This window comes from Marinospirillum perlucidum, assembly GCF_003336805.1.
In the GTDB taxonomy this organism is placed as follows: Bacteria; Pseudomonadota; Gammaproteobacteria; order Pseudomonadales; family Halomonadaceae; genus Marinospirillum; species Marinospirillum perlucidum.
The window spans coordinates 1-57671 of sequence record NZ_QFWJ01000011.1; the positions used below are offsets into that span (position 1 = coordinate 1).

53 protein-coding genes (1 of these 53 running past the window's edge) are annotated in these 57671 nt (G+C 53.0%); 7 read left to right on the forward strand and 46 right to left on the reverse strand.

What is annotated here, in order from left to right:
- Positions 1-563 (forward strand): IS21-like element helper ATPase IstB (gene istB / locus DFK18_RS12345; protein ID WP_114418579.1); only part of this gene is annotated, 563 nt, incomplete at its 5' end.
- Between the two features lie 122 nt (positions 564-685).
- Here istB and DFK18_RS12350 read toward each other — a convergent pair.
- The 5 genes from DFK18_RS12350 to DFK18_RS12370 all read right to left on the reverse strand — a co-directional run bounded on the left by DFK18_RS12350 (position 686) and on the right by DFK18_RS12370 (position 5088).
- Positions 686-1357, reverse strand: coding sequence for a GIY-YIG nuclease family protein (locus DFK18_RS12350; RefSeq protein WP_114418580.1), 672 nt, complete (start codon positions 1355-1357; stop codon positions 686-688).
- Positions 1358-1438: 81 nt separating this feature from the next.
- Complete coding sequence (locus tag DFK18_RS12355; protein ID WP_114418581.1) at positions 1439-2071, reverse strand: HNH endonuclease; 633 nt, start codon at positions 2069-2071, stop codon at positions 1439-1441.
- A gap of 44 nt (positions 2072-2115) precedes the next feature.
- A complete protein-coding gene (locus tag DFK18_RS12360) occupies positions 2116-3111 on the reverse strand; it encodes a hypothetical protein (RefSeq protein WP_114418582.1) in 996 nt (331 codons plus the stop codon).
- Positions 3112-3255: 144 nt separating this feature from the next.
- The gene (locus DFK18_RS12365; protein WP_114418583.1) at positions 3256-4074 is read right to left on the reverse strand and encodes a hypothetical protein; all 819 of its coding nucleotides are present in this window, start codon (positions 4072-4074) and stop codon (positions 3256-3258) included.
- A gap of 99 nt (positions 4075-4173) precedes the next feature.
- The gene (locus DFK18_RS12370; protein ID WP_218563956.1) at positions 4174-5088 is read right to left on the reverse strand and encodes a restriction endonuclease; all 915 of its coding nucleotides are present in this window, start codon (positions 5086-5088) and stop codon (positions 4174-4176) included.
- 346 nt (positions 5089-5434) lie between these two features.
- Between DFK18_RS12370 and DFK18_RS12375 the strand changes: the two genes are divergently transcribed.
- Both DFK18_RS12375 and DFK18_RS14770 read left to right on the forward strand, forming a co-directional pair.
- Positions 5435-6127, forward strand: a complete 693-nt coding sequence (locus tag DFK18_RS12375) for a phage integrase N-terminal SAM-like domain-containing protein (protein ID WP_218563957.1) — start codon at positions 5435-5437, stop codon at positions 6125-6127.
- Positions 6085-6393: a tyrosine-type recombinase/integrase gene (locus DFK18_RS14770; protein WP_218563958.1), complete on the forward strand. Its 309-nt coding sequence runs from the start codon at positions 6085-6087 to the stop codon at positions 6391-6393. The genes DFK18_RS12375 and DFK18_RS14770 overlap by 43 nt, the downstream gene beginning before the upstream one ends.
- 70 nt (positions 6394-6463) lie before the next feature.
- Here the strand turns inward: DFK18_RS14770 and DFK18_RS12380 are convergent, their stop codons facing one another.
- From DFK18_RS12380 to DFK18_RS12465, 18 genes are all read right to left on the reverse strand, one after another.
- Complete coding sequence (locus tag DFK18_RS12380) at positions 6464-7033, reverse strand: YqiA/YcfP family alpha/beta fold hydrolase (protein WP_114418584.1); 570 nt, start codon at positions 7031-7033, stop codon at positions 6464-6466.
- Between the two features lie 2 nt (positions 7034-7035).
- Positions 7036-7332 (reverse strand): type II toxin-antitoxin system RelE/ParE family toxin, encoded by a 297-nt coding sequence (locus tag DFK18_RS12385; RefSeq protein WP_114418585.1) that lies wholly within the window; start codon positions 7330-7332, stop codon positions 7036-7038.
- Entirely contained in the window at positions 7329-7538 is a 210-nt protein-coding gene (locus DFK18_RS12390; RefSeq protein ID WP_114418586.1) for an addiction module protein, read from the reverse strand. Before DFK18_RS12390 ends, DFK18_RS12385 begins: the two co-directional genes overlap by 4 nt.
- 45 nt (positions 7539-7583) lie before the next feature.
- Positions 7584-8336 (reverse strand): SDR family oxidoreductase, encoded by a 753-nt coding sequence (locus tag DFK18_RS12395; protein WP_114418587.1) that lies wholly within the window; start codon positions 8334-8336, stop codon positions 7584-7586.
- A gap of 121 nt (positions 8337-8457) precedes the next feature.
- A complete protein-coding gene (thrH, locus tag DFK18_RS12400; RefSeq protein WP_114418588.1) occupies positions 8458-9075 on the reverse strand; it encodes a bifunctional phosphoserine phosphatase/homoserine phosphotransferase ThrH in 618 nt (205 codons plus the stop codon).
- 124 nt (positions 9076-9199) lie between these two features.
- On the reverse strand, positions 9200-10171 hold the full coding sequence (gene cysB / locus DFK18_RS12405) for an HTH-type transcriptional regulator CysB (RefSeq protein WP_114418589.1): 972 nt from the start codon (positions 10169-10171) through the stop codon (positions 9200-9202).
- Positions 10172-10258: 87 nt separating this feature from the next.
- Positions 10259-12211, reverse strand: coding sequence for an adenylate/guanylate cyclase domain-containing protein (locus tag DFK18_RS12410; protein ID WP_114418590.1), 1953 nt, complete (start codon positions 12209-12211; stop codon positions 10259-10261).
- The gene (locus tag DFK18_RS12415) at positions 12211-13233 is read right to left on the reverse strand and encodes a FecR domain-containing protein (RefSeq protein WP_114418591.1); all 1023 of its coding nucleotides are present in this window, start codon (positions 13231-13233) and stop codon (positions 12211-12213) included. Before DFK18_RS12415 ends, DFK18_RS12410 begins: the two co-directional genes overlap by 1 nt.
- Positions 13234-13391: 158 nt before the next feature.
- Positions 13392-14375: a branched-chain amino acid ABC transporter permease gene (locus tag DFK18_RS12420; RefSeq protein WP_114418592.1), complete on the reverse strand. Its 984-nt coding sequence runs from the start codon at positions 14373-14375 to the stop codon at positions 13392-13394.
- Between the two features lie 2 nt (positions 14376-14377).
- Positions 14378-15265 carry a branched-chain amino acid ABC transporter permease gene (locus DFK18_RS12425; RefSeq protein ID WP_114418593.1) on the reverse strand — a complete coding sequence of 296 codons (888 nt, stop codon included), beginning with the start codon at positions 15263-15265 and terminating at the stop codon, positions 14378-14380.
- 94 nt (positions 15266-15359) lie between these two features.
- Positions 15360-16580 (reverse strand): ABC transporter substrate-binding protein, encoded by a 1221-nt coding sequence (locus tag DFK18_RS12430; protein ID WP_114418594.1) that lies wholly within the window; start codon positions 16578-16580, stop codon positions 15360-15362.
- A 115-nt stretch (positions 16581-16695) separates the two neighbouring features.
- Positions 16696-17418, reverse strand: a complete 723-nt coding sequence (locus DFK18_RS12435; RefSeq protein ID WP_114418595.1) for an ABC transporter ATP-binding protein — start codon at positions 17416-17418, stop codon at positions 16696-16698.
- Positions 17418-18191, reverse strand: coding sequence for an ABC transporter ATP-binding protein (locus DFK18_RS12440; RefSeq protein WP_114418596.1), 774 nt, complete (start codon positions 18189-18191; stop codon positions 17418-17420). Before DFK18_RS12440 ends, DFK18_RS12435 begins: the two co-directional genes overlap by 1 nt.
- Positions 18192-18350: 159 nt before the next feature.
- Positions 18351-20249 carry a propionyl-CoA synthetase gene (locus DFK18_RS12445; RefSeq protein ID WP_114418597.1) on the reverse strand — a complete coding sequence of 633 codons (1899 nt, stop codon included), beginning with the start codon at positions 20247-20249 and terminating at the stop codon, positions 18351-18353.
- A 299-nt stretch (positions 20250-20548) separates the two neighbouring features.
- The gene (mmsB, locus tag DFK18_RS12450) at positions 20549-21433 is read right to left on the reverse strand and encodes a 3-hydroxyisobutyrate dehydrogenase (RefSeq protein WP_114418598.1); all 885 of its coding nucleotides are present in this window, start codon (positions 21431-21433) and stop codon (positions 20549-20551) included.
- An 85-nt stretch (positions 21434-21518) separates the two neighbouring features.
- The gene (locus DFK18_RS12455; protein WP_114418599.1) at positions 21519-22637 is read right to left on the reverse strand and encodes an enoyl-CoA hydratase/isomerase family protein; all 1119 of its coding nucleotides are present in this window, start codon (positions 22635-22637) and stop codon (positions 21519-21521) included.
- Between the two features lie 112 nt (positions 22638-22749).
- Positions 22750-23529, reverse strand: coding sequence for an enoyl-CoA hydratase (locus tag DFK18_RS12460; protein ID WP_114418600.1), 780 nt, complete (start codon positions 23527-23529; stop codon positions 22750-22752).
- Positions 23529-24695, reverse strand: a complete 1167-nt coding sequence (locus tag DFK18_RS12465; RefSeq protein ID WP_114418601.1) for an acyl-CoA dehydrogenase family protein — start codon at positions 24693-24695, stop codon at positions 23529-23531. Before DFK18_RS12465 ends, DFK18_RS12460 begins: the two co-directional genes overlap by 1 nt.
- Before the next feature lie 120 nt (positions 24696-24815).
- Between DFK18_RS12465 and DFK18_RS12470 the strand changes: the two genes are divergently transcribed.
- The 3 genes from DFK18_RS12470 (at position 24816) to DFK18_RS12480 (ending at position 28201) form a co-directional block, all read left to right on the forward strand.
- Positions 24816-25697, forward strand: a complete 882-nt coding sequence (locus tag DFK18_RS12470; protein ID WP_114418602.1) for an AraC family transcriptional regulator — start codon at positions 24816-24818, stop codon at positions 25695-25697.
- A 266-nt stretch (positions 25698-25963) separates the two neighbouring features.
- Complete coding sequence (locus tag DFK18_RS12475) at positions 25964-26389, forward strand: MerR family transcriptional regulator (RefSeq protein ID WP_114418603.1); 426 nt, start codon at positions 25964-25966, stop codon at positions 26387-26389.
- Between the two features lie 132 nt (positions 26390-26521).
- Positions 26522-28201: an AMP-binding protein gene (locus DFK18_RS12480; protein WP_114418604.1), complete on the forward strand. Its 1680-nt coding sequence runs from the start codon at positions 26522-26524 to the stop codon at positions 28199-28201.
- A gap of 120 nt (positions 28202-28321) precedes the next feature.
- On the opposite strand, the gene DFK18_RS12485 is transcribed toward DFK18_RS12480, so the two are convergent.
- From DFK18_RS12485 to DFK18_RS12555, 15 genes are all read right to left on the reverse strand, one after another.
- Entirely contained in the window at positions 28322-28978 is a 657-nt protein-coding gene (locus DFK18_RS12485; RefSeq protein WP_114418605.1) for a response regulator, read from the reverse strand.
- A 44-nt stretch (positions 28979-29022) separates the two neighbouring features.
- Positions 29023-30318, reverse strand: a complete 1296-nt coding sequence (locus DFK18_RS12490) for a diguanylate cyclase domain-containing protein (RefSeq protein ID WP_114418606.1) — start codon at positions 30316-30318, stop codon at positions 29023-29025.
- A 26-nt stretch (positions 30319-30344) separates the two neighbouring features.
- Positions 30345-30773 (reverse strand): response regulator, encoded by a 429-nt coding sequence (locus DFK18_RS12495; RefSeq protein WP_114418607.1) that lies wholly within the window; start codon positions 30771-30773, stop codon positions 30345-30347.
- Entirely contained in the window at positions 30774-32627 is a 1854-nt protein-coding gene (locus tag DFK18_RS12500; RefSeq protein WP_114418608.1) for a sensor histidine kinase, read from the reverse strand.
- Positions 32627-33541, reverse strand: a complete 915-nt coding sequence (locus DFK18_RS12505; RefSeq protein WP_114418609.1) for a substrate-binding domain-containing protein — start codon at positions 33539-33541, stop codon at positions 32627-32629. The genes DFK18_RS12500 and DFK18_RS12505 overlap by 1 nt, the downstream gene beginning before the upstream one ends.
- A gap of 15 nt (positions 33542-33556) precedes the next feature.
- Positions 33557-33997, reverse strand: coding sequence for a response regulator (locus tag DFK18_RS12510; protein WP_114418610.1), 441 nt, complete (start codon positions 33995-33997; stop codon positions 33557-33559).
- On the reverse strand, positions 33972-35387 hold the full coding sequence (locus DFK18_RS12515; protein WP_114418611.1) for a sensor histidine kinase: 1416 nt from the start codon (positions 35385-35387) through the stop codon (positions 33972-33974). The genes DFK18_RS12510 and DFK18_RS12515 overlap by 26 nt, the downstream gene beginning before the upstream one ends.
- The gene (locus tag DFK18_RS12520) at positions 35384-36136 is read right to left on the reverse strand and encodes a substrate-binding periplasmic protein (RefSeq protein ID WP_114418612.1); all 753 of its coding nucleotides are present in this window, start codon (positions 36134-36136) and stop codon (positions 35384-35386) included. Before DFK18_RS12520 ends, DFK18_RS12515 begins: the two co-directional genes overlap by 4 nt.
- Positions 36133-37701, reverse strand: a complete 1569-nt coding sequence (locus DFK18_RS12525; protein ID WP_114418613.1) for a sensor histidine kinase — start codon at positions 37699-37701, stop codon at positions 36133-36135. Before DFK18_RS12525 ends, DFK18_RS12520 begins: the two co-directional genes overlap by 4 nt.
- On the reverse strand, positions 37698-39113 hold the full coding sequence (locus DFK18_RS12530) for a type 2 periplasmic-binding domain-containing protein (protein WP_114418614.1): 1416 nt from the start codon (positions 39111-39113) through the stop codon (positions 37698-37700). The genes DFK18_RS12525 and DFK18_RS12530 overlap by 4 nt, the downstream gene beginning before the upstream one ends.
- On the reverse strand, positions 39110-41098 hold the full coding sequence (locus tag DFK18_RS12535) for a sensor histidine kinase (RefSeq protein ID WP_114418615.1): 1989 nt from the start codon (positions 41096-41098) through the stop codon (positions 39110-39112). The genes DFK18_RS12530 and DFK18_RS12535 overlap by 4 nt, the downstream gene beginning before the upstream one ends.
- A gap of 106 nt (positions 41099-41204) precedes the next feature.
- Positions 41205-42854, reverse strand: a complete 1650-nt coding sequence (locus tag DFK18_RS12540) for a methyl-accepting chemotaxis protein (RefSeq protein ID WP_114418616.1) — start codon at positions 42852-42854, stop codon at positions 41205-41207.
- Positions 42855-42996: 142 nt separating this feature from the next.
- On the reverse strand, positions 42997-43386 hold the full coding sequence (locus DFK18_RS12545; protein WP_114418617.1) for a response regulator: 390 nt from the start codon (positions 43384-43386) through the stop codon (positions 42997-42999).
- Positions 43387-43398: 12 nt separating this feature from the next.
- Complete coding sequence (locus DFK18_RS12550) at positions 43399-45192, reverse strand: sensor histidine kinase (RefSeq protein ID WP_114418618.1); 1794 nt, start codon at positions 45190-45192, stop codon at positions 43399-43401.
- A 9-nt stretch (positions 45193-45201) separates the two neighbouring features.
- Complete coding sequence (locus tag DFK18_RS12555; protein ID WP_114418619.1) at positions 45202-45540, reverse strand: Hpt domain-containing protein; 339 nt, start codon at positions 45538-45540, stop codon at positions 45202-45204.
- Between the two features lie 181 nt (positions 45541-45721).
- Between DFK18_RS12555 and DFK18_RS12560 the strand changes: the two genes are divergently transcribed.
- The gene (locus DFK18_RS12560) at positions 45722-46402 is read left to right on the forward strand and encodes a response regulator transcription factor (RefSeq protein ID WP_114418620.1); all 681 of its coding nucleotides are present in this window, start codon (positions 45722-45724) and stop codon (positions 46400-46402) included.
- Positions 46403-46420: 18 nt separating this feature from the next.
- Here the strand turns inward: DFK18_RS12560 and DFK18_RS12565 are convergent, their stop codons facing one another.
- The 8 genes from DFK18_RS12565 to DFK18_RS12600 form a co-directional block, all read right to left on the reverse strand.
- Positions 46421-47497, reverse strand: a complete 1077-nt coding sequence (locus DFK18_RS12565) for an HD domain-containing phosphohydrolase (protein ID WP_114418621.1) — start codon at positions 47495-47497, stop codon at positions 46421-46423.
- 2 nt (positions 47498-47499) lie between these two features.
- Positions 47500-49860, reverse strand: a complete 2361-nt coding sequence (locus DFK18_RS12570) for a response regulator (RefSeq protein WP_114418622.1) — start codon at positions 49858-49860, stop codon at positions 47500-47502.
- A 12-nt stretch (positions 49861-49872) separates the two neighbouring features.
- Entirely contained in the window at positions 49873-51120 is a 1248-nt protein-coding gene (locus DFK18_RS12575; protein WP_114418623.1) for a GGDEF domain-containing response regulator, read from the reverse strand.
- Between the two features lie 75 nt (positions 51121-51195).
- Entirely contained in the window at positions 51196-53094 is a 1899-nt protein-coding gene (locus DFK18_RS12580; protein WP_114418624.1) for a PAS domain-containing protein, read from the reverse strand.
- On the reverse strand, positions 53094-54410 hold the full coding sequence (locus DFK18_RS12585) for a GGDEF domain-containing response regulator (RefSeq protein WP_114418625.1): 1317 nt from the start codon (positions 54408-54410) through the stop codon (positions 53094-53096). Before DFK18_RS12585 ends, DFK18_RS12580 begins: the two co-directional genes overlap by 1 nt.
- 26 nt (positions 54411-54436) lie before the next feature.
- Positions 54437-54859 (reverse strand): response regulator, encoded by a 423-nt coding sequence (locus tag DFK18_RS12590; protein WP_114418626.1) that lies wholly within the window; start codon positions 54857-54859, stop codon positions 54437-54439.
- Positions 54856-56169 (reverse strand): sensor histidine kinase, encoded by a 1314-nt coding sequence (locus DFK18_RS12595; RefSeq protein WP_114418627.1) that lies wholly within the window; start codon positions 56167-56169, stop codon positions 54856-54858. Before DFK18_RS12595 ends, DFK18_RS12590 begins: the two co-directional genes overlap by 4 nt.
- Positions 56163-57671: the 3' portion of an ATP-binding protein gene (locus tag DFK18_RS12600; RefSeq protein ID WP_114418628.1), read on the reverse strand. The gene runs 621 nt beyond the window's last position; only the last 1509 of its 2130 coding nucleotides appear in the window; its start codon lies off the right edge, out of view — the gene reads right to left on this strand; it ends in the stop codon at positions 56163-56165. Before DFK18_RS12600 ends, DFK18_RS12595 begins: the two co-directional genes overlap by 7 nt.

Below are 57671 nucleotides of genomic sequence, written 5' to 3' on the forward strand. Positions count from 1 at the left end.
ACTTCAAACAGGCTCACTTCTCGATGGAAAAACGCCTGGACGACTTCGATTACCGTCATCAGACCACCATCAATAAACGCCAGATCAGTGCACTGCTGGACTTCAACTTCCTGGATCAACGTCAGAATCTGGTGTTTATTGGGCCACCGGGGGTGGGCAAGACCCACCTGGCCATCGGCCTGGGTTACAAAGCCATCGAAGCAGGTTATCGGGTGGTCTTCAAAACCGCCATGGCCCTGGTGGAAGAACTGGAACTGGCTGAAAAGCGAGGTGAACTGAAAAAGCGGATCAGCTTGCTGGCCAAAAACGACTTGCTGATCATTGATGAGCTGGGCTATCTGCCCATGAGCCGCCAGTCCCGCTACAACCTCTTCCAACTGGTGAACAGTCTGTATGAATACCGCTCCATCATCCTGACCACCAACAAGGACTTCACCGACTGGGGTGAGTTCTTCCACAACGATAATGTGGCCATCCCCATCGTGGATCGGATCATCCATCACTCACACATCTTTATGCTGGGAGGAGAAAGCTATCGGCTGAAAGAAAAGTTAACCAACTAACGCACCAGGTGGGTCAATTTTATTGGCCAAAGGTGGGTCAAAATAAATGGCCATTGACACCCAAACCAAAAATGCCAAGCGTGGTGAATCACTCTTAAATTGTTTGTTATGCGTATTTTTGACTATTCAACAAACTTTTCCATTTTGACATTTAAAATACTGTTTGCGAAAACTCTTACTAACAAGGCCTCGACATTATTAATCATGTCGCCCTCAACTTCATAAGCTGAGAAATAAGAAGCCATATCTGCTAGCTGTAAATTAGTTTTTTCTATTTTCCTTGGTGATTCAAAAGCAGGCTTGAAGCCTGTACCAGTATATGGATGAGATACTAATTTAATTTTTTGAGTTTGCCTGTCTCGATTGAATGCACTCTTCATTTCATCCCATAGGCTTTGATCCTTGGCTTTACCAATGTATAAAGCCTCACCCCTCGAATCATAGAATACATAAACACCGTAGCAATCTCTCAAGTAATCTTTGATGTCTTCCTGTCTCTTATTGCCACTAACATCAGAGTCAAACAACTCCCAATGCGCACCTTGTTTCGATTCTGCCACTTCAATAGGATAGTACTCAACTATTGGCTTAATTGAATATGAATGGGCATCAAACACAGATTGCTGGCTTACTTTTTCTATTACGCTCACTACTTGCTTAACAGTGAGGTTTCTAGGTTCATTACTCCATTTTTGCACTGTCGAATATGACAGTCCCAAACTTTCTGATAAGTGCTTGTTATTTGGAGAGTGGTATTTGATTCTCAACTCATCAACTAATTCTTTAGAGTTCAAATTTTTCTCCTATACGCATAACGCCTTGGGTAAGCTGGCGGTGCGGAGCGCAGCGTAGTACCGGTCAGCTTCACCCACTTGTTATAACGGACGCCCCAAAAGGCTCCGATTGTGGTAATCAATGCTTTGCTGAGACACCTGATGCCCTTCAACTTGCCGGAGAATTTGAAGATCCAGCCTAATCGCTCCGTAATCACAGAGCACATGATGATTCGGGCACAGCACAATGATGTTTCCTGGAACATCTGAGCCGTTGTGAGGTTTACCAAGTGGGATGATGTGGTGTGCCTCAGAATAAGTTTTACCGTCTGAAAGGGACACCGCCATACCGCATATTTGACACTGGTCTTGGTGTATCACCTTTATTTTACGCGCAAGGGCCGTATCCCGCAGAACACGATATGTAAGCGTATATGCTCGACTCGGCTCTTCCACGCCTTCCGGTAAATCAGAAGCTGTTGGAGTCTCCCCCAAGTAAGACCTAAGCCCCCATACACCAGCCCCCAAACCTTCAACCGAAAAGAAAAGGTCTTTCCCGCCCTTGAATCCTGCGGAGTCCGAGGAGAGGTCTTGCACCCTGCGCCGCACAACGGATTTCCAACTTCCCGGGAGATTGGGACGAATACGCTCGATTTCAGCGTACAGCGCACCATAATTGGCGCTGCCACCGAGGTTCTCAAACGCTTTCACAATGTCTTCATCCCATGTCGGCATCAGGTTTCCTCGTTATAACGCCTCATTCAGGTGCGCCATAGGCGTCACTTGGAATGACTTGTTATGTTTTGATTTGGAAGTAATCCTTTAATATTAGACTCAAACTCTGCCTGCTCTTCACTATCTTCATTAAAATAAGCGTCAGAATTTTTAAGCCTATCAAGCAACGAAAGTATTGAGTTTATATTTTCAAGTAACCTAGACAATATTTTGATTCTTTCAATTTTATCGTCATCAGCCTTTGGAATACTTAAAGTGTACTTCCTATACTCTCGACTTCCTTGCCACTCAGTTTCCCATTTCGCTTGATTAATAATCTGTCTCTTAATGTCTTCAACACTCATCTCGGAGTCAATGAGATGAACCAAAGCTTCAGCGTTTATCCCCAGATCTTCCATACAAATGTTATGGATGGAACTAGACCAAGAAAATTCTCTATTACGATAATCTGTCTCATTCTCTAATAGTTCCAATATATCGGCTCTAATAGATTGACAATGCTCCGTAATAATAAAATCTGACTTTAGTGAAGTAATATCGACTTTTGCAGTAGTATGAATATTGCACAGCAATACTTCAAAGAACACTTCTACATCATCTGAAAATCTCTTCAACGCCTCAGTCTTAGCGTTTGTATATGAATTAGGCTGTTGTACTGCTGCACTTATATTAAGCTTTAAATCAGGCAATCTTGTATGGATCCAGCTCAAAACCTCTTCTGAATCCTTCATTATTTGAGAGCTAAGTTGACACAGTAAATTATCATTAGTAATCGTTCTCAACCTCATCCATGTGTTAAAAACAGTACCTCGTTTAATTATCAGATCTCGATGCTCTCTCTGTTTCAGTTTGCTTTCTAACTCACTATGAAAATACTGAACTATCGGAGTAAAATCAAAAATTTGAACTTTACGACCCTCTTCAGAATCTTTTGTCAGCAGTGGTAAATAGTCACACAAGTCCCTTTCATCAACCGCCTTAATGTATTTACCTGTCATTTTGTCAACCAACATAGACCGTACAGAAAGGTCATTCTTCATAATTGTTACTTCTTCCTTTGAAAAGTTAGTGTAATTTCTGGAGTTATTACTGGCTCACTCAAGAAACATAATGTCGCGCTTTGCGGCTGCTTTGTAGCGCAGTGGAAAACCAGTCCGGCAAGAGCGCCTTGTTATGTGCTGGATTCAATCTAATAAAGCAAAGTTCAAATCCACCAGAACTTCGTCTAATGCTATATCTTCAGCCTCACAAAATTCCTTTAGGTCTTTTAGGAAAGGCCAGCCCCTCTCAATTTCGCATATTTCAATGACGGGCAGGTTAAAGTCATCAGGAAACCCTTCTTGAATGAACCCATACTTGTCCAGAACCTGAATAACTTTTCTTAGTTCTGATATATCAGCGCCGGTGGCTAGATTTATTTCATGTTCCGATATATGAAGTCGATTAATATGATCATATGCAGACCTCTTGACCATCAGTGTGAGTATTTGCCGAGCTTGCATTGGAAGAGTCAGCAAGCGTTTAGAGAAGACTGATATATCTTCCAAAGTTTCTACAAGCTCATCACTTGTATTATTCCAGCTTAGAACTCGGTTAATTCGGTCTAAGGATGAAGGTCCTTGTACTTTGGAATGCTCGGTATGATCTGTGAAGGAATTCTGTATGGTTGAAACAATATCAGTAAACTTTGACTCATGCTGAGATTTAATGTCTTTCATTCTTTCAACAGGATATGCATTAACATCATCAGTGATTTTGTGGTGTGCATGGCACATCAAAAGTAGATTATCAAAAGAGCGTCGTTGTTCATTGGTCTGGTTTGGATTGAATCTCTCTCCCCCTTCATTCGCAGCCTCTATATGACAAATCTGAGATAAGAAAACCCCTGAAGAAGAAATAATCTTGTGCGTACAACCTGGGTAAGCACATTCATTGCCAGACTTCAAAAAAAGTTCTCTAAGGGTATCCTTTGTTGGCTCCAATCTTTTTACGGTTTCGGTCATTTATAATATCTCGAAAATCTCAACGAATTTAAGCACATAACGCTTGCAGCAGGGGCGCGACGTCAGGAGCGTCCGTTGCCTGCATTGGTTATACAGAACTCACCCGCCGAACCTAGGGACCGGAAGGTAAGATTCACCGGTTTGTGAGGCATGCCGTCGGACCCTAGATATAATTTCACCAAACGACATGGCCCCCGACAAAAATAAGTAGAGGTGACTGGCGTCGAAAATTAGAAGGGTGGTTTTACTCCCTGACGCCTCAGAGATGGCGGTACTGCTGTAACCGGAGATGGAAACCATTATTCCCATAGTGTTATCCGCCATCTTATTAACCTTTGCCTTCAGGGAATCGATGTCTGTTGCTGTCGATTGCTCTCTTGTGAACTTCAATTCGACAAGATAAGTGGTCCCATCATGGGTCAGTGAACCGTCAATTTGCCTTCCATCCGTTCTGTATGGTCGGCGGTTTGTAATTTCTGAGAAATCCAGTAACTGATAAAACCACTTCTCGAATTCGTAACCGCCCTCTTGAGTGCCGACCTGGACGTGCATTTCGTCAAGTTGATTCTGGAGTTTCGTTTTATCTGTCAGCGACTTCTGAATTTTCTTGCGTTCCTCGCTGGCCCGCTCCTGGGCCTCCCGCCTTTCCTTTTCACTTTTGACTTCTTGGTCTTGCTGCTTCAGATATGCTTTAAGTTCCTGCACCGCTTTGTGCGCTTCTTGGATCTTCTTGTCAGAATCTTCCCAATTTCTGAGATCAGGAAAAGTGGTTTTCTCCGCAAGGCTTCGGGCCATTTGAACTATCAGGGCCTTGCCACGATCTGATGTTTGCAGCTTCGGAAAGAGTCTATCCAGCAAGTCGCGCTTTGATTCCTCGGCACTCCAAGACTTCAGAAAGCTCTCAGAAACGTGAGAAGCGATCAGAAATTTACGCAAAGCATTTCGCCGCCAATGAGAGGCAAGGAGTGCTTCGTATGTCAGCTCGATGAGCCTTGGAGTTATCTTCGCAGCCAAACTTTAGACTTCCTCTTTTCTGTATAACATTTTAATAGTAAGCATGCGCGTTTCCACGATCTGGATATCAGCCTACCTTTTACCCCAAGCTACTGTATCTACTGCTGATTTACCAGAACCCAGATCAAGCTTCGCCGACAAACCGTGCGTGCCGCCTATCCTGATTAGTTGTGCGCACTCTATCCCGCTTTTTCTTTTTGTAACACTTTGATTTTTATTTGTTGATCAGTTGATCTAAATGGCAGAACGCGCACTAGCTGCAGAGAAGTGAGCATCTTTTTGTGTCCTGGTCAAGATATACTGTTCATCCATACAGTTTTGTCTTAGTCCAATCAAGGAGAACCTTATGTCAGCTAGCCCTTTTCTCAATTCGATTCGTCAGGATTTACGCCAGAAAGGTTACGCGCTCAAGACAGAGAAAACCTACCTACACTGGATCAAGCGTTTCATCATTTTTAACCATAAACGTCACCCTAAAGACATGGGAGACGAGGAAATTCGCCTCTTTCTGTCTGACTTGGCCAATGGCAGAAATGTAACCATCAATACACAGAGAACGGCCTTGAATGCCCTAGCTTACTTATATAATCAGTTTTTGGATCAGCCTTTAGGTGATCTTGCCTTTAACCCAGCAAAAAAGACTCAGCGCTTGCCTGTGGTGCTATCTCCACAGGAGGTTCAGTTGCTTCTTTCTCATTTGGATAAACGTAACCGGCTCATTTTTTCTTTACTCTATGGCGGCGGGCTTCGAGTCAATGAATGCTTACGGCTTAGAGTGAAGGATTTCGATTTTGATCACGGCAGTATCTTTGTCCATGATGGTAAAGGCGGCAAATCAAGAAGTACTTTATTACCCAATCGTTTGATTCCTGATATCCACTCATTGATTCAGGAAGTCATTGAAATACGGTTAAAGATAACGCTCAAGGTTTTGGACCTTCACTACCCTATGCTTTGGATCGTAAATATCCTTCTGCTTATCGGCAACCAGCTTGGATGTTTGTTTTTCCGTCAACAAGCTGGTGCCATCACCCTATAACAGGAAAAGTTTGCAGGCATCATTTGCATGACTCTGTAGTTCGCAAGGCGTTGAATGTTGCTGTACGCAAGGCCGGTATTAATCACAAGAGGATTACTTGCCACACCTTCCGGCATTCTTTTGCGACGCAGCTATTACAAGCAGGAAGGGATATTCGCACGGTGCAGGAATTATTGGGACATACCGATGTAAAAACCACCCAGATTTACACCCATGTGATTGGTCAGCATTTCGCAGGAACTGCCAGCCCATTGGATAGGCTTTAGAGAAGCCCGGCACGCTACCGCCGGGATGTTGGCAGCTTGGCGAACATCCTTGTTGGCTTTTTTCAAGCGGTCATTGATATTTAAGACAAAAGTCGGTGATGGTTTTGAGGTGGTTTTCAAACCCCTGGAAGCTGTGGTCGCCGCCTTCTTCGAGGATGGTTTCGGCGTGGGTATAGGCTTTGAGGGCTTTGTTGTAGTCCAGCACTTCGTCGCCGGTTTGCAGCAGGAGTAAGCACTTGCTGGTTTCCGGGTTATCAACCCGGTAGTTTTCCAGGCTGCGGGTGTGCTCGTGGGTCCATTCAAACCGGGCGCCATCATGGTAGTTTTCTACCAGTCCTTCGGCCTGGGCCAGGGTTACCCAGGCTTCTGCCGCCGGGTTGATCAGCACATAAGGCAGGTTAAAGTGGTGGGCCAGCCAGGTGGCGTAAAAGCCGCCCAGTGAGGAGCCTATCACGGCAACGGGTTCACCCAGCTCCTGATAGCTGACGACCAGATCGTGCAGGGTGTCGATGGCCAGTTCGGGGATATACGGCAGACTGGGGGCTACAAAAGGGATTTGTTCTTTTTGGCACCAGTCACGCAGCTGGCGGGCCTTGCTGCCGTGAGCGCTGGAGGCAAAACCGTGAATGTAGATCAGCATGATTATGTCCTGTACTTCCAGTTCATTGGGTCGCGACTTGCGTGCATCACTGCAATCACAAGCAGCTGTTTTTGTTTGATTAAGCAGAAGATAGCAAAAGGAAATTTGCGCGTAATGGCCCTGCGCACTTTGCGGTAGATGGTTGGATAGAGGCGTGGATTCTGTTGGATTCTTGTCAGGGTTGCGGTCACTTCATCAAGAAATTGTTGCCCTAAACCTGAAGCCTGCTCTTCATACCAGAAAGTGGCTTGTTCAAGATCTGCTTGTGCCTGCTTTGTTAAGTTTAATCCGTGACTCACAGCTTCTTCCGAAGTTCATCCATGAATTCAAAAGCATCGCGACCCTGATCCACGCTTTGCTCCAAGGCACTGAGTCTTTTGTCCAACTCTGCTTTTTGAGCAGTAGTGAGCCCAAGTGAATGCTGTTCTTCGGCAATGCTATCCCACAAGTCTTCGACCAGTTGTACTCGCTCTGGCAAGGGGAGTTCCTTGAGTTCAGGGTTCATGCGTGCCTCTCGAATTGAAGACCTCCTTGTCAGTTTAGCAGTTTTCTAGCCTTCCTGGATGGTGGGCCGGATCAGCAGTTCGTTAATGCCCACGTGCTCGGGCTGGCTGAGCGCATAGTGGATAGCATTGGCGATATCCTCGGATTTGAGGATGGGCATGTCTTCGCCGTACATGTTGGTTTTTACCGCCTTGTGAATCTTCTCGTGCTGGATGCTGTCCGGCAGTTCGGTATCCACCGAGCCGGGCTGGATATCGGTCACCCGCACGTTAAAGCGAATGGCTTCCTTACGCAGGGTATCGGAAATCGCGCGCACGGCAAACTTGGTGCCGGAATAAACGCCGGAGCTGGGGAAGGTCACCCGCGAAGCCACGGAGCTGATGTTGATGATATGCCCGGATTTGCGCTCGGCCATGCCGGGGTAAACGGCATTGATGGCATAGAGCACGCCCTTGATGTTGACGTCGATCATCTGCTCCCACTCATCCACCCGGCCGTTGACGATGGGGCTGAGCGGCATGGTGCCGGCATTGTTGATGAGTACATCGATGCCTCCGGCGGCGTTAAGACGCTCACCCAGGGCTTCCATGTCGTCACGGCGGGAGACATCCACCGGTTCCAGGGTCACTTGGGTGCCCTGCTCTTTTAATTCAGCGGCCAGGGCTTCCAGCCGATCTTTACGCCGCGCAGAGAGCACTAGGCTGGCCCCTTCACTGGCCAGTTTGCGGGCGGTGGCTTCACCAATGCCGGAGCTGGCACCGGTAATCCAAATACGTTTGCCTTTTAGGGAAGTCGTCATGATCACCTCATCGGGTTTTAGTATTTATAGGAGAGGTCGGGCGAAGCGCCCTTAAATAAGCGGGGCAGTCAGCAGTGGACTGCCCGAGGAAGGCCCTGGCGTTAAAGCCAGGGCGGCCCCATCAAAGCTGCAGTTTTCTGTCGCTGGCGTTGATAAAGGCTTTTTTCAGATCTTCGTAGTTGTGAACAGCAGGGAATTGCGGGAATTCCTCGATCACATTCTGGGGTGCGTGGAAGAGAATGCCCTGCTCGGCCTGGGCCAGCATGGTGGTGTCGTTGTAGGAATCACCTGCGGCAATCACGCGGTAGTTGAGCAATTGGAAGGCACGCACGCTCTGGCGCTTGGGATCGCGCTGACGCAGTTTGTAATCGACCACTCGCCCTTCGTCGTTGACTTCCAGCTTGTGGCACAGAAGCGTGGGGTGGCCCAGCTGCTTCATCAGTGGCATGGCGAATTCATAGAAGGTGTCGGAAAGGATCACCAGTTGGAAGCGCTCACGCAGCCAGTTGGTAAATTCAATCGCACCGGGCAGCGGCTCCAGCTCGGCAATCACGGCCTGGATATCCGGCAGCTTGAGGCCGTTTTCATCCAGCAGACGCAGGCGTTGACGCATGAGCACGTCGTAATCAGGCACGTCGCGGGTGGTGGCTTTGAGTTCTTCGATACCGGTTTTTTCAGCGAAGGCGATCCAGATTTCCGGGATGAGTACCCCTTCCAGATCCAGGCAGGCCAGTTCCATAATGATCCTTTATCTTATTCAGCTTTGATGGAGTTCAATAGGGTTTGGGTGCTAACCCGAGAGCAGCCGGGTAGGTACCCTTCCACTCTCCAGCATGTTTAAACCTGCCTAGTATAAAGGTTTTTTAACGCTTGGGCAGTTCCAGTCCATCAAAGAGCTGCTCGATCTCCTGGCGACTGGAGGTCATCAGGGCCTGATCCAGGGTATCCCGGTCGAGATGGGCCGCCAGTTTTTCGATAAAGTCATAGAAGTAGCCACGCATAAAGGTGCCCCGACGAATGCCCAGACGGGTGACGCTGGGTTCAAACAGATGGCTGGCATCCAGGACTTCCAGATCCTTTTCATCTTCGTCAGCAGCCATGTGGGCGACGATACCGATGCCCACCCCCAGGCGCACATAGGTCTTGATGACATCCGAGTCGGCTGCGGTAAAGACGATTTTCGGCTCCAGCTCGGCCTTGGCAAAGGCTTCATCCACCTTGGCCCGACCGGTAAAGCCACTGACGTAGGTCACCAGCGGGAATTCAGCCAGCTTTTCCAGGGTCAGGTTTTTCTCGCGCGCCAGTGGATGCCCCTTGGGCACCAGCACACAGCGGTTCCACTGGTAGCAGGGCAGAGTCACCAGGTCGTTGTAGTTGGCGATGGATTCTGTGGCGATGGCAAGGTCTGCCTCCCCATCAGCCACCATCTGGGCGATCTGCGGCGGTGTGCCCTGTTTGAGGCTGAGGGTCACATCGGGGTATTTTTCCATGAACTGGCTGATCACATCCGGCAGGATAAAGCGTGCCTGGGTGTGGGTGGTGGCCAGCACCAGACTGCCGCGTTTTTCGTTGCTGAATTCCTGCGCCACCTTCTTGATGTTATCGGCAGTACGCAGCATCTCACCAGCCAGATCGATCACCACCTGGCCTGCCGGGGTAATCCGGGTCAGGTGTTTGCCACTGCGGGCAAAGATTTCCACGCCCAGTTCGTCTTCCAGCAGGCGAATCTGTTTACTGATGCCCGGCTGGGAGGTAAACAGACTCTGTGCGGTTGCCGATACATTCAGATCATGGTGGGCCACTTCCCAGATATACCTGAGCTGTTGAAGCTTCATCCTGCGTCTCCGGTCTTTCTTAAAAAGTAATAAGAAATATCATTTAAATTACAATGAAGAATATACAGAAAGACAAATGAACGCAAGTCAGCCTTGCAACAATTGCTCGGCTTGCTGTTTGAGCCAGTCAGGTTCCAGTGCACGCCAGTCCAGTGCCCAGGCAGCCAGCCCCGAGGATTTGCCCTTGAGGCTCAGTTCGCCCACGGGATAAAGCGGCAGGCGACCCTTCACGGCCTCGTAGACGCCCTCACCCACCAGAATATCGACACTGGCGCAGGGTTTGGTTTCGCCCTCGGCAATCGCCGCCTTCCAGGCTTGATTGACTTCCTTGGTGGCACTTTCCAGACGTGCAGCAACGTTGACCACATCACCAATGGCGGTGTAGTTGAAACGCTGACGACCGCCGATATTGCCGACGACCCCTTCCCCGGTGTTGATACCGATGCCCATGGCCAGACGCCGGACATCCCCCTCGGGAAAGTCGGTATTGAAATCCTCCAGAGCCCACTGCATGGCCGCAGCCGCCAGACAGGCATGGTAGCTGTGATCTTCATCGGCCAGGGGGGCATTGAAAAGCCCCATGACAGCATCACCAATCAGCTTGTCCAGGGTGCCGCGATAGGCCTGGAGCGCATTGATCATGGCATCAAAGTAGCGGTTCAAATGACGTACCAGCTCTTCGGTTTCCAGGGCTTCGGTGGTCGGGGTGAAGTTGCGCAGGTCAGAAAAGAGCAGGGTCATCTGCTGGCGTTGGCCGCCCAGTTTCAGCTCTCTTTCCTGGCCGACAATTTTTTCCACCAACGCCGGAGCAACATAGCTACCAAACGCCTGGCGCAGGTGGTCGGCCTTGGCCTTGTTAATCAGGAACAGCCAGAGTTCGCCACCGATGATACCCAGCACCAGGAAAAGCAGCGGATAGAAGACCTCCAGCCAGAGATCAGCCTGAACGTAAAGAACAACACCCCCGGCATAAACACCCAGGAGCAGGATCAGATAACCGGCAAAACGCAGCCAAGTCTGGTGCAATTGCAACAGCCCCAGTAGCCCAAGCAGGCAGAGAAGCAAGACACCCAGCAGGTGCCCCCCCTGCAGATCCTGCAAGAGGCTGGAATCCATCAAATTGCCAAGGAAGGTCAGGTGCACCAGCGGTCCGGCCAGTTGCCCCAGGGGCGTAGAGCGTAAATCGGTAATCCCGGCTTCACTGATGCCCAGGATCACCCACTTGCCTTGCAGGCGCTCCGGATTCCAGTCATCGGCCATCAGCTCGGCAAAAGTAATGCGCGGGTAGTCGCTACCCGAATAGAAATTGAGTTTGACCCGATTCAGCTCATCCACCGGCAGGCTGCGCTCGCCCAGCAGGGCTTGGTCTTGGGTCAGTACCAAATCCTGCATTTGCGCCAGCCGCCACATTTGTACGCCCAGGTTGGGAAAGGCAGCATCCCTGACCCAAAAAGCCAGGGGATAGTGGCGAAAACGCTGGTCGGCATCCGGCTGGATATTCAGGGCCGAAAGAGCAGGATAGGCATCACGTATCAGGGGGATGGGCAGTTCCAGCTCGCGGCTTTCCAATAACCGGGCACCCTGAGCCTGCATCAGCGCAGAATCCAGCACCCGGCCATAGGCGGCTTCGTCCAGCGCCTGGGCCTGGGGGCCATTGAGGAAGCTGCCCCCGATCACGGGCAGTTGATAGAGACTGGCGGCCAGGGCCTGATCTTCTTGCGGGCGGGTGGGTTCGGCAAAGGCGATATCCACCCCGATCACCCGAGCCTGATGCATTCGCTCCAGCCCGGCAGCCACCAGACTGCGCGGCCAGGGCCAGCGCCCGAACTGCTGCACACTGGTGTTTTCCACTTCCACAAACACCAGGTCATCCGGGTAGCTACGGGGGTTCCAGTCGTAGTAGGAATCGCTCAGGGCCGAGGAGAGCGCCTGCACCATCACCGGCGGCTTGAGGCTAAGCAGCATCAACGCCAGCAACAGACCGCTTAATAGTGCCCAGAGCTGCCACTGGTCACGCAGCAGCTTGAATCCTGCTTGCATTACAACCAGTCGCTCAGATCATCTTTGAGGGCTTCAAAGCCCTTGTCCACCGGTGCACCCACGGCTTCGGGCTGCCCATCAGCCTCACCCAGGGTCAGTTGGCGTCCCGGCTGCATGTCCACGTCTTCACAAAAAGTGGAAAACTCGGCCATGACCTGATCCTTGTAGTCCTGGAATTCCTGGTTAAAGCTGTCACGAAATTCCCGGAACTCGCGGCGCTGGTATTCCTGGTATTCGGCAAAGGTCATCTCATCGACCGATTTGGCCTGGTAGTAGGCCATTTCCGCGCCATCCTGACGACCGACATTCACCTCGCCACTGAAAAGCGCCACGTCGTTGCGCTCGTCATTACTGGCAACCAGAAAGCGGGTGCCTTTAACCCCGATCACCACCAGCGGAGTACGGGCGGTAAAACGGCCCTCTTCACGGCGAGCTATATCAAACAGGGCGGCCCCCTCTTCGAGTTCCACCTCGTCAATGCTGTTGACCACCAGCAGGCTGTTTTCCGACATCACCACCTGGCCACCGGGATGACCGATATGCGCACGAGCTCCGGAAACCGTCTGTACCTTGTCACCCGGGCAGAGATCGTGGGGCAGACTGCTTACCCGCTGGGGAAAAGGCTGACCCGCCCGACTGACTCGGACCTGTCCTTCAGTACGTTCCAGCCGCGCAAAGACTTCACAGCGAGCTTCACCAGTATCCGAGCTGGCTGCTGAAGAAGCGTTTTCGGCTTGGGCAGCTGCCTGGCTGTTTCGGGCTTCCTGGGGAGCAGATCGGGAGGATCGGTTGGCTTCGCGATTGGCTTCACGGTTAGTTTCAGCCGCTTGGGCAGGTGAGTTTTCGACCGTTTCGCTTTCTTCCTCTTCAGACTCTGCCTGGTCAAATTGCAGGCGCTGGGAGAAGCTGCTGCCAGTATCCCGATCAAAAGAAAGTGAGCCGTTTTCAGCCAGTGCGGGAGGCATCCAGGCCAGACTGGCCAGCAGTAGACTGGTCAAGGCCAGACGAGCTTTCTTGTTCATTCCTTCTATTCCTCAAGTTGTCATCTGCTAACTCTAGGTCGTGTTTTAGGCCGGGGTCAACAAAAAAGACCCGCCGGTTTCCCGGCAGGTCAAGCAAGGGCACAGAGACGTGACCCACTGAGCAACTGAGGATGAAGCTAAAATTAGTAAAACTCTGATTAGTTGAAGTTCTTTTTCATGAATTTCTGCACTTCCCCGACGATACCGGCGCGGAAAGTCAGTACGCAGACCACAAAGATGACACCGAGGATGACATCCACCCAGTCACCCAGGAAACTCTGGGACAACTGATGTTCCAGCGTGAGTACAAAGCCTGCACCCAGTACCGGACCAAAGAGGGTGCCGACACCACCGACCAGAGTCATGAGAATCACCTCACCGGACATGTGCCAGTGGGCATCACCCAATGAAGCCAACTGGAAGACCACGGTTTTGGTGGAACCGGCCAGACCGGCAATGGCTGCCGAGATGACAAAGGCCACCAGCTTGTAGACATCGGTGTTGTAACCCAGGGAAATCGCACGAGGCTCGTTTTCACGAATGGCCTTGAGCACCTGCCCGAAGGGCGAATGCACCGTCCGCTGGATCAGCAGAAACCCAAAGATGAAAACTGCCAGCACAAAGTAGTACATGGTCAGGTTATTGGACAGATCAAAGATGCCAAACAGGTTGCCACGCGGAACCCCCTGAAGACCATCTTCACCGCCGGTGAAATCAGCCTGCAGGTACATGAAGAAGACCATCTGGGCCAGTGCCAGGGTAATCATGGCAAAGTAAATCCCCTGACGGCGGATCGACAAGATGCCAAAGAAGGTACCCAGCACCGTTGAAGCCAGAGTGCCCGTGATGATGCCGATTTCCGGTGTGATCGAGTAGGTCGATAGCAGGAAGCCGGTCATGTAACCGCCGGTGGCCAGGAAGGCAGCATGCCCGAAGGACAGCAGACCGGCATAACCCAGCAGCAGGTTAAAGGCACAGGCAAAGAGTGCAAAGCACAGGATCTTCATCAAAAAGACCGGATAGGCAACAAAAGGGGCCACCAGTGCCAGTGCCAGAAGCACCAGATAGAAGATGTTACGGCGGCGGTTTTCAGCCTGCTTGGCAAGCTGGGCCGCAGATATTTTGGTATCGGTTGTGGCCATGATTAAGCCCCCTTTCCAAACAAGCCGGCAGGACGAACCAGCAGAACTATAATCATCACCAGGAAGATCACCACATTGGAGGCTTCCGGGTAGTAAACCTTGGTCAGACCTTCGACGATGCCCATCAGCAGCCCCGTCAGGATGGCGCCGACGATCGAACCCATCCCGCCGATAACCACCACGGCAAAGACCACGATCAGCAGGTTACTGCCCATGTCGGGTGACACCGAATACACCGGTGCGGCCAGAACCCCGCCGAGGGCGGCCAGACCCACCCCGAAACCATAGGTCAGGGTCACCAGCAGAGGAACATTGACACCAAAGGCCTGCATCAGCGCCGAGTTTTCGGTACCGGCACGCAGATAGCCGCCCAGCTTGGTCTTTTCAATCATGAACCAGACGCCAAAACAGACCACCAGGGCCACCACCACGATCCAGGCGCGATAGATAGGCAGGAACATAAAGCCCAGGTTAATCCCACCCTGGAGCAGTTCAGGAACCGGATAACGGCTGCCGGACACACCAAACCAGTTGGTGAAGGTGCCCTGGATGACCAGAGCCAGACCAAAGGTCAACAGCAGGCCGTAGATATGATCGATATGTGCAATACGGCGCAACAGATAGCGCTCAATAAGAACACCCAGGAGGCCGACAATCAGGGGCGCCAAAAACAAAGCTGCCCAATAGTTGATGCCCAGAACACTAAGTAGCAGGTAGGCGGCAAAGGCCCCCAGCATGTATTGAGCACCATGAGAAAAGTTGATTATTTTCAGCAGGCCGAAAATGACCGCCAGCCCCAGGCTTAAAAGTGCGTAGAAAGCACCGTTGATTAACCCCAGCAGCAACTGCCCGTAAAATGCGGCTGCGGGCACTCCAAAAATCATGGTCATCTGCGTACCATCCCCTAAGATGTTGGCTTGGAGAGCGGGGCCGGAGAAGGCCCCGCTGAGTTACGAAGGTGTTACACCAATAAATGGGTATTTATTAGCGCACCAGTGGACACTTACTTTCAGACAGAGGACGGAAGGCCTGGTCGCCTGGGATGGTGCGAACGATTTCGTACAGATCCCATTCGTTTTCAGACTCAGCCGGAGTTTTTACCTCGGCCAGGTACATGTCGTGGACCATACGGCCGTCTTCACGTACATAGCCACCCTGGGCAAACATGTCGTTGATTTCGTTGTCCGCCATCCAGGCGCGAACATCAGCAGCCTTGTCGCTACCTGTGGCTTCTACGCCTTTCAGGTAGTGCATGGTGCTGGAGTAGATACCCGCGTGAACCATGGAAGGACGAGCGCCGGTTTCTTCATAGAAGCGATCAGCCCAGGCGCGAGCTTCCTCGTCCTTGTCCCAGTACCAACCGGTGGTCAGCTGGATACCCTGAGCGGTTTCTACACCCAGTGCGTGAACGTCGGTCAGGAAGAGCAACAGAGCGGCAACGGTTTGACCGGACTGGGCCAGACCAAACTCACCGGCTGTAATGATGGAGTTAACGGTATCGCCGCCAGCGTTGGCCAGACCGACAACATCAGCACCGGAAGCCTGGGCTTGCAGCATGTAGGAAGAGAAGTCATCAGTGGACAGAGGATGGCGCACACCACCTACGATTTCACCACCGTTGGATTCCACAACCTTGGTGACGTCAGCTTCCAGAGCGTGGCCGAAAGCATAGTCGGCAGTGACCATGAACCAGCTATCACCACCTTCGGCAACAACAGCCTGGGCCGTACCGTTCGCCAGTGGGTAGGTGTCATAAGTCCAGTGGATGTGGTTGGGAGTACAGTGTTCGTTGGTGATACTGGAAGCAGCAGAACCATTGACCAGTGCCAGGGTATCGGTGCCATTGGTCACCTTGGTAGTGGCAATGGAAACCGAAGAGGCTACCAGACCCTGAACCATGTCGACCTTGTCGCTTTCGATCCATTCACGCACGGTGCTGGAAGCAACGTCAGGGCTGTTACGGTCATCGGCGCTCAGAACAGTAATCTCGCGGCCATTGACGCTGCCACCGAAATCTTCGATGGCCATGCGCATGGCGGTTTCACCATTGGGGCCAGCCAGGTCACGGTAGGTGCCGGACATGTCAGCCAGGTAACCGATACGCAGCTCGTTGTCGGACATGCCGTGGTCGTCGGCCTGCGCCGTGGCACCCATCACGAAACTGGACGCAATGGCGGTCGCTAGTACAGTTTTCATCATTTTCATTATTTTTACTCCGTTGCCTTGCCAGGCTTTACTCATTGTTTTTGTTTTCTTTTTCATCATCCATGAATAGCCGGTAGCTAAAATAAATCCTTGTTTCGTATACCTGCAGGCTGCATTAAACCCCCAGGTAGGTATTCAGTATCTCCTGCTTGCTTTCCAGCTCATCCTTGCGAATTTCTTCCACGATCTGGCCGTGTTCCATCAGGTAATGACGGTCAGCAATCGGGGCTGCAAAGCGGAAGTTCTGTTCCACCAGCAGAATGGTCAGGCCCTTGGATTTCAGCTTCTCCAGCACTTCGGCCAGCTTCTGAACAATAACCGGAGCCAGACCCTCGGTAATTTCATCCAGCAGCAGGATGCGAGCACCAGTGCGCAGGATCCGCGCCATGGCCAGCATCTGCTGCTCACCACCGGAAAGGCGGGTTCCCACACTCTTGCGACGCTCAAGCAGGTTGGGGAACATATCGTAGATCTCGTCCAGGCTCATGCCGTCACTGCGCACCGTGGGCGGCAGCAGCAGGTTTTCTTCAACGTTGAGACTGGCAAAGATCCCCCTTTCCTCGGGACAGAAACCCACGCCCAGGCGGGCGATATGGTGAGGCAGGGTATTAATGGTTTCCTCACCATTGATCATGATGGAGCCGGTGCGCTTACCCACCATGTTCATGATGGATTTCAGGGTGGTGCTGCGCCCGGAGCCATTACGGCCCAGCAGGGTTACCAGCTCGCCGCGCTTCACGTTCAGATCGATGCCGTGAAGAATATGGGATTCACCATAAAAGGAATGCAGATCGCTGATGCGCAGATCTTCAAAGGATTTATCAGTGGCACTGGTCATCAGTGGGCCCCCTCTACTTGAGTATCATCACTGCCCATATAGGCTTCACGCACTCGGGGGTCCTGGGAAACAGTCGCGTAATCGCCTTCGGCCAGAACAGCACCGCGTGCCAGAACGGTAATCTTGTCGCACAGTTTGCTCACCACGCTCAGGTTGTGCTCGACCATGAGAACGGTACGCCCCTTGGCCGCTTCACGAATCAGCTCGACCACGCGATCGACATCCTCGTGACCCATGCCCTGGGTGGGCTCATCCAGCAGCATCACTGTGGGTTCCAGCGCCAGGGTGGTTGCCAGCTCCAGGGCGCGCTTGCGCCCGTAGGGCAGCTCAACCGTGGTGATATCGGCATAGTCCGCCAGACCCACTGAATCCAGCAGCTCCAAAGCGCGGTCATTCAGTTTGTTGAGAACCCGCTCGTGCTTCCAGAAGTGAAAGGAATTGCCCAGAGGACGCTGCAGAGCTACCCGGACATTTTCCAGCACAGTCATGTGAGGAAAGACCGCAGAAATCTGGAAGGAGCGCACCATGCCCAGACGAGCAATCTCGTTGGAGCTCATGGCATTGATGGATTTGTCGCGATAACGGATATCGCCACGGGTGGGTGTCAGGTATTTGGTCAGGAGGTTGAAGACCGTGGTTTTGCCCGCACCATTAGGGCCAATCAGGGCGTGAATCGTCCCTTCCTTGACCTGCAGGTCGACAGAGTCAACTGCGGTGAAGCCGCGAAACTCTTTGGTCAGACCTCGCGCTTCTAACACGAACTCCTGGCTCATAGTGAATCCTCTTGCTGTGGGCAGGTGCCCTGTTGTTTTTATTGCAGCTATTGATTGAGCTTGTCGAACCAGTCTTTTTTAATGACCTTGACGTAAACGTAAACCATAACAACTGGCTCGACAAGGGTATTTTTGGACTTTTTTGCGATCTGGATCAATTTATCCCTTTTTTGTAATGCCAGCTTCAGTCAAGGCATCACTGATTTCGGGAAGAATCGAAACATCATCAATGGTGGAAGGCGTTGCATACTCCTCACCTTCGGCGATTTTGCGCAGGATAGCGCGCAAGATCTTGCCCGAACGCGTCTTGGGCAAGCGCTTGACCACCAGCGCCCGCTGGAAGCAGGCCAGGGCACCGATTTTTTCACGCACCAAAGCCACTAACTCCTTCTCCAGGGCTTCATGGCTGATATCCGCACCATCCTTAAGCAGGATCAGACCCACGGGCAACTGCCCTTTCAGCTCGTCAGAAACGCCGATCACGGCACATTCCGCCACAGCCGAGTGGGTAGCGACCACCTCTTCCATCTCGCCGGTAGAAAGGCGATGACCGGAGACGTTGATCACATCATCGGTGCGCCCCATGATGTAGACAAAGCCTTCTGCATCGATATACCCCCCATCACCGGTGTGATAGTAGCCAGGGAAGGTGCTCAGATAGGATTTGAGATAACGCTCGTGATCACCCCAGAGCGTCTGGGCCACACCCGGCGGCAAAGGCAGCTTGATAGCAATGGAGCCCATCTCATCGGCTTCGGCCTGGGAGCCATCGGGGCGCAGCACCTGAACATCATAGCCAGGCACTGATTTATTGGTGGAGCCCACCTGGATGGCAGTCTCACCCAGCCCCGTCAGAGGTGCAGTGACCGGCCAGCCGGTTTCTGTTTGCCACCAGTGATCAAAGACCGGCTTGTTGGATAGCTCGTGCAGCCAGTGGTAGGTCGGTGAGTCCAGCTTTTCACCGGCCACAAAAATGTGCTTGAGCGAGGAAACATCATACTGGCGGAAGAGCTCGCCTTCGGGGTCTTCCTTGCGAATGGCCCGAAAGGCGGTCGGCGCACAGAAAATACCATTAACCTGGTATTCCTGAATCACCCGCCAGAAGGCACCGGCATCAGGGGTGCGGACCGGCTTGCCTTCGTAGAAAACCGTGGTGCAGCCACCCATCAGTGGGCCGTAAATAATAAAGGAATGCCCCACGACCCAGCCGATGTCGGAAATCCCCCACCAGACGTCGCCATCCTGCATATTGTAGACGTTTCTAAGGGCATAATTCAGGGCCACGGCATGACCGCCATTTTCCCGCAAGACCCCCTTGGGTTTGCCGGTGGTGCCGGAGGTATACATGATATAAAGCGGATCGGTCGCTGCCAGGGGCACGCAAGCTGCTGGCTCCACGCCCTGCTGAACTTCGTGCCAATCCAGATCGCGACCTTCCTGCATGCTTGCCTGCGCCTGGGGACGCTGCAGCAAAATGACTTTTTCCGGCTTGTGAGTGGCTTCTTCAATGGCGGCATCCACCAACGGCTTGTATTCGATCACCTTGGTGAATTCAATGCCGCAGGAAGCAGTCAGTACCACCTTGGAGCGCGAGTCATCGATACGAACCGCCAGTTCATGGGGCGCAAAGCCACCAAAAACCACTGAATGCACGGCACCCAGGCGGGCGCAGGCGAGCATGGCAATACCCGCTTCGGGCACCATGGGCATGTAGATGATCACCCCATCGCCCTTGCCTACGCCCTGCGCCTTGAGAGCACCGGCAAACAGGGCCACGGCATCCCGCAATTCAGTGTAGGTGTAGGTTTTCTTGGTATCGGTGACCGGCGAATCATAAATTAGGGCCAGACGGTCGCCCTTGCCTTCCTCGATGTGCCGATCCAGGGACAGATAGCAGGAATTCAACTCACCATCGGCATACCACTGGTGAGTGCCATCGCTGTTTTCCTTGAGTATTTCAGTGGGCTTTTTATGCCAGACAATTTGATCCGCCTGCTCGGCCCAGAAGCTTTCAGGATTGGTTAAGGCACGCTCGCGTGCATCTTGCGCTAGTTGCATGGGGAACCTCGTCTCTGTCTTGTTTTTGTTTTTTGACGTTTTGATTGGCTGGGTGTCGGCTCGATTGCGTTAAAACCCAGCTCAATATCATTGGTGGCTACTTTTCAAGTTCACACAAACCTCAGCCGACACCCTGCCCCTTTCAACTTTCCAGTATCGACTCAGCTTTAGGGCTGCGGTCAGGTTGTCTGCGTCAAGCGTAGCAGGGACTGCGCAGCGCGGCGCTTGAGGCAAGGAAAGCCGAATGCGCCGAATAGCAGATTACCTGAAAAAGCAGCCCAGTACCGGACAGGTTAAGCCTACTCAGCAAACATCTTCTGGATGCTGGAGAAGTCCAGACCACCATTGCCCTTTTGAGCATGCAGGGCAAAGAGGTTACGAGCCAGACTGCCCATGGGCACGGAGGATTTGCTGCCCACCGCTGTATCCATGGCCAGACCCAAATCCTTGGCCATCAGATCCACCTGGAAACCGCCCTGGTAGTCGTTGGAAGAAGGCACACCCTCCATCACACCGGGCCAGGGGTTGTAGACGTTCAGAGTCCAGTTGCCGCCCGAGCTTTGTTTGATAATTTCCGAGAGTACGGCTGGGTCCAGACCATTCTTGACGCCCATAGCCAGAGATTCAGTGGTTCCCGCCATGAGTACGGCCAGCAGCATGTTGTTGCAGATTTTGGCAATCTGGCCGGCACCGGCTTCACCGGCATGGAAGATATTCTTGGCCATGGGCTCCAGCAAGGGCTTGGCCTGATCAAAAGCTTCCTTTTCGCCGCCGCAGATAAAGGTCAGCGTACCGGCTTTGGCACCGCCCACCCCACCGGATACCGGCGTATCCATAAAGCGGATTTTCTTCTCGGCTGCCACTTCGGCCACCTTGCGCGCGGTTTCCGCTGCAATGGTGGAAGAATCCAGCACCAGCGTACCGGCTGGCAGTTGATTAAAAAGGCCGTCATCGCCCAGATAGAGGCTTTCCACATGCTGACCGGCAGGCAACATGGAAACCACGGCTTCAGCACCTTCAACCGCAGCAGCAGCGGAAGAGGCCGTCTTGCCACCGGCTGCTTCCAGTTCCTTGAGAGCGGCGTCACTTAGGTCAAACCCGGTGACATCATGGCCTGCCTTGACCAGATTTTGCGCCATGGGACCACCCATGTTGCCAAGACCGATAAATGCGATTTTTGTCATTATTTTTCTCCGGTTGATGCGATTTTTTAAGTTGTAGGTGGCCTGCAGTGCAGGCCTGAAAGCCGATTAATTGGCCTGCGCCCGGCTAAAGATCATTCAGAGGATTGATCCCCCAGAGCGGCTTGAAGAAGCTGTCGATCCATTCCTGCTCGACGCTGCCCACGGTGGGATAGTGCCAACGTGGCTTTTTATCCTTGTCGATCAAAAGGGCCCGGATGCCTTCGGCAAATTCACCCTTGAGCGCACAGTTAACCGAAACCACCAGCTCCTGCTGGAACACCTCTTTCAGGGAGGCATGACGGGTACGCTCCAGCTCCTCCTGAATCAACAGCATGGAGGTGGGCGAACCGGCGGCCAGGGTAGAGACCGCTTTTTGCAGCCACTTGTCTTCGCCGTCATAACTAGTGATTTTCTTGACCCTTTCCACCGGGGAGTCGGCGTCGGTCAGGTACTGAATCTGCTGATAATGATCCTGTACCGGGGAATCGGGCACTTCAGCCAGACAGGGCGCTTCAAACTCGCGCAGGGTCTGATTGACTGTCTTCCAGGGATCTTCCCAACCGGCCTCTTCCAGTGCACCCAGCACCCGATTACGCTGCTCATGCTTGATAAAGCGATCAGCCAGACCCGTGAAGAGAGCATCACCGGCATTGAGATGAGCACCCGTCAGGCCCAGGAAAAGCCCCGTGCGCCCGGGCATGCGATTGAGGAACCAGCTACCGCCCACATCAGGGTAAAGACCGATGGTAATTTCCGGCATGGCCAGGCGTGAGCTTTCGGTCACGACACGATAGGCCGCCCCGGCCATCAGGCCCATGCCGCCGCCCATGACGATGCCATTGCCCCAGACGATCAGAGGCTTGGGGTAGGTATGAATCAGGTAGTCCAACCGATACTCGGTGGAAAAGAAGGTTTCGGCGTAGGCATTCACCTGGGAAGGATCGCCACCACCGGAATATTCGGTCATGGAACGATAAAGGGCGACGATATCGCCACCCGCACAAAAAGCCTTGTCACCACTACCTTCCAGCCAGACTGCAGCGATGCGCTTGTCATCCGCCCAGCTACGAAACTTGGGCAGCAGCTGCTCGATCATTTCCAGCGACAGGGCATTGAGGGCCTTGGGCGCATTCAGAGTCGCCACCCCCAGGAGTTGACCGTTATTAAGCGGCAGTTCGCTGAAAATTACCGGTAAATCACTCATGGCTTGCCCTCTTTATTGATTATTACTCTTACTACTTTCAAAAGCTGCTCGCTTCAGCAAGGAAGCCGGGTGTTCTGGTCAGGCCATCCAGGCTTCCCATGACTGCTTCAAGCTACCTGTTTTTCCATTCAGCCTGACGCTTCTCCAGGAAAGCCTGAACGCCTTCAGTCTGATCTTCGGTATCAAACAGATCCACAAACAGCTCTCGCTCCAGACGCCAGCCTTCCGTATGCGCCTTGCCTTCACGCGCATTCATGACCAGCGTTTTGCAGGAGGCAATCGAGGAAGGAGACTGCTGACAGGCCATTTCCGCCAGTTCCAGGGCTTTCTCCAGACTCTTGCCCTGAGGGACAACTTCTTCAACCAGACCGATTTCCAACGCCTTGTCAGCCTTGATGCGCTCGCCGCAAAGAATCATGCGCTTGGCCCAGCCTTCACCCACCAGCCAGGGCAGATTCTGGGTACCTCCGGCGCAGGGCAGCAGACCAACCTTGGCTTCGGGCAATGCCATCTGGGCCTGCTCTTCGGCAATACGGATATCACAGGAAAGCGCACACTCCAGGCCGCCACCCATGGCAAAACCGTTGATGGCTGCGATGGAAACACCGCGGAAGTTGGTCAGGGCCTCAAAAGCCAGACCGAAATGACGCGCCATATCTCTGGCAACGGCCTTGTCGCCATCAGCAAACTTGTTGAGGTCAGCGCCTGCAGAAAAGAATTTCTCGCCTTCACCGGTAATCACCAGAGCAAAAATATCCAGGTCGGCATTCAGCTCTTCGACCAGCTTTTTCAGGCCGGACAGGGATTCTTCATTCCAGGTGTTGGCCGGTGGGTTGTTGATGGTAACCAGCGCCACATGGCCCTTTTTTTCGTACTTGAGCAGATCGGTCATTATTGAATAGCCTCCAAAACGCCTGCTTCCAGAACCCGACGCGCCACGATCAGGCGCATGATCTCGTTGGTTCCTTCAAGAATTCGATGCACACGGGCATCCCTTAGATATCTTTCCAGCGGATACTCACGGATATAACCATAGCCGCCATGCAGCTGCAGGGCCTCATCAATCACATTGAAGCAGACATCCGTGGCAAAACGTTTTGCCATAGCGCAATAAAGGGTCGCTTCATGATCACCCTGATCCAGCTTAAAAGCAGCCAGGCGCACCATCTGCCGCGCTGCGGTGAGATCGGTGGCCATATCCGCCAGTTTGAACTGCAAAGCCTGAAAACCAGCCAGCTCGCGACCAAACTGCTTGCGCTCGTGCAGGTATTCACGGCTGCGGGTCAAGGCCGCCTGAGCCGCACCCACCGAGCAGGTGGCAATATTGATACGCCCGCCATCCAGACCTTTCATGGCAAATTTAAAGCCTTCGCCCTCACGACCCATCAGATATTTCGCGGGCACTCTCACCCGATCTAGGGTTACCAGGCGTGTCGGCTGGCTGTTCCAGCCCATTTTTTCTTCCGACTTGCCGTATTCAATCCCTTCGGCATCTCCGGGCACAATAAAGGCGGAAACCCCCTTGGCCCCTTCTTCTTGCGTACCGGTACGAGCCATGACCACCAGAATATCCGTGGAACCGGCACCGGAGATAAACATCTTCGAGCCTTCCAGGATATAGTCGTCACCTTCACGGGTCGCCTTGGTTCTCAGGCTGCCGGCATCGGAACCCGCACCCGGTTCGGTCAGGCAATAGGAACCCAGGTATTCGCCGCTGGCCAGCAGAGGGCCGAGTTCATCAGCCACTTCAGGCTGGGCGAAGCTGGAGACCATCCAGCTGACCATGTTATGGATGGTGATGTAAGCAGTGGTAGACGGACAGGCCGCAGCCAGTTCTTCCACGATTACGCTGGTATCCAGCCGCGAGAGCTGCATACCGCCCTGGGCTTCAGGGGTATAGAGACCACAGAAGCCCATTTCACCGGCTTCCCGGATTACATCAACGGGAAAAATATGTTCGGCATCCCACTGGGCGGCATGGGGAGCCATGGATTTTTCGGCAAAGGCTTTTGCCGCATCACGAAACGCCAGTTGATCTTCTGTCAGGTTAAAGTCCATGCTTTGTCCTCAGGATTATCGTCAGCAAAAACCGAGCACCTGCTAGGTTAGATTCAAAACTAGCAGCAGTTGACGCGCACGTAAATTGACTAAATTGTTCGCAAGATGGATTATATTGCGATGTCGACTACATCTGATTGGCCACTGCCCCCTGACAGCCTGCGCTATGTTTTGCCACAAAGGCTTGTTCAACTGCTGCAAAAGCATCCCCTCACCCGGGATATCTACCCACTATCCTTCGGCCACTATCGCCGGGCGCGTGGTCACCGCATGCATCGCGACCGCCATGATGATGAACTCCTCATCTATTGCACCGAAGGTGAGGCCGTGCTCACAACCGGCAACCAGAAGATCCAGGTGGAAGCAGGCGACCTGCTGCTTCTCCCCAGTGGCGAAGCCCATCGCTATGCCACGCCGGATGCCAACCCCTGGACCATCTACTGGATTCACTATTCCGGCCCCCTGGCTCCCTATTTCCGCCAGTACCTGGGCTTTAGCGGCCAGACCCGCCGCCTCCACCTGGGACGTCAGCCGCGCCTACTGGTCGACTTTAACGGCCTTCTCTCGGTACAGGACAGCGGTTTTCGTGAGCAGCCCCTTATTCATGCTGCCAACCGCCTGCGCCAACTACTGACCGCCCTGCCTCTGTCTCACTCGGGCATTCAACCCAAACAACAGACCGAGCTGGATCTGGATGAACTCCATCAACAGATGCGCCAAAACCTGGAAGGCCGCCTGGATCTGGACAGCCTGGCAGCAACGGCCGGTCTTTCCCGTTATCACTTTATCGCCCGCTACAAGCAAATGACCGGACAGACACCAATCCAGCACTACCTGCATATGAAAATAGAACGCGCCTGCTATCTACTGGATTCCGGCGAGTCTTCAATTCGCAGCATTGCCGAGCAACTGGGCTATGAAGACAGCTACTACTTTTCGCGTCTGTTCAAAAAGGTTATGGGGGTGAGTCCGGCCAATTACCGCCGCGTCAATCGTTACTGATTAACGCCCTTAGCTTGGTAATACTGCGTTAAAACCGATCTCAAAATGCTCATTTACTCGTTGTAAACTCCGCTTATTTCGATCAGTTTTGCTGGTGACCTACATGGATGTAGGAAATGCAGAAAAGCATCTGGAATAAATTCTGCTCTGACCTGCGCTTATGACGTTAATAGCATCTTAGTTTAAAAAAATCGCTCATTTTCCTTTACGTAAACGTCAACCTTGATTAGAGTTAGCGAAAAGCCCTTTTTCAATCTAAGAAAATCATGAACACAACCCCTAAACTTCGTACTTACAGTATCAGCGACCTGGCCAAGGAGTTCGATGTCACCACTCGAACCATCCGCTTTTATGAGCAGCAGGGACTCTTAAACCCTGCCCGCCAGGGACAGACCCGGATCTACAGCCCCAAGGACCGGGTGCGTCTGATGCTGACGTTGCGTGGCAAGCGTCTGGGATTCAGCCTGGCCGAGAGCAAAGAGCTCTTCGACATGTATGACTCCACGACCGAGGGCGATGAAAAACAACTGCTTTACATGCTCAATATTCTGGAAAAGAAGCAGGCCGACATGCGCCAGCAACTCAGGGATATCCAGCGTCTTCAGGAAGAACTCAATAACGCCGAAGAACGCTGCCGTGATGCCCTGAGCAAGGTGCGCGTGGGAAAACGACAAAAACAGAAAACCGGCTAGGCCGCTAAACTGAACCCGTCCAACCCTGCAACAACCAGAAATTGGAGAGAGAACCCTCTTAAACTTCTCAATAAAAATAACTGAAAAAAAGCTCTTCACAGCCAACACACAACAAACACAAAAGGTGGTTTTATGAGCAAACAACCTAGCTACGTCAGTGGCATTAGTGACAAGCCTCTTTTAGGCATGACCATCGGTGATCTTTTCGATCAGACCGTGGCCGAATTCCCCGACAATGACGCCTTGATTTCCCGTCACCAGAAGCTGCGTTACACCTACAAGGAACTGCAGCAGGAAGTCAATCGCTGCGCGCGTGGTCTGATGAAGCTGGGCGTACAAAAAGGCGACCGGGTCGGCATCTGGTCACCTAACAATGCCCAGTGGTGCATTACCCAGTTTGCCACCGCCAAGATCGGCGCCATCCTGGTAAACATCAATCCCAGCTACCGCACCCATGAGCTGGAATATGCCCTCAAGCATTCCGGTACCAGCACCCTGATCCTCGAAGGGGTCTTCAAGGTTTCCCAGTATGCTGAAATGCTTTGTGAACTGGCTCCTGAACTGAAAACCAGCACCCCACAGAACTTCAAATCAGCCAAATTGCCTGAGCTGAAGCGTGTTATCTGCCTGGATGATGAGTTGGCTACCGAGGGGATGCACACCTGGTCCGACCTGATGGCGCTTTATGACCAGGTAACTGAAGCCCAGCTGTACGAGATTCAGAAAACCCTGCAATTTGACGACCCTATCAACATCCAGTACACCTCCGGCACCACCGGTGCACCCAAGGGCGCAACCCTGTCTCACCACAATATCCTCAATAACGGCTATTTCGTGGGCGAAGGCATGAACCTGACGCACAAGGATCGCATGGTCATCCCTGTGCCTCTCTACCACTGCTTTGGCATGGTCATGGGTAATCTGGGCTGTATCACCCATGGTTCCACCATGATCTACCCTTCCGATGGCTTTGATCCCGAGCTGACCCTGAAAGCCGTGGAAGAAGAAAAGGCCACCACCCTCTATGGTGTGCCCACCATGTTCATCGCCGAGCTGGAGCATCCGGATTTTGATAAATTCGACCTGCGCCACCTGCGCACCGGCATCATGGCAGGTTCCAACTGCCCCATCGAGGTGATGAAAAAAGTCATCGACAAGATGAACATGAAGGATGTCACCATCTGCTACGGCATGACCGAAACCAGCCCGGTCAGCTTCCAGACACGTATGGATGCCCCCATCGAAAAACGGGTTTCCACCGTGGGCACCATCCACCCCCACCTTGAAGTCAAACTGGTCGATCCCGAATCCGGTCGCGTCGTGGAAAGAGGCGAAAAAGGCGAACTCTGCACCCGGGGTTACAGCGTCATGCTGGGCTACTGGAACAACGAGAAGGAAACCGAAAAATCCATCGTCAACCGCTGGATGCACACCGGTGACCTGGCGGAAATGGATGAAGAAGGTTATGTCGCCATTACCGGTCGCATCAAGGACATGATCATCCGTGGCGGTGAGAACATCTACCCCCGCGAGCTGGAAGAGTTCTTCTACACCCACCCGGATGTCTCCGATGTTCAGGTGATTGGTGTGCCCGACCAAAAATACGGCGAAGAAGTCATGGCCTGGATCAAGCTGCATGAAGGCAAAGAGATGGGCGAAGAAGAAATGCGTGAATTCTGCAAGGGCAAGATCGCCCACTTCAAAATTCCGCGTTACTTCAAGTTCACCCAGGACTTCCCCATGACTGTCACGGGTAAAATCCAGAAGTTCAAGATGCGTGATCAGAGTATCGAAGAACTGGGCCTGCGTTAAAACCGCTGGCTAAATGCAAAAAAGCCCGCCTGTGCAAGCAGAGCGGGCTTTTTTAGGACTGAATTTTATGACCGAGAAAAAACCTGCTGGGCAGGCATTCGGTCGACACTGCTCCCTGCCTTAAATATCCAACTCCATGGCTCGGGCCATGGCTCCGACTCTCATGCCGGTGGCGGGGTGGCGCAGGTCGGGGTTGGCCCCCTGGCGGATAAGATAGCGGGCGGCTTCTTCCTGGCGCATCATTACGGCGTACATCAGCGGGGTGTTGCCCTGGTCATCCAGTTGGTCGATATCACCAATCCGTTCAGCTTCTCGCTTTAAGCCATCCAGGTCGCCGTTCACTGCGGCCAGATAAATCAGGAGGTCGTCGCTCGCACGTCGGGCATGCAAGCCGGTCAGGGATTCATGCTTGCCCAGACGCAATTCAATGGCAGCCACCAACTGGTCACGACTGGCAGGTTTGGTCAGGTAATCATCGGCTCCCAACTCTCGGCCCAGTTGCTGGTCTTCACTTGAATCCAGGCCGGTCAGAAAAATAAAGGGGAGTTGTTGCCAGTCGGCACGGGTACGTACTGCCTTGAGAAATTCAAAACCATCCATCACCGGCATCTGAATATCACAAATTACCAGATCCGGTAGCCAGGATTCCAGCTTATCCAGAGCCCTGGCCCCGTTACTGGCGGTTTTCAGCTCATAGCCTTCCTGTTCCAGAATTGTGGCCAGTAGGCGACGAAGGGAGTCATCGTCCTCTACCAGCAGTAGCTTCTTGTCTGTCACTCAATGCCTCTTGTCATAATTCTATAGCCTTGCGAGTTGACCGCTTATTCAGCCGCAGAAGGATGGATGGAATAGCGATTCTTACCTTCCTGCTTAGCTGTATACATTGCCTCATCTGCCTGATGCATTAATTGCGACATATCAACTTCCTGTGCCTGAGGGTAAAAGGTCACCCCGATACTGGCTGTTACCCGCAGTTTCTCGCCTTCCCAGAGAACCGGTTCACTGATTACGGCTTCCAGGCGATCCAGCAGGCCGCCTAATTGGTCGGGCACAGCCACGGATTCCAGCACCAGAGAAAACTCATCACCACCCAGGCGGGCCAGGGTGTCTTCATCTCTCAGGCAGTCTTGCATGCGCCGTGCCACCTCTTGCAGGACAACGTCGCCAGCGGCGTGGCCATGGGTGTCATTAACCGGCTTGAAACCATCCAGATCCAGGTAGCCTACGGCAATGCGGGTGCCGTGGCGGTCAGCATAGGCCATGGATTGCTTTAGACGGTAATTATACAACACTCGGTTGGGTAATCCTGTCAGGGCATCAAAATGCGCCAGGTGTTCCAGCTGGGTCTGCTGTTCTTTTTGTTCGGTAATATCGGTGAAAAGGGCGACAAATTGAACGATTTCACCGGAAGGATCACGAACACCATTCACGGTCATGTTTTCTACAAAAATTTCGCCATTTTTGCGTCGATTCCAGATTTCGCCTTCCCAGTGACCGTCGCGGAAGAGATCCTCCCAGAATTGCCGATAAAATTCGCCTGTCTGGTGACCAGAGCTGAGAATGCTCGGGTTTTTACCCAGCACCTCTTCGCGGCTGTAGCCGGTAATGCGGGTAAAGGAAGCATTCACTTCCAGAATGATTCCGTCAGCCGAGGTAATCATGATGCCTTCTCGGGCATAGTTGAAGACCGTCAAGGCAAGGCGTTCACTGGCATCCCTTTCGTGCCTCAGCAGTGCGTAGCGGATGGCTTTGCGCAGGCTGGCACCCTCTTCACCCTTGGACAGGTAATCCTCGGCACCGGCTTCTATCGCCACTTCGGTTGCCTGGTGATCATCCAATCCAGTTAGAACGATCACGGGAACATCCGGTGCCAGCTGGCGACAGCGCTTGACGGTATCAGGGCCAGTTGAGTCAGGCAGATTCAGATCCAGCAGGATCACATCGGGATGAAAACTCTGATCCCGCAACAAGGATGCGGCCTCTTCGAGACTGGCCACCATTTCAACGGCAAAAGCCTCGCGGTCTTTTTCCTGCAGCTGCAGGCGAACCAACTGGGCATCACCCGGCTCATCCTCGATGACCAGTACCCGGGGCTGTTTAATCTTGTTATCCGGCACCTTCAGCTCCCCTTTTCAAATAGGTTTCAGACAGGTCGTCTGACCAGCTCAAACCAGTAGTCTTCAAGCTTTCTGATCTGGTGAATAAAATCATCAATACTCACTGGTTTGACGACAAAACCTGCTGCCCCCTGGTCATAGGAAGCATAGATATCACTTTCTGCATCCGAGGTGGTCAAGACCACGACGGGGATGGCGCGCAAATGATCCAGCTTTTTCACTTCACGCAGGAATTCACGGCCATCCATACGGGGCATATTCAGGTCAAGCAACACCAGATCGGGGGTGTCTTTGCCCGCATAGGGGCCTTCTCCCTGTAGGTAAGCCAAGGCTTCCTCACCGTTTTCAACGTGCTCCAGATTGACCCGGACATGCCCTTCTTCAAAGGCCATGCGGGTCAGATGGGCATCTGCCGGGTCATCTTCGACCAGCAAAATACAACAGGGCTTGCTCATTCAGGACTCCTGATCGGGAAAACGCAGGACAAAGGTGGTACCTCCATCCAGGCCATCTTCAATGAAAACATCGCCACCGGCCTGGCGCAGCAGGCGGCGTACCAGTGCCAGCCCCATGCCGGTTCCGGGATGGTCGGGCGTATTGGGCACCAGGCGGTTGAATAAATCAAAAACCTGCAGACGGTATTTAGGCGCTATACCGCTGCCGTTGTCCTTGACCAGCAGCAAGAGGTTATCTTTCTCTTTGCTGCTGTCAATCTCGATTCTCAGGGGTTTGTGCCGGTCCCGGTAGGCGACGGCATTGCCCAGCAGGGCATAAAAAATTTCCTGCAGGCGTTTTTCGGGAAAATACACTCGGGGTAGCTTCAGCAAGCGCACTTCGGCCTGGGCCTCTTGCAACTTGTCTTTGAGTTCAGGGGCTTCCAGCAGTTCTTCCAGGAGGTCTTGCAGATCCACCCACCGGGGTTTCAGCTGCACTCGATCCAGCTCCAGGTAACGCTGTACATCCTGCACCAGACGACTGAGGCGGCCTGCCTGTTCATGAATGAAGTTGACAGAGATACGGGCCTCACCCTCCAGGTCTGCATGCTGGTTAAGACGCTCGGCAAAGACCTGCAGACGCCGTGTTGGCTCCTGAAAATGGTGCGCCATGACTTCACTCAATCGCTGCAATTCCTGGTTACTGGCGGTCAGTTTTTCCTGGCGCTCATGCAGTTGCCCGGCCATGCGATTGATGGCACCGGCCAGCTGACCCAGCTCGTCTGCTGTGTCCAGCTCAACCGGCTCCAAGAGTTCACCCTGGCGAATACGCCCTATGCCTTCCAGCAGGCGTCCCAGGGGCAGGGTCATCTGCTGGCGTACCAACCAGATGCTCAAGGGAACAATCAACAGAGCAGTAATCAGCGAGGCAACCAGTATCCCGCTGCGGGTACTCTGGCTGGCTTTCTGATAGATCGCCATGGGGTAAAGCAGAGCCAGATAGACGGGCTCACCGGTATGCAAATCCAATTTCTGGAACCCCCAGAAACCGCCGGCTTTTTGCAGTATCTTCTGGTCATCCAGATTCAGGTTTTGCAGGTAGGGGTAAAGGGAGGCATCCAGCGTTTGCTTGGCCGTCAGGGAAGCCAGCAACTGGCCCTCGGCATCAAGCAGGACCGCCTGGATACCCGCAGGTGCCATAGCCGTAAAGAAATCCTCTTCCAGCTCGCGCACGACCAGCAGTGAGCCCAGCTCACCCAGGGGGTATTTGATTTCCAGAATCAACTGTTGTTGGTGGAAATCATAACTGGCTCCTGCAGGTAGCTGGCTATGCAGGCTGGCCAGGTCTTCTACCTCTTGCTTGATGGCATTCAGGCGTGAGTTCAGTTCGGTATCGCCACCGGTCACCAGGCGCATCAAGGGCTGGCCTTCACGGTAACTGAGATATCCCTGATAGAAGCGCTCATTATCTTCCAGAGCAAAACTAACCAGCTGCCCACGGGAACCAAACAGGTAGATGCCACTACTCTGGCCGGTCTGGATGGCGGTCAAAAGTCGCAGGGCCAGACTGCGTTTTTCTTCATCAAAGAGAATGGCCTGGTAATCTTCAGGATCTTCAAAATCGCGTATCAATTCCATGCTGGCCAACAGCCATTCATCCTGACGCAGCCAGAGGGCCTGTTCATCCAGACGCTGCTGCAGCGATTGGTGAAAACTGGCAAAGTCATCAAAGCCTTCGCCAATTAATTCCCGTGCCGTATTCTCGTGATAATTGAGCAGGCTGCGATCGATCAGGTAACCGGCCAGCAACAGCGACAGCAGAGTCACCAGCAGTGGAAAGAATAGCAGCTTGGCCTTGAGCGAATTCAGCTTCATCAGAAAATGGGTTCCAGCGTTTCAGCCAGCTCGGGGGTAACCGCCTGGGTCTCCAGTTCGACACGAGCGGGCACCTTGCCCCCTTCCAGTATTTCCAGAGCCAGCAGAGCGCCCTCATGACCGCCCGTCGGATAAGTAAAACTGAGATCCTGCTCACCGGCCAGCAAAGCCTCTCGGGCTTCAGCAATATAATCAATGCCCACGATCAGCAGATCAGCCGGATCCAATCCCGCCTGGGTCAGGGCCATGCGCGCACCCGTGGCCATGCTGTCACTGTGAGCATAGATGGCATCAAAGCTTTCTCCCTGGCTAAGCAGGTGGCGTAGCACCTGGATGGCATCGGCACGCAAATAATTGGCCGTTCTTGTCACCACCTGAATGCCGGGATACTCCGCCATCACCTGCAGGAACCCCTGACTTCTGGCCTGGGTTGTACTGGCACCGGCTACTCCTTCAAGCATCAGCACCCGCCCCTGCCCTGCCAGTTGTTCGGCCAGATATTCACCCGCCTGGCGGGCAATGGCTGTATTATTGGCAGTGACAAGACTGGTATAGCCTTCCCCCTCGATCGTGCGGCTGAGAAGAATCACAGGGATGCCCTGCTCATGGACCTGACGAATCACTTGGCCAAGGATCACCTGATCCCTGGGACTGGTAATCAAGAGGTCGATCCCCCTGTCCACCAGTTGACGGATCTGACGGGCCTGCAGGGAAACCTCGCCCCGGGCGTCAGTGACCACAAATTCCACATCCGGGTGCGACTCCAGGACAGCACGCACTTCTTCCACCTGCTTTAGACGCCAGTCATTGCCCAGCGTATCCTGGGCAAAACCCACCAGCCACTGGGCTGACAAGGCTGAAAAAGGCAGCCCCAGGAGACTAACCAGCAGAAAAGAGCGCAGTTTCATGACCATCAATTCTCCGTTTGTTCACTTTTCCGGGCGCTTGACCAGTTTAAACCAGTAGTGTTCAAGTTGTTGAACCTGTTCAATAAAATCATTGATATCCACTGGCTTGACGATAAAACCGGCAGCGCCCAAATGGTAGGAAGACTGGATATCGGTTTCTGCTTCTGAAGTCGTTAAAACCACCACGGGGATGGATTTAAGGGCTTCATCAGCCTTGATCTCACGCAAAAATTCCTGGCCATTCATGCGTGGCATATTCAGATCCAGCAGGATTAGATCGGGGCGTTCAGCCTGGGTGAAGGGCGGCTGCCGACGCAGGTACTCGAGTGCTTCCACACCATCACGCACCTCGTGAAGATCGATCATGACCCGACCTTCTTCAAATGAAAGGCGAACCAGATGAGCATCTGCAGGTTCGTCTTCTACCAGCAGGACTTTAAATAGCGCTTGTTGACTCGGCATCCTTCTCTCCCTCCTTAGCAGGCAGATCTAAAACCACTGCGGCCCCTTGTGTCGGAGAATCCACAAAAGCCACCTGGCCGTGATATTGGATCACCAGTTTCTTGACCAGTGCCAACCCCATGCCGGTGCCCGGATAGGCCGAAGAATTGGGAACCAGACGGGTAAAAATATCAAAAACTTTCTGGCGGTATTCAGGATCAATGCCGGGACCATTATCCACCAATCGAAGCCGGGTGGTCTGCTCATCCCCATCAATATATAAATCGATTTCCAGCACCGGCTCCAGCGAATACTTTAGGCAATTGTTGATCAATTGCACAAAGATTTCTTGCAAGCGTCTTGCAGAAAAATAAACGCCATAATCTGCATCCTGATGTATACGTATACGGGCACTGCCGAGTTCTTCTGCCAAGCTGGAACAGGCCTGGTCAAAGACTTGGCGTGGATCCAGCTGCTCAGCGGGCAGGTGCAACTGATCCAGAGCCAGATAAGCTTGCACATCACGCACCAGATGACTCAAGCGCAATGCCTGCTCCTGAATAAAACCCAACGCGGGATCTTCTTCGCTGCCCGCCTGGGTCACTGGCGTTTTTGTTTGCAAACGCTGGGCATAGATGGCCATGCGTCGAACCGGCTCCTGAAAATGATGAGCCATGACTTCATTCAAGCGCGCCTTTTCCTCCTGGGAAGCCTGCAATGATGCCGTCAACTCGTTGAACGCACGAACCACCTGACCGATTTCATCTCTTTCGTGACCGGGCAAATACTTCAGCGGTTTGAGCTCTTCGCGCTCTCTACGCTGATCCAGGGCTTGAGCCAACTGGCTGAGCGGACGGGTCAATAACTGCTTGGCAATGGCCAGAAGCACAAAGGCCAAGACTACATTGCGAACCAACCCGAAGAGTAACTCCCAGATCACCCTTCGAATAAAGTCGCTACCGGCCAGACCCCCGTTCAGGGTGATTCTCAGCTCGCCCACTGCCTGCCGCTCATCGGTATAATTGTTGTGCCACACCAGCGGGTGGGTAAACACCAACTCTTCACCCAGCAAATGTGCGTACCAGGGGCTTTGAATTGAAGCCCGCCGGTCGCGGTTGGCCAGCACCCGCCCACGCTCGGTGATCAGGTGGCCGGAACTGACGGCCTGAACGGCAAAAAGCCCTTCCAGCACCTCTTCAGCCAGGGTGGCATCCAGGGTATAGGCAGCCTGGGTTGCTGCATTTGCTGTTGTTTTAAGCAACTCCTGTGTGGATTCGCGAATATTTTCACGTGTCTGCTGAAAATCCACAAAGATCAATAGCAGACTCATGCCCAAGCCCAGGACAACAGCCACCAGCAGAGTCAGACGGGTATGGCGCCAGGCCAGGCTTCGTGCCCAGTCACGCATCATGAGGAAGGCTCCCCGACCCGCCAATCCGGTCCTGCCCAGGCATCCAGCACGGCTTGAATACGGCCTTGTGCACGCAGATCTTCAATGCCCTGCCGCATGACAGGCAGCAGCTCCAAGGCGCCACTTGAGCGCGAAAACTGCAGGGTGACCGGGGTTACCTGTAAAATCAGGCGGTCGCCCAGTAGCGCATCCAGTTGTCTTTTTTCCTGCAGATAGGCCAGGGACAGGCTGTTGCCGGCAATGGCATCCAGACGTCCCGCTTCCAGCATATTCAGCTGGGTTTCATAATTACGCACGGAAATCTTGTGCAAACGCTTATCCTGATCAAAACGCGGAGACAAGCGAATGCCCTGAAGCACACCGATACGTAGCCCCAGAAGATCTTCATAATCATTTAATCGAATCCCCTGGCGGGCCTGAACCACGGAACCAAAATGAAACAGCAGACCGGCATGGAGCACTTCATCATCACGATCAGGAGAGCGGATCAAATAACTGATATCAGCATCGCCCAAGGCCAGACTCTCCATGACCCGGGCATAGGGGGCCAGGCGTTTTTGCTGCTCAATTCCGGTTTCATCCTCGAGCAGGCGAGCAATATCGATCCAGATTCCCTGGAGTTCCCCTTGCTCGGGCTGATAAAACCCCCAGGGCTCGGTCTCCATGATCAGAGCGCGCAAACGTTCGGAGCTGTCAGCCCAGACAAGCCCACCAGCTAAAAGGAGACAGGCACCGAGCAAAGCTTTCATTCATCCACCTTGTTCTTTGCAGGTGCCAAGGGCAGGGTGAAGGTAAAACGACTCCCCTCACCTTTACCCTGGGATTCGACCCAGATATGGCCACCATGGCCTTCAACAATCTTGCGGCATACCGCCAGGCCGACGCCACTGCCTTCGTACTCCTGCTGGGTATGCAGACGCTGAAAAACCTGGAAAAGCCGGTCCTGCATGTTCGGCTGAATACCGATGCCCTGATCCTGCACACTGAATTCATGGCGATTTTCCAGGGTACGTACCTGAATATGAATACTGGGCGGCGTTTCACCTGCATGATATTTCAGTGCATTGCCCACAAGATTCTGGAACAGGCGGGTCAGTTCGTCATGACTGGCATAGACCTGGGGCCAACTTTCTCCCTCGATGATAATTTCAGCGCCCCGAGCTTCAATATCAGGTCGCAGATAAATCAAAGCTTCATTCAGAGCTTCACGACTAGCCAACCAGCGCCTGGGCTGCCCTTTGCGCCCGACCCGTGAATATTCAAGCAGGGAAACCAGCATTTGATCCAGACGCCGGGCACCATCGGAAGCAAAATCCATCATCACCCTGGCTTCTTCATCCAATTGGCTATCCAGGCGTTTTTCCAGAAGTTTCAAGTAGCTAGTGATCATTCTCAGCGGTTGACGCAAATCATGACTGGCGACATAGGCAAACTGCTCCAGCTCGGCATTAGAGGCCCGCAACTCAGCTGTTCTTTCGTTGACTCTTTCTTCCAGACTCGCTTGAGCCTGCTGGAGGGCTTCTTCCCGGCTTTTGATGCGGGTTTGCAGCAGATTAAAAGCCTGGGCCAGTTGCGCCAGTTCATCCTGCCCCTGATCATCCAGGGGTTGCGGACGGTTGGTCAAAGCCAACTCACGAGCCCCATCTCTTAGCAGCAGCAAACGTTTTAGAAGCCCCAGAGTCACCCAGGCTAAAAGCCCTCCCAGTAACACTAAGCTCACCAGGGCAATCCACAAAAAGAGGTGAAACTGCCAATCGCGGCGCTCAAGCAGCAGGCTGTAGATGTCCTCGGACTGCTGTTGACGCTGCCAGGAGAAAGTCTGGAAAGCATTGATTAAGTTCTGAAAACTGCTTGTTGACTGGTAAACGGAAATATCCAGCGCCTGATCAGGACGTTTCGCAGCGGCCGCTGTAAGCAGCTCGTCAAGATCCTGGCGGTAAGCCTGCCAGCCTTCTTCAAGCAGGCGTATCTGCAGGGCAGGAATAGCCGGCAACGCCTCTAGCACCTGGTGTAGCTGCTGATCAAAATCACGGCTATCCGCTTCCAGGGCAAAAGCCTGGTTGACCAGAGCAAACTCATCCCGGACCCGCACTAGAGTGACTTCTTTCTCCCGTAGCTTTAGCAGTTCTGCCTGGAGGTCATTAATTTCCACCAGAGGAATCAACTGACCATCCAGCAGGCGCTGAGTATCCCTGATGGCTTCTCGCAGGCTACTTTCGGCAAAAAAAAGCAGCATCAGCATGATGGTTACGCCCAGTAAAAAACTACTGATCAGACGAAAGCCCAATCCCTGGTGCCAACGTGGAGCTTTCACTGGGCCACTCTCCTTGCTTGCTGGTCCTGTGCCCGATCAGGCAGGATCTCTTGTTCACGGCTGATCTGCTGCCAGGCCGCTTCGATTCTCTGAAGAGTCACTTCCTCACTGAGATGCTGCTCTATCGCTTCGGCAAGCAGTTGGTTAAAAGCCTCAATGTAAAGCCCACTGCCTTCCTGATCCAATGCCGGATTCACGGTGTTAGGCAGGCTGGTAGCTATGGCATCCAGAGTAGCCTGGCCGTAGACTGCAGCCAGCTCCGGGGCTTGTAAATGCGATTCGCGAAAAGGATCGGCAAAACTTCGGGTCAAAACCAGTCCTTCTTCGGAAACATCGGCAGAAGTAATCCAAAGTGCATATAGCAGCGCCAGCAGGGGGTAACGGCTTTGGGCCGGAATCACCAAATTATTGCCAAAAGCCAAAACCGAAGAGCGAACCAGGGATTGGTTATGGTAAACACCGGGCAAAGGGTGCACAGAAAAACGGTCAGAAATGGGCAGAGGCCGATTACGGAACAACTTGCTGGCAGCGGGAGTGATCATCAGGGCATAAGCCTGTCCCTTATAAAAATAGGGTAAGGCTGCATCATAACCGGAGCCAGCTAAGCGCACGCTGTCAGGAGTCATGTCCAGTGTTGCCAGATAGCTGGATAGAGCTGCCTGCCCTGCCGGGGTATTGATTCTCGGGCGCCCCTGGTCATCAAACAAACGCGTATCCGGCCAGCTAAAAGCCATAAAGCGCGCCAGCCAGAAGGGCCAGGCCAAGTGGGGGTCACGTAATTCCACACTACCCCAAAGCCCTTGTTCCGGGCGGTGAAAGAAACTGACCTGGTCCTGGTATTCTTGCCAGGTCTGCGGTGCCTTGAGGGGGTAGCCAAAACGTGCCTGAAAGGCGCTTTTCTCTTCGGGATCATCCAGCAAATCCTGACGCAGGTACAACAAAAGCAGATCAGCATCACCCGGCACGGCTAACCGCTGGTCATGAAAAACCGTTTGCGCTTCACCCAGGAACCAGTCTTCATCTTCGGGATAAAACCCCAATTCAGCATAGAAGTCGTTAAGACTCAGAATCAGACCCCGGGAAAAGAGATCCGGGTATTCCTGATTACGGGCAACCAGCAAATCAACCTGGCCATCTCTTTGCAGGGCTTCACCAGCCGTTTGCTGAGGCATCAAACGAATATCCAGCAAGATGCCTGTAGCCATTTCCCAGCGTTCTTTCAGTGCCTGGTCTGCTCCAAGAAAATAAGCCTGATTACCTTCTTTGACCTGAAGGTGTAAACGTGCTTCCTGCGGCAGTCGGCCACTGGCTTGCAACTGGCGAACCTGCTCTAGCAGGCGATCGTAAGGCGTTGAGGCCTGAGCGATGGACAGCCCCCAACCCAGTACCAGAGCCAAGACTACCCGGATCATTCTTGGGGCTCCTTATTGGTACTGGCCAAGGGTAAATCGATCACCACAGCCAAACCTCCAAGCCTACTAGACTCAAGGAAAAGCTTCCCCTCCATCTGTAGCACCAGTTTTCTGGCCAGAGGCAAACCCATGCCCAGTTGACGTCCTTTGATTTCATCCAGGTGAACCATCAGATCCAGGGCCTGCTCATACTGATCCGGGTGCAGACCCACCCCGTTATCGCTGAAAGTTACTTCCAGACGATCACCCAGACAGCGTGCGGAAATTTCAACCCGCAGCGAACCTTCACAGTGACTATGCTGCCAAGCATTGTTAAGAAGCTCTTTGACGAGGCGTTGAAGTTTACGCTGCGGGCCTTCAATCTCAGGCCAGGGGGTGGCGACCAAGGTGACGTATGAACGAAGATCGACCACCAGTTCATCCGAAGCCAGCAGATTTTCGATCAATTGGGGCAAAGACAATTTCTTGGGAGGCTCCAGGTAGCTTCCCGCTTGCATGTAGGTTTGAATCGATTGCACCAAAGCACGCAGGTAGCTGGCCTGTTCGCGAATAAAATCGATTGCCTGGCGTGAACGGTAACCGACTTGCAGACTGGAATCCTGGCGCAGCTGATCGGCAAAAATCATCAGGCGACGTGAGGGTTCCTGAAAATGATGAGCCATGATGTAGTTCAGGCGTTCTTCTTCTTTTTTGGCTGCTAAGAGTCGAGCTTCTTCCTGGCGCCTTGACGTTATATCTTCATTGATGCCGACCAGTTGCTCTACTTCACCATCCTGCCCTCGAATAATCCGGGCATGGTTACGAATCAAACGTAATTTACCGTCAGGCCGCCTGATCCGAAATTCATCTTCAAAGTCTCCACCGCTCTCAAGATAGCGGCTTAATTTGCTGTAAATCCGCTCTTTTTCACCGGGCAGGAGGGCTGCTTCCCACTCTTGATTGGTTCCACTAAAGTGAGCCGGATCCTGTTGAAAAATACTGAACATGCCAGCATCCCAGTGTATTTCACCGGTTTTAAGGTTAAGATCCCAGATTCCCATACCCGCTGCCTGAGTGGCCAATTGCAAGCGCTCACCGGCTTCAGCCGCATCGCGGCGCTTTTCATTCAATTGCATCTGTTGCAGCAACAACTGTCGGGTAAGCCGGAAAGTGAGCCAAGCCACCAGCAACCCGATCAAGATACAAGCCACTAGCAAGAGTGACCAAAGCGGGGTGGCAGTAACCGGACGCAGAGCCAGCTGCCATTCACCATCCAGGGCTCGAACCGCCATTTTGAGTGTGCTCGGGCTGGAGAAGAAATCATCCGAACCCAGAAAGGTCGCCCCGTCTGATCCCTGGCCATCTTGTCCACGGATGGCGAGGTCTCCTTGATCCAGCAAGGCTTGGGCACCAGATTTTTCAAGCAGATATTCCAGGCGAATGGCGGTTCCAACAGTACCCCAGTAGTCACTGCCTCCATCAGCAAGGTTAATAAACACTGGCACCCGGTGAATGATCGCTGAACCGCCCTGGACTAAATCAATGGGGCCTGCCAGCACCGGACGGCGAGATTGTTTTAAAAGATCCAGTGCCCGGGCCTGTTCAGGTATCGCAGCCAGGTTCAAACCGTGGGTGGAGCTGTTTTCAGCGACCGGAAAATTCCAGAGGATAATATTATCCGGTGCCAAAGCCATATTACGGATCATGGGGTGACGAGCCAGCAGTTGCTCTGCCAGAGCCTGGAAGCGAGAGAAATCCAAATCACTAACCGGTTGGCTGGCAATATAAAAACTGAAACTGGCCGAAGCATTACTGGCCTGATTGAGGGTGGATTCCAGCCGACTGCGCACCTCGGCGAGCTTGCGCTCTTCCTGTGACAGAAGATTGCTTTTGAAGAGGCTCAGTAGCAGGAAGAGTAGTAAAAAGGTGATAAGACCTGAAGCCAAACCACTAAGAAGAGGGAGGCGCCTTTGCAAGGCTTCCATTTTTTCAAGCCAAGAATTCAAGCTGTTCACCTGCCCCTGATAAAGTTAATCCAACAAGGCTGCTACCCTTTTCATCAGAGTAGCAGCCCTAGCTCAGCAGAAAGCAGGTTGGGTGACTCTTAACCTGTCAATCCACGTAAACCTTGAACTGTCGACGCAACTCATCCAGCACTCGGGTAGTGCCTTGTACATGCTGACTGGCAACATGTGCCTGTTCAGCCTGAGCCGCATTACTATCAGCCAGATTAGCAATGCCTTCGACGGTTTCAGCCACCTCTCTTGCCGCCAGGGTCTGCTCACGCAGCACCTGCTGAATATCTTGGGTAGCTTCCACCACGCGCAGGGTCTGCTGCTGGATATCAGCAACCGACTGGCCAGCATTTTTGGCTTTTTCCACGCCCGATTCCACCTTCTCGACGCTGGCCTGCATCTCATCGGCAGCCGCTTCTGTACGCTGCTGAATCTGAGTCACCATGTCGGTAATCTCTACAGTAGACTGAGCGGTGCGCTCGGCAAGATTGCGGACCTCATCGGCCACCACGGCAAAACCGCGACCGTGTTCACCGGCCCGCGCAGCTTCAATGGCTGCATTCAACGCCAACAGATTTGTCTGTTCGGCAATCTCGCGAATGGTGGAAACGATCTGACCGATACTGGCAGACACGGCTTCCAGTTCTTTCAGTTGGGCCGCAGATTCTTTGACGGTATCGGCAATAGCAGCAATTTCCTGGGTACTAGCATAGACTGCCTCGGCACCGGAGCGAGCTACCTCACCGGCATTTTGAGAAGCCTCATGAGCATTATCCGCATTGTGACCGATCTGCTCTACCGAAGCGGTCAATTCTTCCAAAGCCGCCGCCATGCTTGCCGATGCAGAGGATTGCTCTTGCGCTCCGCGTGAGGTTTCCTCGCTGGCGCTGAGCATTTCTTCTGCTGACTGTTTCAAGCTTTTGGCCGACTGGGTCATCTGGAAAGCGATTTCAAACAGGCGATTGCGCATTACCTGTACGGCATTGAAGACGCTACCGATTTCATCCTGATGTCCCATAGGTGCCTCGGCCACCAGGTTTCCCGAACCGATTTCGCGAGCGGCGCGAACCAGTTTGTTCAAACGACTGGACTGTTCCCTTAACACCAACCACTGCCAGACAAAAGCCACGCCCCCAAAAACACCCAGGCTGGCCAGCATGGGCAGAAGAACCGCTTCAGTTTGCGCGTGCTTGGTGACCATCCATTGCCAGCCAGCAACTCCCGCCAGGGCAAAAAAGAGGAAAAATAAAGGCAATAAAGCCGTCACCGTAAGACTCAGGTTACTGTAGCCGTGTTTGAAACGTGCAACCAGACCGGGCAGATGGTAGCCACCGGAAAGGCGATCACTGCTGCCTTCACGCATACGCTTGTACAAGGCTTCAGCGGCACTGACTTCTTCACGGGTCGGACGCAGACGCACACTCATGTAACCGCCATCAGGACGTGGAGTGGCAGTAGCCTTAACCCAGTAGTGGTCACCATTTTTACGCCGGTTCTTAACCAGCCCCTGCCAGGCCCTGCCTTGCTTCAGGGTTGCCCACATGTCGCGAAAGGCTTCCTGGGGCATATCCGGGTGACGGATAATATTGTGGGGTTTGCCAATCAGTTCTTCCCGGGTAAAACCGGCGTATTCGACAAATTCATCGTTAACGTAGGTGATCTGACCCTTGGTGTCAGTATGAGAAATAATCGCGCAATCCTGGCGCACTGGATATTCATTCTGGGTGACAGGCTGATTATTGCGCATCTGCTGCGACCTCTTTCCCGCTAAGTGTTGTATTCAATTTATACCTACCTTGTCCATTTATCATACTAACGTCCCTATTGTAAAAATAAAACAACCACTTAACAAAATACTTCCAGTGTTAACAATTCTTGAAACAATCACGTTACATTTGTTTTGACGCGTCGAACAAGGTATGCAACTGGCTTGCCAGGTTGACCGGATTAAAGGGCTTTTCAATCAAACCCAGAATGCCTGGCTGTTTCCAGGTTTCCGGATAATCAGCACTGACCTTGGCCGTCAAAAGAACAGCAGGCACCTCTGCCAACTCGGGATCCTGACGGGTCAACTGGAAAAACTCCAGGCCTGTCATACCCGGCAGCATTACATCGAGCAAAAAAAGATCGGGTTTAAAGGCTGCGGCCTCCTGTTGGGCAATTTCAGCCGATTCCACCAGGCAAACCTCCAACCCACCCAGTTTTGCTAATGCCATCTGCACCAGCATACGGATATCGGGATCGTCTTCAACACAAAACACTCTGCGCAGCTCTACCACGGGCTAACTCCATCAACTTTCTTCTGTTGTCGACAATCCATACCTGGGCAGCTCCAAATAAAAACAACTGCCCTGATGTGGCAGGGAACTAAAACCCATACGCCCTTGCATAGCGGCTACGAGCTCGCGGGTAATGGACAGGCCCAAACCGGTTCCCCCATGGCGGCGGCGATCGGAAGCATCGGCCTGGGCAAAGCGCTCAAAAACCCGGGATTGAAACCCCAGAGGGATACCTTCACCTTCATCTTTGACACTGATACGTACCCATTCATCTTTATCAGTAGAAACCTGGATACTCACCCGAGTACCTTCAGGCGAGAATTTAACCGCATTGGAAAGCAGGTTATTCATGACCTGCTGCAAGCGTGCGTAATCGACCTTGACCTGGATATCCTCAGCGGCCATTTCTAAATCCAGCTCGATTTGTTTTGCCTTGGCCTGAGGAGAAAAATCACACAAGACTTCATCAAGAATCGGCTTAAGCGATTGCTGACGCATCTCCAGTCGCAAGCTTCCGCGCGCCAGACTGGCCAGATCCAAGAGGTCGTTTACCAGGGCCAGCAAACGCCCGGTATTGCGCTCGGCAATACTCAACATTTCTTCGCGTTCAGGCTCACCCAGTTGAGCTGAAGTCAGTAAGGAAAGACTACCCTGAATCGAAGTCAAAGGGGTGCGTAACTCGTGGCTCACCAGGGAAATAAATTCTTCCTTCATGCGATCCTGACGGTCGCGCATCTGCTCCAGCGCATTAAAGGCCTGCAATAACTGACCGATTTCATCTTGACGCTGGATGGCGAAGGGCTGCAACCCCCCGCCCTGGTTTACTGCAGTATTGATCTGGGCGATAGCCTGGCGCACCGGTCGCAGTAAATAATGCACCAGGTAAATGGTCAAGCAGCCCATGATCACCAACATCAAGAGCGTCAAAAGCAGATACTGGCTAATCAGGTTACGAACCGGCATCAACACTGCTCGCTCCGAAGCCAGTTTAACCACCAGCCAGTGCATGGGCTCCATATATTCGTTGACAAAGATCCAGGCCTCACCCTGTTCATCCTCGAGAGTACCCCGCGAAGTCGAGTCCAGAAGGCGATCCAACAAAGGCTCGGCACCCGGCTCCGGCAGAGGCTGTAACACCTGATCGGGATTACTCGAAGCAATATAAAGCCGGTTAATCGGATCCAGCACCAGCAGACGGCTGTCCTGGTCCTGCATTTCTTCACCCAGCCGCTTGAAAAGTGCTTCTTCACGCAGATCAGTACTGGCGACCAGCAAGCCGACCAGTTCTTCCCGTTCATCAAAAATCGGGGCAGCCATCACATACATGGGGCGACGGGTTTTGGCACCAATTAAAAGGGAGCTGATGACAGAGGTTTTTTCAGTCAAGGAACGACTAATAAAGGAACGAAACGAGTAGTCGGTCCCTACCCGTCCGGGAAAGACCGGCTGATCTATCAGAACGACACCTTCAGGATTCATCACCGAAAGATCGCTGAAGCCACTGCCAACTTGTGCTGCTTTAAGGTGTTCTCGGATACTGGCAAGGGGCAACAAACCTTCTACATCGGCCAAACGGTCAGCATGGGCTTCGACCCAGCGCAGACGTGTTTCCAGGTTCTGCTCGATCCGTTGCACGACCAGCCTTATCTGCTCCTGCTCACGCTTTAAAAACAGGCTACGGTATTCATTCTCGAAATAGGCTTTGACCAGAATAGCTGACAAGACAGTAATGATGATAAAACAGCCAGCGAGCAACAAGCTGAGACGTTTTTGTAGTGACCAGTTGCGTGGATGAAAGGCAGCCATGAACAACCCTTAAGCCCCGGCTGCCAGCTCATCAAGGCGTTGAATCAAAGCCGAGACCAAGGCATCAAGATGGGCAGGGTCCAGAGGCGAGCTGTCACTGCCTTCTTGTACCCGGGGGCGCAAATAACGCTCCACCTCTCTAGCCTGCTGACTCAACTCTGGCAGTTGATAGCTGCCGGCCGCCCCGGTCAGGTTATGAATCTCAGTATGCAGCGCCTTCAATAGCGGTTCGGTAGATGAAGAGGGAAAAGCCTGCAGGTATTCATCCAGGCTGGTTCGCATACGTTCACCCCTTTGAGGTAAACGACTGATAAAACCACGCTGTAATTGCAAAAATTCTTGTTCCATGCCGACCTTCTAATGAGTTGACCGCCTTGAGTGTAATACTTTATCTCGCCCTGATCCGTTTTTTTGCCCTACGGCTTAAAACAAAAAAGTTGAGCTAATACCATCTGATACATTTTGCCCGTCAGGAGAAAACCTGATAATTTAAAGCGATATATCACTTTACTCATAATGAAAACCTTGCATGCCCCAAGTTGCGATTATTGAAGATGATCAGGATCAAGCCCGCCTGCTGGCCAGCTGGCTGCACAACTATGGCTACCAGGCCACCCTCTTTGTATCGGCCGAGATTTTTCGCGACAGCTATCAGCCTGAAAAATTTGATCTTCTCCTGATCGACTGGCTGCTGCCCGGCATGAGTGGCCTGCAATTAATGAAAAAGTTGGCTGACGACCCTGAACGTCCACCCACCATTTTTCTGACCTCCCTGGATGGTGAGGATGATCTGGCCGAAGCCCTGCATTCCGGTGCCGATGATTTTATTTCCAAGCCCATCAATAAAACCATTTTGATGGCCCGGATTCGCGCGGTCACCCGGCGCGCCCAGGCTTCCAATTCAAAAAACCGTAACTTCGAACCGCTGGAACTGGATGCCGCTCATTTTCAGCTGGGCTTTGCCGGTCAGAAGCAGCGCCTGACACCGGCTGAATTCCGTTTGATGCAACTCTTTGTTCATTCCGAAAGCACCCTCTTTAGTCGTGAAGAGCTGGCCGATAGTATCTGGGGCGATGTTCACAAAGCCCAGGAAGGCCGAGCACTGGATCTTTTAATCAGCCGCCTGCGCAAAAAACTGGCGGCTTTTGATCCCAGCCCCGGCCAGGTGGTCAGCCACTATGGTCAGGGCTATGCCTTCCAGCGCGCTTAACAACCACCAACCTTCTCTTTAAGCTGGCTGGGGCTGGCCCTGTTCTTCCTGGGTATATTCCTGGCGTATCGCCAGCAGCTGAGGCAGGCATTTTTGAAAATGCTCGACCACTTCCGGGTCAAAATGCTGGCCTGACTCCGAAACGATTAGATCAACTGCACTCTTGATGCTCCAAGCCTGCTTATAGGGTCTGGCCGAGGTCAGAGCATCAAAGACATCGGCCACGGCCGCAATACGCGCTGCCTGGGGAATGGCTTCGCCGGCCAGGCCTTGGGGGTAGCCTTCACCATTCCATTTTTCATGGTGCCCCAGGGCAATGTCTTGGGCCATTTTGAACAGGGGCGCTTCCACGCCTTTAAGCAGGTTGGCCCCCAGACGTGCATGTTCTTTCATGACACTGTATTCAGCGGCTGTCAGCTTGCCGGGTTTTTGCAGGATGGCATCAGGAATGCCGATTTTGCCGATATCGTGCATGGGGCTGGCATTGAGCAAAAGTTCGCACTCATCTTTTGACCATCCCAGGCTGGCAGCCAGAATCGCAGAATAGCGGCTCATACGCAGGATATGATCCCCGGTTTCGTTATCGCGAAACTCGGCAGCCTGACCCAGGCGTCTGACTACTTCCAGACGGGTTCTTTCCAGCTCACAGGTTCTTTTACGCACTTCTTCTTCAAGAAAAGCTTTCTGGTCCCGCAACAGACAATGAGCCTGATGGACCTCTATCAGATTGGCCACACGCATCAAGAGCTCATGCTGATCAAAAGGCTTGCTCAGGTAGTCCCTAGCACCCAGCTTAAGTGCTTTAAGCAGACAATCCCTTTCCTGCTGGGCTGTCAGGATCAGAACCGGAGGCAAGAGGGGGTCATCCAGTGTCTGCAGTTGTTCCAGCACTTGAAAACCGTCCAGATGCGGCATATTCAAGTCCAACAGAATGACATCCGGACGCTGGCGTTGGTAACTCTTCATCACCTGGCGCGAGTCCTGGATAACCTCACAGCTGACGTAGCCTTCTCTAGCCAGTATTTTCTGCAGCAGTTTGAGGTTAGCAGGTTCATCATCCACCAATAGCAGATGAGCGGTTTGTTTATTCAACATGCTTATTTAATTTCCTTGATACTGTCCACAGAAGTCCTGCCCGGTTCAAAAACCTCCTTCACGGGTAACTCCACCCAGAACACCGATCCCAATCCCATCTGGCTATTCACACCCAGCTGCCCTCCCATTTGCACAACCAGCTGGCGGCTGATGGTTAAACCGATCCCCGTGCCCTTGATGCCACGCGCTTCAGCATCCAGGCGATTGAAGGGTTGGCTTAATTCCTCCAGATATTGCGGAGCTATGCCTGGCCCGGTATCTTCAATTTGTAAACGCAGCCAGCCAGCTTGGGGAGCCCAGGTGGAAACGATCACCTGGCCACCCTCACGGTTGTATTTGATGGCATTGGATAACAGGTTGATCAAAACCTGCTTCAAACGGAAAGGGTCGGCAAAAATCACCTCCTGTTCTGAGAGGAGATTTTCCAGAGTTACCTGGGTCTCGCTGGCTTCTCCTTGCAGCAAGCGCAGCGCCTCGGTCACCAGGGGGTTGAGCGCAACCTCCTGCAGAGACAAGCGCACCTTGCCTGCTTCCACCCGGGCCAGATCCAAAACATCATCCAGCAATTGCTGTAAATGCTGACCGGCCTTTAGAATTTCATTGACACTGTCTTTTTGGTCTCCGCTCAATTCCCCCTCATACTCCAGCATCTGGGCAAACCCCAGAATGGCATTCATGGGCGTACGGATTTCATGGCTTAGATTGGAAAGAAAATTGGATTTGGCCTTACTGGCTCTTTTGGCCAGATCCCGGGCTTCCCGGGTGGCCTGGTGATCCCTTGTGCGCCCCAGTGCCAGCAGAAGTTGTTGAGCTAGCTGATCCTGCAGATGCAGCTCTTCTTCCAGAAATTCAGGCGCACTCGGCTGTAGGCAAACCAGGATTTCCAAGTGTTCATCCTCACCATCCAGACCTTCCAGGGTTTTCTCCACGCGATGAGCCAAGGGGGTGAGTACAAAATCCTCGCTGGTGTAGGTCTGACCCTGATAAGTGATACACACACCGGTCAATTCCGGCAGTTGCCAGGCCGCGGGAATACGATCAGCAGCAGTTTGCAGCAATTGCGCTTCATCCTGAGAAAAATCTGTCATCAGGTAGAGGAGGTCACTCAAACAGGCAAATTCCTTAAGGCGCTTGCCTCTCTCCCAGGCCAATTGTCGCTGCCATTCCTCCGTATTCTTGAGTTCCTGTTCTACTTCTTTCTGGTGGGTAATATCGGTACGGATAGAAACGTATTCGCGGATTTGCCCGTTTTCATCAAAGAAGGGGGTAATCGTGGATTCCACCCAATAAAGGCGACCATCCTTGCGTCGGTTGCAGATTTCACCCTGCCAGACCAGACCAGCACTCAATCGCCGCCAGAGATCCTGATAAAACTCCGGGGGGTGTTGACCGGATTTCAAAAGGCGGTGGTCCTGCCCCAGCAGCTCTTCCTGAGAATAACCGGAAATCTGGCAAAAACGCTCATTGACGTAGATAATTTCACCCTGGCGATTAGCCACGCTGACAATGGCATGGCGATCCAGGGTTTCCTGCTGTTGCTGGCGCAATTGATAGAGTTGACGCATCTCCCGATAGCGTTCATCCAGACGCTCACTTAAGCGCCGACTGCGTCTGACACGCTCGGCTCTGGAGCGCAGAATGCCGGTCAGGTAGCGATCATCGACCGGCCGAATCAGAAAATCATCGGCCCCATAGCTAAGTGCTTCTTCCTGAAGATCGGCATCCTCTTCATCGGCCAGAAAAACCAACGCCGCCTGCTGCAGCCCCTTGTATTCGTATAGAAGCGCGGCCAATTCCGGCCCGGTCATCTCCGGCAGGCGGGCATCCAGCAGCAGGACTTCCGGCTGCCATTGATCATAAAGATTTAAAAAATTAGAGCTGGATTCACAGCATTTAACCTGCATACCCTGACTTTCAAGCTGACCCAGCGTCGTTTCGGCCACCGCAGCATCGGATTGCATGAGGAGTACCCGATAGGACCCGGGCATTTCCAGTAATTTTTCTATTCGCTGGATTAGAAGATCACTATCTAAAGGCTTGGAGAAATAAGCCGAAGCTCCGGCTCGATGCGCAGCCAGACGAGCTTCCAGATCGTCCCTGGCCGACAAAAAGATCAGTGGGTAATGACTGCCTGTCTGGTGGATATCCGCCATGACCTGGCTGCCAGCCAGCTCACCTTCAGGAAACATCTGATCCATGATAACCACGAGTGAACGCTCACCGGCATCCCGGGCAAACTGCTGGAAGGACAGGGTATCGTTGAAAACCCGGGTGGAATAACCGCGTTTATGCAAGCGCAGCTTCAAGAGGTTAGCCTGGTCTTCATCGTCATCAACAATACAAATCAAAGGGTTAGAATCCAATTTTACACCTGTTTATCTTTCCAAAGCTGTTAGTAAATAACGCCCTTTACCGGCCCTTTTGGCCTCATACATCTTTTTATCCGCCTGGCTGATTATTTGATCCTTGTCACCGGCCAACCCGGTGAAGAGGGCTCCACCAATACTGGCCCCCAGCTGCGCTTGGCCAGCTTTCAACGTCAGAGGGGAGTCCAGACAGGCCAGCAGCTTTTCAGCGACCAGCGCAGCGAGTTCAGGATCGGGTAAGGAGGAAAGCAGCACCACAAATTCATCCCCGCCCAGGCGTGCCAGAAAATCCTGTTTACGTAAAACCCGACGTAATCTCTGGGCAACCTGTTGCAAGGCTTCATCCCCAGCCTCATGACCCAAGTCATCGTTAATAGGCTTGAAACCATCCAGATCAATAAACAGCAGGGCATGTTCTTCAGGGTGAGCTAGATCCAGTAGCTGCTGAAGGTGCTCGAGGAAAGCAGCCCGGTTATATAAACCGGTCAGGGCATCATGCCAGGCCAGATACTCAATCTTCTTCCTGGCTTTCTCTTCTTCAGAGACATCCTTGACCAAACCAATAAAGAGACTCCCCTCAGGCTGATTGATTTCGGTAATGGCTAGCTGCATGGGAAAAATCTCACCGTTTTTGCGTCTACCCTGCACACGACGACCGCTACCGATCACCCTCGGCTTGCCTTCCTTAAGGTAACGGCTGAGATAGCCATCATGTTCTTCCGCGTAGGGGCTGGGCATCAGCAGTTTGACGTTGCGGCCTCGGCATTCAAAAGCGCTGTAACCAAAAATCTGTTCAGCTGCTTTATTAAACTGTTCGATCAACCCGCGGCTGTTAATCGTAATAATCCCTTCATAGACATGATCCAAAACACCCGCCAGGCTCTGTTGCAGGGTTGAGATGCGTTGAAAAACATCGATGCGTGCTTGCAAGACATCAAAATCGATCGGCTTGAATAAATAATCATCCGCACCCGCCTTCAGACCTTCCAGCATGCCATCGCGGCTATCCAGAGCCGTCAAGATGATAATGGGCGTCCAGGTATGGGGTTCCAGTTCACGAATCAACCGTGTGGCTGTTGCACCATCCAGTTCCGGCATGATGCCGTCCATCAGTATCAGATCAGGTTGATGCGCCTGATAAGCATCCACGGCAGCTCGACCATCCAGCACGTGGATGACTTCATGGCCTTTTTGAGCCAGGGTTGCTTTGACCGGTGCGGCGGTAGTGCGGGAATCATCAGCAAGGAGTATCAGCATAGTTCATCCTGTGTTTTTTAACAGGCTAGCAAAACTCCCCTTTTTAGAAAGTAAAAAGGTAGGCAGAATCAGCGTTCAATCGCTCTGATTGTTACTCTTGGATACACTTGCACCCGGCAGATAAAAATAAAAACAGCTGCCCTGGCCTTCACCCGCAGATTCCACCCAGATTTCACCGCCGTGTCTTTCCACGATCTTGCGGGCCACCGCCAGCCCCACACCGGTGCCTTCATATTCGCCACGCGGGTGTAAGCGCTGGAAGACCTTGAAGAGGCGATCTTGCTGGCCAGGGTCGATTCCCAGGCCCGCATCACGAATATAAAAGCGCCAGCCCTCCCGAAGCGGTTCAAACCCGATTTGAATCCGTGGCGGCTGACCCCGGAGGGTATATTTGATGGCATTACTCAAAAGATTTTGCCAGAGACGGGTATATTCATTGCTACTAACGACTAGCTCTGGCCAGTGGTCACTCTGGATTGCAATGTCTGCCTGGCTGGCCTGAATATCCGGTTGCAGGAACTGCAGGGCTTCATCCAGCCCCCGGCGGCTGGACATGCATTCTTGCGGCTCGCCCTTGCGACCGACACGCGAATACTCCAGCAGCGAGAGCAGCATCTGATCCAAACGGGTGGCGCCACCCCGGGCAAAGTCCAACAACTCACGGTGGCGGTCGTCCAGCTTCGGTCCCAGCCCTTTTTCCAGCAGCTGCAGATAGCTGTTTACCATACGCAGCGGCTGGCGCAGGTCATGGGAGGCCACATAGGCAAACTGTTCCAACTCGGCATTGGAGGCTGCCAAGGCTTTTTGCTGCTCCTGCAAATGCTGGCGGGCCTCTTCTTCACGGGTAATGTCGGCAGCAATGCCTGCCATACGCTCCAGTTCTCCGCGTTCATTAAGCACCGGGTAATTGCGGGCGTGAATCCAGCGATGACTGCCATCCGGCCTGATAATGCGATAGGTCTCGTCAAAATAACCCTGGGCTTCGGGAAGGTGACTAAAGGCCGCCTGAACACGGGGCAGATCCTGCGGATGAATGCTTTCCAGAAAGCTGTCGGGCTGGTCGTAAAGACTCTGGCAACTGCGCTGCCAGATGCTTTCATAGGCTGGGTTGATATAAAGCATTTCCCTGGCTGTTCTGACCCAGAAAACCACCTCGGTGTTTTCGGCCAGCTGGCGAAAACGCAACTCGCTTTCTTCGACCTGGGCCTGGATCTTTTTGCGCTGGGTCGTTTCAAAAATATAGCCGTGCCAGAGACAACCACCGTCAGGCAGCCGCTCCGGGGTGGCCTGCCCCTCGACCCAGATTTCGCCTTTTTGCGGGTGTTGCACCCGGTATTCATCCTGCCAGACTTCCAGGCTCTCGGCAGAAGCCGCAATACTGGCCGCTACTCGCGCCTTGTCTCTGGGGTCCAGCACTTGAAAAACCGGTTCGGCTGTCTGTTTAACGGCTTCGGGCGTTGTACCATAGATCGTGGCAATGCCCGGGCTGGCATAGGGAAAGGAAGCCTGTCCCTGAGCATCAACCCGATACTGGTAGACTACGCCGGGCAGTTGTGCCGCCAGCTTTTGGCTGGAAGTAAGAAGCTCCTGGATTCTCGCTTCAGCCTGACGATGCGGCGTCAGATTCTGCCAACCACCCAGAAGGATGCGTTGATGACGGCACTGAAACTCCGTCAGAGTAACCTCCAGAATCAGCACCTCCCCCTGACGGGTCAAATGCTGCCATTCAAAACGCACCCAGCCCTGCTCTGCCAGAGCATTCAGATGGCGACTGACCATCTCGCTAGAGGGCCCACCATCAGCTTGTAACGGGGGTGATATGGCCTCGGGGCGTTTACCCAGCAATGCCTCTTTGGAATCCATGCCCAGAAGATCCAGCACAGCCTGGTTACAATCCAAAAAGCAGCCTTCTTCCATCAGGAAAACTGGCGAGGGGAGTTTTTCAAAGGCACGTGCCAGATCGACAGGATGCATCAGTTGATCACCTTGGAAGGCTCATAGTGGACCAGCTTAATCTTGTTCTTACCGCCTTTTTTAGCGGCATACATGGATTCATCGGCCAACTCCAGCAAGTGCTCACCATCAAATTCACGACAGAAAGTCAGGGCACCCCCAATACTGGCCGACACGCTGAGGAGTTGATCACGCCAGTTAACCGCCTGGCTGATAGTCTGACGACAGGCTTCGAGCAGGTCATAGAGCTGTTCTTCCCCGCCATGCTCCATTTCCACCAGAATGGCAAATTCGTCACCCCCTAGCCGCGCCAGGGTGTCTTCTTCACGAATCAACTGTTGCATTCGCTCGGCGACAGCGACCAGAAGCGCATCGCCGGCGACATGGCCATGGGTATCATTGACCGGTTTGAAGCCATCCAGATCCAGATAAATCACGGCCTTCAAACCAGCATGACGTTTGGCGCGGATCTGCATCTGTTGAAGACGCTCATTAAAGAGAGTGCGATTGCCCAACCCCGTCAAGGGGTCACGATAGGCCAGGCTTTCCACCCGATTCTGGGCTTCTTTTTGCTGGGTGATATCACTGAACAGCCCCACATACTGAAGAGTATTGCCGGCAGCATCTTCAACCCGGGTAATGGAATAGCTGGCGACAAAAAGGCGACCATCCTTGCGGCGATTCCAAAATTCACCTTCCCAGTGCCCCTTGCCATTCAAGGTTTTCCAGAAATCCTCGTAAAAGGCAGCATCATGGTGACCCGAACGTAAAATCGTTGGCGTTGCACCCAGAACTTCTTCTGCAGAAAAACCTGTAATCCCGGTAAAGGCCTGGTTGACCGAGATAATCCGATCCTCGGCATCAGTAACTATAATCGCTTCACGCGAGTGCTGGAAAACGGTATAGGCCAGACGCTCATGGGCATCGCGTTGATGACGGATGAGGGCATAGCGCACGGCCTTGCGCAGTATCCAGGCCTCCACCCCCTTGGTGAGGTAGTCTTCAGCCCCGGATTCTAGGGCAATATTGGCCGCTTCGACGTCATCCAGCCCGGTCAATACCACAATCGGCACATCGCGAAAATACCCCCGACAGCGGCTGACGGTTTCCGCGCCCGTGGAATCAGGCAGGTTTAAATCCAGCAGGATGACTTCGGGCAAAAAGGCTTTGGCACGACAAAGCGAATCGGCTTCTTTCAGGCTGGTCGCAGTGCGAACTTCAAAGGCATCCTGGGTTTTTTCCTGCAATTGCCAGTCGATCAGAAAGGCCTCGTCGGGATCATCCTCGATCAATAAGACATTGAGGTTGGGTAAAGCGGAGTTGTTTGAAAGTGTCATGATCAGCGACTCCTGCAAGTAAACACTTAAACCGCCAACTGGGGCAGGCGTACCAACTCCAGCCAGTAATTTTCCAGCCCTCTCAAGGCCTGAATAAAATCATTCATATCCACGGGCTTGGTCAAAAAACCCACGGCACCCAGGGCATAAGCCCGGTTTATATCCTCGCTGGAACTGGAGGTGGTCAAAACCACGACAGGCAGCGGTTTAAAGCAATCCTGCTGTTTCATTTGCTGTAAAAACTCAAAGCCCGACATCCGTGGCATGTTCAAATCCAGCAGAATCAAATCCGGTGTCTCGCCTTGCTGCAGACGTTCCAGAGCCTCCTGACCATTCTGACAAACCTCGACCTCCAGCAGAAAACGGGCTTCTTCCAGGGCCATGCGTGTCAGAAAAGCATCGGCTTCATCATCGTCAATTAACAGCAAACGAAAGTCCTTTTTGCTCATTCAGGCTTTTCCTCTTTGGCCAGGGGTAATTCCAGTCGAAAGCAGGCCCCTCCCAGGTGCTTGGCTGCAACCAGAGTCAACTGGCCACCGCCTGCTTGTATCAGTTTTCTGGCCAGAGCCAGCCCCATGCCCGCTCCGGGATGGGTGGCCACGGGTACTAAACGGGTTACGGGTTCAAAAACCTTGTCGCGGTAGCTTTCGGGAATCCCTTGGCCGGCATCTTCAAGATCCAATAAAAAGTAACCATCTCGGATTTGCCCGGTTAGTTGTAACTGCAGCCCTTCGGGCGTTTGACCATAAGCCTGGGCATTTTCCAGGAGAATCGCCAGTACCTCCTGCAGGCCTCGTTCGGAAAAAGCCACACGCGGCCAGGGATGACCGACCACTTGCCAGTGCACCTTTTTTTCCTTTGCCAGCTCGCTCAGTAAGTGGGTCACCAAGGCCTCGACATCCAGCGGTGATGACTTAAAAGCTAGGCTATCCAGCTCCAGGTAGCGTTGCATCCCCTGTAGCAGCGCTCTTAAATAAGCTGCCTGCTGGTGAATAAAACGCATGGCCGTGGTTTTGAGTTCCTGATTGCCAGCTTCCAGGGCTGTTTCCAGTTGCCCGACAAAGCTGCTGATCCGCCGGACCGGCTCCTGAAAATGATGGGCCATCATCTGATTGATATGAGAGAGCTCTGTATTCTGGGCGTTGACCTGAACCAGCAGCTGTTCTTTTTCTTTGGACAGCTTGCGCAGATAAAAAAGCCCCAGAACCAATGCCAGGATAAACAGCATTTGAACCGCCAGGGCGAGTATAAACATATTTTTCTGGCGCTCCTTGGCCTCGGTCAAGGCTTGGGTTTGCAAGTCCACCTGCTCTTCCAGTTGCGCGTGGTAATACCAGAGGTGCTCGCCCGAGAGTCTTTCACGGCTTAAGTCCTGGATGACGGAAACCAGAAACTGGCCCTCGGCAAATTCATAGGGTGCCGAATGAACACTGACGGTTTTTATCCGGCCATCAGCCAAGCGATGGCGGAAAATGAAGAAATCCCGCCCGCCTTCAGTCGCTCGCTGGCGTTCATCTTCCACCTGCTCTGGAGTCAGGGTATTGATCTCTTGAATCTGCATCTGCGCGAGCTGCTCAGGCGTATAGCCATAGAAGTCAGCCGCTGCCGGGTTGGCTGCTAAAATCTGCCCACTGCTTGGATCAATGATCAGCATCTTACTGGGCTGGCGTTCAAAAAAGGTGGCAAAATCCAGAGCCTGAGTCGCAGCCTGAACCGCACCAGTCATTAAAACCAGCAATAACAAAAGACGGGCTAGCATTCCTGGTCCTCGCGCAAATCGGTCGGCCAAGTAAAATAAAAACAACTGCCCTGGCCTTCACCTTCAGATTCCACCCAAATACGTCCACCGTGTCGCTCGACGATCTTGCGCGCCACAGCCAGGCCAACACCCGTGCCTTCGTAATCGCTACGGCTCTGCAAGCGTTGAAAAACCTGGAAGAGACGATCCATCTGGTCTGGATCAATACCCACGCCATTATCCCGGATGCTGAAAAGCCAACCGCCTTCTGCAGGTTTGACGGCCAGCTGAATTCTCGGCGTTCGATCCGCTGGCGTGTATTTGATGGCATTACCGATCAGATTCTGCCAAAGGCGGGTGTATTCATTGCTACTCGCCAGAATCACTGGCCAGTCACCGCTTTGAATCTCTATCTCGGCCTGGCGTCGCTGGATATCCGGTTGCAGGAACTGCAGGGCTTCATCGATACCCTGGCGGCTGGGCAGGCTTTGTTGAGGTTCACCCTGACGACCCACACGGGAATACTCCAGCAGGGAAAGCAGCATTTGATCCAGACGGGTCGCACCACCCCGGGCAAATTCCAACAGTTGCTGATGGCGCTCATCCAGTTGCTCGCCCAGGCCTCTTTCCAATAGCTGAAGGTAGCTGTTGACCATCCGCAGCGGCTGGCGCAAATCATGGGAGGCAGCATAGGCAAAGTGCTCCAGTTCATTATTGGAGGCCTCCAATTCCTGGCTGTTGGCTTCCAGGGCCAGAAAGGCTTCCTGCTGGGCCGTGATATCCAGGTGGGTACCGGCTATCCATTCCGGCTCCCCTTCGGGAGTGCGAGAAACAACTCGTCCGCGATCCAGCACCCAGATCCAGTGGCCGTCTTTATGCAGCATTCGGCAACGGGCTTCGTAGTAATCCTTTTTTCCGGAAAAATGTGCCTCCAAAGCCTGACCGGATTTTTCCAGATCACGGGGATGCGCCAGCCTCTCCCAGGTGTGAATATTGACCGGTTGCAGTTCTTCCAGGGTATAACCCGCCATCTCAGCCCAGCGCTGGTTAAAGCGGGTTTCACCTGTTTGTAGATTCCATTCCCAGGTACCGACCCCGGTACCCCAGACGATGTTGCTCAAACGCTGGCGTTCCTCTTCCAACTGCAGTTGATAGCTGTTCACTGCTGCAAGATTTTTACGCATCAAGTGAGTAACCAGAAAGCCCGCAGAAAATAGAAGCAAGGCCAGCCAGATAAAAATCCAGGTCTGGTCATACCAGCTGGCCATATAATGACTGCGGGCCAGGGAAACCTGGGTATAAAAGGGAAAATCCTCCATGACCTGAAAATAACCCAGACGCTCGACCCCATCCGTGGAAGCGGTATATTCCAGACTGCCCCGAGTCTGGCCCTGGGTGATCCTCTGGCGAATCGGGTTGTCTTCGGGTAGAGGGCGGTTGAAATCCGTGCGATCAAAAACCGGATAGCGAGCCAGCAGGATACTGGAATCAGAGCGGCGCAACAGGCTCACACCACCCTCGCC

Excerpts from the sequence above, each read along its gene's own strand:
- DFK18_RS12355 (WP_114418581.1), bottom strand. The coding sequence starts at position 2,071 with ATGCCGACATGGGATGAAGACATTGTGAAAGCGTTTGAGAACCTCGGT.
- DFK18_RS12360 (WP_114418582.1), bottom strand. The coding sequence starts at position 3,111 with ATGAAGAATGACCTTTCTGTACGGTCTATGTTGGTTGACAAAATGACA.
- DFK18_RS12365 (WP_114418583.1), bottom strand. The coding sequence starts at position 4,074 with ATGACCGAAACCGTAAAAAGATTGGAGCCAACAAAGGATACCCTTAGA.
- DFK18_RS12375 (WP_218563957.1), top strand. The coding sequence starts at position 5,435 with ATGTCAGCTAGCCCTTTTCTCAATTCGATTCGTCAGGATTTACGCCAG.
- DFK18_RS14770 (WP_218563958.1), top strand. The coding sequence starts at position 6,085 with ATGTTTGTTTTTCCGTCAACAAGCTGGTGCCATCACCCTATAACAGGA.
- DFK18_RS12380 (WP_114418584.1), bottom strand. The coding sequence starts at position 7,033 with ATGCTGATCTACATTCACGGTTTTGCCTCCAGCGCTCACGGCAGCAAG.
- DFK18_RS12390 (WP_114418586.1), bottom strand. The coding sequence starts at position 7,538 with ATGAACCCTGAACTCAAGGAACTCCCCTTGCCAGAGCGAGTACAACTG.
- DFK18_RS12395 (WP_114418587.1), bottom strand. The coding sequence starts at position 8,336 with ATGACGACTTCCCTAAAAGGCAAACGTATTTGGATTACCGGTGCCAGC.
- thrH (WP_114418588.1), bottom strand. The coding sequence starts at position 9,075 with ATGGAACTGGCCTGCCTGGATCTGGAAGGGGTACTCATCCCGGAAATC.
- cysB (WP_114418589.1), bottom strand. The coding sequence starts at position 10,171 with ATGAAGCTTCAACAGCTCAGGTATATCTGGGAAGTGGCCCACCATGAT.
- DFK18_RS12410 (WP_114418590.1), bottom strand. The coding sequence starts at position 12,211 with ATGCAAGCAGGATTCAAGCTGCTGCGTGACCAGTGGCAGCTCTGGGCA.
- DFK18_RS12415 (WP_114418591.1), bottom strand. The coding sequence starts at position 13,233 with ATGAACAAGAAAGCTCGTCTGGCCTTGACCAGTCTACTGCTGGCCAGT.
- DFK18_RS12420 (WP_114418592.1), bottom strand. The coding sequence starts at position 14,375 with ATGGCCACAACCGATACCAAAATATCTGCGGCCCAGCTTGCCAAGCAG.
- DFK18_RS12425 (WP_114418593.1), bottom strand. The coding sequence starts at position 15,265 with ATGACCATGATTTTTGGAGTGCCCGCAGCCGCATTTTACGGGCAGTTG.
- DFK18_RS12430 (WP_114418594.1), bottom strand. The coding sequence starts at position 16,580 with ATGAAAATGATGAAAACTGTACTAGCGACCGCCATTGCGTCCAGTTTC.
- DFK18_RS12435 (WP_114418595.1), bottom strand. The coding sequence starts at position 17,418 with ATGACCAGTGCCACTGATAAATCCTTTGAAGATCTGCGCATCAGCGAT.
- DFK18_RS12440 (WP_114418596.1), bottom strand. The coding sequence starts at position 18,191 with ATGAGCCAGGAGTTCGTGTTAGAAGCGCGAGGTCTGACCAAAGAGTTT.
- DFK18_RS12445 (WP_114418597.1), bottom strand. The coding sequence starts at position 20,249 with ATGCAACTAGCGCAAGATGCACGCGAGCGTGCCTTAACCAATCCTGAA.
- mmsB (WP_114418598.1), bottom strand. The coding sequence starts at position 21,433 with ATGACAAAAATCGCATTTATCGGTCTTGGCAACATGGGTGGTCCCATG.
- DFK18_RS12455 (WP_114418599.1), bottom strand. The coding sequence starts at position 22,637 with ATGAGTGATTTACCGGTAATTTTCAGCGAACTGCCGCTTAATAACGGT.
- DFK18_RS12460 (WP_114418600.1), bottom strand. The coding sequence starts at position 23,529 with ATGACCGATCTGCTCAAGTACGAAAAAAAGGGCCATGTGGCGCTGGTT.
- DFK18_RS12465 (WP_114418601.1), bottom strand. The coding sequence starts at position 24,695 with ATGGACTTTAACCTGACAGAAGATCAACTGGCGTTTCGTGATGCGGCA.
- DFK18_RS12470 (WP_114418602.1), top strand. The coding sequence starts at position 24,816 with ATGTCGACTACATCTGATTGGCCACTGCCCCCTGACAGCCTGCGCTAT.
- DFK18_RS12475 (WP_114418603.1), top strand. The coding sequence starts at position 25,964 with ATGAACACAACCCCTAAACTTCGTACTTACAGTATCAGCGACCTGGCC.
- DFK18_RS12480 (WP_114418604.1), top strand. The coding sequence starts at position 26,522 with ATGAGCAAACAACCTAGCTACGTCAGTGGCATTAGTGACAAGCCTCTT.
- DFK18_RS12495 (WP_114418607.1), bottom strand. The coding sequence starts at position 30,773 with ATGAGCAAGCCCTGTTGTATTTTGCTGGTCGAAGATGACCCGGCAGAT.
- DFK18_RS12500 (WP_114418608.1), bottom strand. The coding sequence starts at position 32,627 with ATGAAGCTGAATTCGCTCAAGGCCAAGCTGCTATTCTTTCCACTGCTG.
- DFK18_RS12505 (WP_114418609.1), bottom strand. The coding sequence starts at position 33,541 with ATGGTCATGAAACTGCGCTCTTTTCTGCTGGTTAGTCTCCTGGGGCTG.
- DFK18_RS12510 (WP_114418610.1), bottom strand. The coding sequence starts at position 33,997 with ATGCCGAGTCAACAAGCGCTATTTAAAGTCCTGCTGGTAGAAGACGAA.
- DFK18_RS12515 (WP_114418611.1), bottom strand. The coding sequence starts at position 35,387 with ATGATGCGTGACTGGGCACGAAGCCTGGCCTGGCGCCATACCCGTCTG.
- DFK18_RS12520 (WP_114418612.1), bottom strand. The coding sequence starts at position 36,136 with ATGAAAGCTTTGCTCGGTGCCTGTCTCCTTTTAGCTGGTGGGCTTGTC.
- DFK18_RS12530 (WP_114418614.1), bottom strand. The coding sequence starts at position 39,113 with ATGATCCGGGTAGTCTTGGCTCTGGTACTGGGTTGGGGGCTGTCCATC.
- DFK18_RS12540 (WP_114418616.1), bottom strand. The coding sequence starts at position 42,854 with ATGCGCAATAATCAGCCTGTCACCCAGAATGAATATCCAGTGCGCCAG.
- DFK18_RS12550 (WP_114418618.1), bottom strand. The coding sequence starts at position 45,192 with ATGGCTGCCTTTCATCCACGCAACTGGTCACTACAAAAACGTCTCAGC.
- DFK18_RS12555 (WP_114418619.1), bottom strand. The coding sequence starts at position 45,540 with ATGGAACAAGAATTTTTGCAATTACAGCGTGGTTTTATCAGTCGTTTA.
- DFK18_RS12560 (WP_114418620.1), top strand. The coding sequence starts at position 45,722 with ATGCCCCAAGTTGCGATTATTGAAGATGATCAGGATCAAGCCCGCCTG.
- DFK18_RS12565 (WP_114418621.1), bottom strand. The coding sequence starts at position 47,497 with ATGTTGAATAAACAAACCGCTCATCTGCTATTGGTGGATGATGAACCT.
- DFK18_RS12575 (WP_114418623.1), bottom strand. The coding sequence starts at position 51,120 with ATGCTGATACTCCTTGCTGATGATTCCCGCACTACCGCCGCACCGGTC.
- DFK18_RS12580 (WP_114418624.1), bottom strand. The coding sequence starts at position 53,094 with ATGCATCCTGTCGATCTGGCACGTGCCTTTGAAAAACTCCCCTCGCCA.
- DFK18_RS12585 (WP_114418625.1), bottom strand. The coding sequence starts at position 54,410 with ATGACACTTTCAAACAACTCCGCTTTACCCAACCTCAATGTCTTATTG.
- DFK18_RS12590 (WP_114418626.1), bottom strand. The coding sequence starts at position 54,859 with ATGAGCAAAAAGGACTTTCGTTTGCTGTTAATTGACGATGATGAAGCC.
- DFK18_RS12595 (WP_114418627.1), bottom strand. The coding sequence starts at position 56,169 with ATGCTAGCCCGTCTTTTGTTATTGCTGGTTTTAATGACTGGTGCGGTT.